The organism is Ruminococcus sp. FC2018 (assembly GCF_000621805.1).
Taxonomy (GTDB): Bacteria; Bacillota; Clostridia; order Oscillospirales; family Ruminococcaceae; genus Hominimerdicola.
In genome coordinates, this window is record NZ_JHXH01000017.1 from 1 (window position 1) to 48,926 (window position 48,926).

At 40.7% G+C, this 48,926-nt stretch carries 48 protein-coding genes; 21 read left to right on the forward strand and 27 right to left on the reverse strand.

What is annotated here, in order from left to right:
- On the forward strand, positions 1–198 hold a 198-nt coding region (locus T494_RS0110335), incomplete at its 5' end, for an IS3 family transposase (protein ID WP_028506231.1).
- Between the two features lie 102 nt (positions 199–300).
- On the opposite strand, the gene T494_RS0110340 is transcribed toward T494_RS0110335, so the two are convergent.
- Positions 301–1,569 (reverse strand): diaminopimelate decarboxylase, encoded by a 1,269-nt coding sequence (locus T494_RS0110340; protein ID WP_028506232.1) that lies wholly within the window; start codon positions 1,567–1,569, stop codon positions 301–303.
- Positions 1,570–1,857: 288 nt separating this feature from the next.
- On the opposite strand from T494_RS0110340, the gene T494_RS13525 reads away from it, so the two are divergent.
- The 10 genes from T494_RS13525 (at position 1,858) to sigE (ending at position 10,632) form a co-directional block, all read left to right on the forward strand.
- Entirely contained in the window at positions 1,858–3,342 is a 1,485-nt protein-coding gene (locus tag T494_RS13525; RefSeq protein WP_051540354.1) for an LCP family protein, read from the forward strand.
- Positions 3,343–3,454: 112 nt separating this feature from the next.
- Positions 3,455–3,643: a DUF951 domain-containing protein gene (locus T494_RS0110350; protein WP_028506233.1), complete on the forward strand. Its 189-nt coding sequence runs from the start codon at positions 3,455–3,457 to the stop codon at positions 3,641–3,643.
- A gap of 43 nt (positions 3,644–3,686) precedes the next feature.
- Complete coding sequence (prfA, locus tag T494_RS0110355) at positions 3,687–4,766, forward strand: peptide chain release factor 1 (protein ID WP_028506234.1); 1,080 nt, start codon at positions 3,687–3,689, stop codon at positions 4,764–4,766.
- Positions 4,767–4,780: 14 nt separating this feature from the next.
- A complete protein-coding gene (locus tag T494_RS0110360; protein WP_051540356.1) occupies positions 4,781–5,245 on the forward strand; it encodes a GNAT family N-acetyltransferase in 465 nt (154 codons plus the stop codon).
- A gap of 15 nt (positions 5,246–5,260) precedes the next feature.
- A complete protein-coding gene (locus T494_RS0110365; RefSeq protein WP_028506236.1) occupies positions 5,261–6,277 on the forward strand; it encodes an L-threonylcarbamoyladenylate synthase in 1,017 nt (338 codons plus the stop codon).
- Positions 6,277–6,894: a dephospho-CoA kinase gene (gene coaE / locus T494_RS13000; RefSeq protein WP_051540358.1), complete on the forward strand. Its 618-nt coding sequence runs from the start codon at positions 6,277–6,279 to the stop codon at positions 6,892–6,894. The genes T494_RS0110365 and coaE overlap by 1 nt, the downstream gene beginning before the upstream one ends.
- Positions 6,872–7,528, forward strand: coding sequence for a lytic transglycosylase domain-containing protein (locus T494_RS0110375; protein ID WP_028506237.1), 657 nt, complete (start codon positions 6,872–6,874; stop codon positions 7,526–7,528). Before coaE ends, T494_RS0110375 begins: the two co-directional genes overlap by 23 nt.
- Before the next feature lie 20 nt (positions 7,529–7,548).
- Entirely contained in the window at positions 7,549–8,955 is a 1,407-nt protein-coding gene (locus tag T494_RS0110380; protein WP_028506238.1) for an aminopeptidase, read from the forward strand.
- A 120-nt stretch (positions 8,956–9,075) separates the two neighbouring features.
- Positions 9,076–9,903: a sigma-E processing peptidase SpoIIGA gene (locus tag T494_RS0110385; RefSeq protein WP_028506239.1), complete on the forward strand. Its 828-nt coding sequence runs from the start codon at positions 9,076–9,078 to the stop codon at positions 9,901–9,903.
- A 12-nt stretch (positions 9,904–9,915) separates the two neighbouring features.
- Entirely contained in the window at positions 9,916–10,632 is a 717-nt protein-coding gene (gene sigE / locus T494_RS0110390; RefSeq protein ID WP_051540360.1) for an RNA polymerase sporulation sigma factor SigE, read from the forward strand.
- 34 nt (positions 10,633–10,666) lie between these two features.
- Here sigE and T494_RS0110395 read toward each other — a convergent pair whose 3' ends face one another.
- The 17 genes from T494_RS0110395 to glmS form a co-directional block, all read right to left on the reverse strand.
- Entirely contained in the window at positions 10,667–11,635 is a 969-nt protein-coding gene (locus tag T494_RS0110395) for an ATP-binding protein (protein ID WP_028506241.1), read from the reverse strand.
- Positions 11,632–12,663: a DnaD domain protein gene (locus T494_RS0110400; RefSeq protein ID WP_028506242.1), complete on the reverse strand. Its 1,032-nt coding sequence runs from the start codon at positions 12,661–12,663 to the stop codon at positions 11,632–11,634. Before T494_RS0110400 ends, T494_RS0110395 begins: the two co-directional genes overlap by 4 nt.
- Before the next feature lie 264 nt (positions 12,664–12,927).
- The gene (locus T494_RS0110410) at positions 12,928–13,551 is read right to left on the reverse strand and encodes a thiamine diphosphokinase (protein WP_028506243.1); all 624 of its coding nucleotides are present in this window, start codon (positions 13,549–13,551) and stop codon (positions 12,928–12,930) included.
- Entirely contained in the window at positions 13,544–14,428 is an 885-nt protein-coding gene (rsgA, locus tag T494_RS0110415) for a ribosome small subunit-dependent GTPase A (protein WP_028506244.1), read from the reverse strand. The genes T494_RS0110410 and rsgA overlap by 8 nt, the downstream gene beginning before the upstream one ends.
- A 9-nt stretch (positions 14,429–14,437) precedes the next feature.
- On the reverse strand, positions 14,438–16,570 hold the full coding sequence (gene pknB, locus T494_RS13005) for a Stk1 family PASTA domain-containing Ser/Thr kinase (RefSeq protein ID WP_051540362.1): 2,133 nt from the start codon (positions 16,568–16,570) through the stop codon (positions 14,438–14,440).
- A 40-nt stretch (positions 16,571–16,610) separates the two neighbouring features.
- Complete coding sequence (locus T494_RS0110425; protein WP_347490895.1) at positions 16,611–17,351, reverse strand: Stp1/IreP family PP2C-type Ser/Thr phosphatase; 741 nt, start codon at positions 17,349–17,351, stop codon at positions 16,611–16,613.
- Positions 17,352–17,385: 34 nt separating this feature from the next.
- The gene (gene rlmN, locus T494_RS0110430; RefSeq protein WP_028506246.1) at positions 17,386–18,432 is read right to left on the reverse strand and encodes a 23S rRNA (adenine(2503)-C(2))-methyltransferase RlmN; all 1,047 of its coding nucleotides are present in this window, start codon (positions 18,430–18,432) and stop codon (positions 17,386–17,388) included.
- Positions 18,433–18,436: 4 nt separating this feature from the next.
- On the reverse strand, positions 18,437–19,753 hold the full coding sequence (gene rsmB, locus T494_RS0110435; protein ID WP_028506247.1) for a 16S rRNA (cytosine(967)-C(5))-methyltransferase RsmB: 1,317 nt from the start codon (positions 19,751–19,753) through the stop codon (positions 18,437–18,439).
- Between the two features lie 6 nt (positions 19,754–19,759).
- The gene (fmt, locus tag T494_RS0110440; RefSeq protein ID WP_028506248.1) at positions 19,760–20,698 is read right to left on the reverse strand and encodes a methionyl-tRNA formyltransferase; all 939 of its coding nucleotides are present in this window, start codon (positions 20,696–20,698) and stop codon (positions 19,760–19,762) included.
- The gene (gene def, locus T494_RS0110445; RefSeq protein WP_028506249.1) at positions 20,695–21,165 is read right to left on the reverse strand and encodes a peptide deformylase; all 471 of its coding nucleotides are present in this window, start codon (positions 21,163–21,165) and stop codon (positions 20,695–20,697) included. Before def ends, fmt begins: the two co-directional genes overlap by 4 nt.
- An 18-nt stretch (positions 21,166–21,183) precedes the next feature.
- Positions 21,184–23,649 (reverse strand): primosomal protein N', encoded by a 2,466-nt coding sequence (priA, locus tag T494_RS0110450; protein ID WP_028506250.1) that lies wholly within the window; start codon positions 23,647–23,649, stop codon positions 21,184–21,186.
- Positions 23,650–23,665: 16 nt separating this feature from the next.
- On the reverse strand, positions 23,666–23,875 hold the full coding sequence (rpoZ, locus tag T494_RS0110455) for a DNA-directed RNA polymerase subunit omega (RefSeq protein WP_028506251.1): 210 nt from the start codon (positions 23,873–23,875) through the stop codon (positions 23,666–23,668).
- A complete protein-coding gene (gmk, locus tag T494_RS0110460) occupies positions 23,868–24,503 on the reverse strand; it encodes a guanylate kinase (RefSeq protein WP_037344666.1) in 636 nt (211 codons plus the stop codon). Before gmk ends, rpoZ begins: the two co-directional genes overlap by 8 nt.
- A complete protein-coding gene (locus T494_RS0110465) occupies positions 24,496–24,753 on the reverse strand; it encodes a DUF370 domain-containing protein (protein WP_028506253.1) in 258 nt (85 codons plus the stop codon). Before T494_RS0110465 ends, gmk begins: the two co-directional genes overlap by 8 nt.
- Positions 24,754–24,763: 10 nt before the next feature.
- Positions 24,764–25,642 (reverse strand): YicC/YloC family endoribonuclease, encoded by an 879-nt coding sequence (locus T494_RS0110470; RefSeq protein ID WP_028506254.1) that lies wholly within the window; start codon positions 25,640–25,642, stop codon positions 24,764–24,766.
- A gap of 112 nt (positions 25,643–25,754) precedes the next feature.
- Positions 25,755–26,402: an HAD family hydrolase gene (locus tag T494_RS0110475; protein ID WP_028506255.1), complete on the reverse strand. Its 648-nt coding sequence runs from the start codon at positions 26,400–26,402 to the stop codon at positions 25,755–25,757.
- 54 nt (positions 26,403–26,456) lie between these two features.
- Positions 26,457–28,295, reverse strand: a complete 1,839-nt coding sequence (gene glmS, locus T494_RS0110480) for a glutamine--fructose-6-phosphate transaminase (isomerizing) (protein ID WP_028506256.1) — start codon at positions 28,293–28,295, stop codon at positions 26,457–26,459.
- Positions 28,296–28,536: 241 nt separating this feature from the next.
- Between glmS and T494_RS0110485 the strand changes: the two genes are divergently transcribed.
- The 8 genes from T494_RS0110485 to T494_RS0110520 all read left to right on the forward strand — a co-directional run bounded on the left by T494_RS0110485 (position 28,537) and on the right by T494_RS0110520 (position 35,138).
- Positions 28,537–29,118, forward strand: a complete 582-nt coding sequence (locus T494_RS0110485) for an HD domain-containing protein (RefSeq protein WP_037344688.1) — start codon at positions 28,537–28,539, stop codon at positions 29,116–29,118.
- Between the two features lies 1 nt (position 29,119).
- Positions 29,120–29,554: a YaiI/YqxD family protein gene (locus T494_RS0110490; protein ID WP_028506258.1), complete on the forward strand. Its 435-nt coding sequence runs from the start codon at positions 29,120–29,122 to the stop codon at positions 29,552–29,554.
- A 3-nt stretch (positions 29,555–29,557) separates the two neighbouring features.
- Positions 29,558–31,828, forward strand: a complete 2,271-nt coding sequence (locus T494_RS0110495) for a glycoside hydrolase family 3 C-terminal domain-containing protein (RefSeq protein WP_028506259.1) — start codon at positions 29,558–29,560, stop codon at positions 31,826–31,828.
- A 22-nt stretch (positions 31,829–31,850) separates the two neighbouring features.
- Positions 31,851–32,678, forward strand: coding sequence for a helix-hairpin-helix domain-containing protein (locus tag T494_RS13530; RefSeq protein ID WP_028506260.1), 828 nt, complete (start codon positions 31,851–31,853; stop codon positions 32,676–32,678).
- 120 nt (positions 32,679–32,798) lie between these two features.
- Entirely contained in the window at positions 32,799–33,044 is a 246-nt protein-coding gene (locus T494_RS0110505; RefSeq protein WP_155984092.1) for a hypothetical protein, read from the forward strand.
- Entirely contained in the window at positions 33,037–33,390 is a 354-nt protein-coding gene (locus tag T494_RS0110510) for a hypothetical protein (protein WP_028506262.1), read from the forward strand. Before T494_RS0110505 ends, T494_RS0110510 begins: the two co-directional genes overlap by 8 nt.
- Entirely contained in the window at positions 33,391–33,993 is a 603-nt protein-coding gene (locus T494_RS0110515; RefSeq protein WP_037344672.1) for a flavin reductase family protein, read from the forward strand.
- A complete protein-coding gene (locus T494_RS0110520; protein ID WP_028506264.1) occupies positions 33,990–35,138 on the forward strand; it encodes a zinc dependent phospholipase C family protein in 1,149 nt (382 codons plus the stop codon). Before T494_RS0110515 ends, T494_RS0110520 begins: the two co-directional genes overlap by 4 nt.
- Before the next feature lie 50 nt (positions 35,139–35,188).
- Here the strand turns inward: T494_RS0110520 and T494_RS0110525 are convergent, their stop codons facing one another.
- From T494_RS0110525 to T494_RS0110565, 9 genes are all read right to left on the reverse strand, one after another.
- Positions 35,189–35,635 carry a GNAT family N-acetyltransferase gene (locus T494_RS0110525; RefSeq protein ID WP_155984093.1) on the reverse strand — a complete coding sequence of 149 codons (447 nt, stop codon included), beginning with the start codon at positions 35,633–35,635 and terminating at the stop codon, positions 35,189–35,191.
- 2 nt (positions 35,636–35,637) lie between these two features.
- Complete coding sequence (locus T494_RS0110530) at positions 35,638–35,898, reverse strand: stage V sporulation protein S (RefSeq protein ID WP_028506266.1); 261 nt, start codon at positions 35,896–35,898, stop codon at positions 35,638–35,640.
- A gap of 11 nt (positions 35,899–35,909) precedes the next feature.
- Positions 35,910–36,677, reverse strand: a complete 768-nt coding sequence (locus tag T494_RS0110535; RefSeq protein ID WP_028506267.1) for a TIGR00282 family metallophosphoesterase — start codon at positions 36,675–36,677, stop codon at positions 35,910–35,912.
- Positions 36,678–36,781: 104 nt separating this feature from the next.
- Positions 36,782–38,713: an ATP-dependent zinc metalloprotease FtsH gene (ftsH, locus tag T494_RS13015; protein ID WP_081777291.1), complete on the reverse strand. Its 1,932-nt coding sequence runs from the start codon at positions 38,711–38,713 to the stop codon at positions 36,782–36,784.
- Between the two features lie 78 nt (positions 38,714–38,791).
- Positions 38,792–40,087 (reverse strand): tRNA lysidine(34) synthetase TilS, encoded by a 1,296-nt coding sequence (tilS, locus tag T494_RS0110545; protein WP_197021152.1) that lies wholly within the window; start codon positions 40,085–40,087, stop codon positions 38,792–38,794.
- Between the two features lie 43 nt (positions 40,088–40,130).
- A complete protein-coding gene (gene dnaB / locus T494_RS0110550; protein ID WP_051540366.1) occupies positions 40,131–41,501 on the reverse strand; it encodes a replicative DNA helicase in 1,371 nt (456 codons plus the stop codon).
- A 3-nt stretch (positions 41,502–41,504) separates the two neighbouring features.
- Positions 41,505–41,951: a 50S ribosomal protein L9 gene (rplI, locus tag T494_RS0110555; protein ID WP_028506270.1), complete on the reverse strand. Its 447-nt coding sequence runs from the start codon at positions 41,949–41,951 to the stop codon at positions 41,505–41,507.
- 16 nt (positions 41,952–41,967) lie between these two features.
- Entirely contained in the window at positions 41,968–43,941 is a 1,974-nt protein-coding gene (locus T494_RS0110560; RefSeq protein ID WP_028506271.1) for a DHH family phosphoesterase, read from the reverse strand.
- A gap of 36 nt (positions 43,942–43,977) precedes the next feature.
- Entirely contained in the window at positions 43,978–45,816 is a 1,839-nt protein-coding gene (locus tag T494_RS0110565; protein WP_081777292.1) for a ribonuclease J, read from the reverse strand.
- A gap of 382 nt (positions 45,817–46,198) precedes the next feature.
- Between T494_RS0110565 and T494_RS0110570 the strand changes: the two genes are divergently transcribed.
- Both T494_RS0110570 and T494_RS13700 read left to right on the forward strand, forming a co-directional pair.
- Positions 46,199–48,571: a UvrD-helicase domain-containing protein gene (locus T494_RS0110570; RefSeq protein WP_037344675.1), complete on the forward strand. Its 2,373-nt coding sequence runs from the start codon at positions 46,199–46,201 to the stop codon at positions 48,569–48,571.
- Between the two features lie 185 nt (positions 48,572–48,756).
- Positions 48,757–48,926, forward strand: a 170-nt coding sequence (locus tag T494_RS13700; protein ID WP_197021153.1) for a transposase, incomplete at its 3' end; no start/stop codon positions are given.

Genomic DNA, 48,926 nt, shown 5'->3' on the forward strand with positions numbered 1-48,926 from the left:
GGCAACTGTCTTGATAATGCCTGTGCAGAAAACTTCTTCGGATTACTCAAGACAGAATTGCTGTATTTACAAGAATTCACATCAATAGAACACTTCATATCCGAGCTTCATGCTTACATAGAGTGGTACAATACAAAACGCATAAAGCTTAAACTTAACGGTATGTCACCTATTGAATACAAATTCGCTGCCGCATGACAAAAGCGACCAAGATCTCTCTTAGTCGCTTTGCATATTTTTTCTTTAAAAAGTTTGTCTAACTTTTTGGGGTCAGTTCACAACTGCGGTCCGGTACATATATCACTTATTCAGGTATTTATCCACTATATGGCTGAAATCAAATGTTGCAAAATAATCAGCAGGAGTTTCTGCACGCCTGATAAGCTGAGCAGTTCCGTCCTCCTTCAGAAGGATCTCTGCCGAACGAAGCTTTCCGTTATAATTGTAACCCATTGAGAAGCCATGAGCACCTGTGTCATGAATAACAAGGATATCTCCTATCTCGATCTTTGGAAGCATTCTGTCAATGGCAAACTTATCGTTATTTTCGCAAAGCCCCCCTGTAACATCATATTTATAGTCACAAGGCTCGTTTTCTTTTCCCAGTACCGTAATATGATGATAAGCGCCGTACATTGCAGGTCTCATAAGGTTGCAAGCACAAGCGTCAACGCCTACATATTCTTTATAGATATGCTTAAAATGCTTAACGGTGGTGATAAGATGCCCGTATGGAGCAAGCATATATCTGCCCAATTCGGTAAAAATAGCTACATCACCCATTCCTGCAGGAACAAGTATTTCATCAAACGCCTTGTGAACACCTTCACCGATAGCAAAAATATCATTTTCCGGTTTACCCGGCTCATATGTAATACCAACACCGCCGGAAAGATTTATAAACTTGAACTCTACACCGGACTTTTCTTTTATCTCAACAGCAAGTGTAAAAAGAATGCGTGCAAGTTCAGGGTAGTAGTCGTTTGAAACTGTGTTGGAAGCTAAAAAGGCATGGATACCGAAATATTTGGCTCCTTTTTGTTTAAGAAGTTTGAATCCTTCAATTATCTGATCGTGAGTAAATCCGTATTTAGCATCGCCCGGATTATCCATTATCTGATTTGCAATCTCAAATTTCCCGCCCGGATTATATCTGCAGCACACTGTTTCCGGAATGCCGCAAAGCTTATCAAGGTATTCTATGTGGGTAAAATCATCAAGATTTATATACGCTCCCAATTCTCTTGCTTTGAGATAATCCTCATCCGGTGTAACATTTGAAGAGAACATTATCTCACTGCCGCTGAAACCACAGCACTCACTCAGCATAAGCTCGGTCAGTGATGAACAGTCTACACCGCAGCCTTCCTCTTTAAGGATCTTCAGAATGTATGGATTCGGGGTTGCCTTGACAGCAAAGTATTCCTTAAAACCTTTATTCCAGCTAAAAGCCTTGTAGAGATTTCTTGCGTTTTCTCTTATTCCCTTTTCATCATAAATGTGAAATGGAGTCGGGAAATCCTTTGTTATTTCCACGATCTGTTCTTTTGTTACAAAAGGTTTTTTCATATAAATTCCTCGCAATCAATAACAATTTTTACATCCTGATAATACTTAAAATCCTTCAAAATACATTAGAATAATAACATTTTTTTAAATTTTAGTCAAGCAAGAGAAAAAATATTTCTGTTTTTCAATAATTTTGCGTTGATATTACCACAAGATATTGTGTAATCATACAATTATGGTAAGAAAAATGTATATTTCTCTATAAATTAGTTGATTTTTTCGTCTAAAATAGTTATAATATATCTGTGTGTAAAAATATTAAGACAAAAATGGAGGAGTGTAATCCACATGGACAGAGATGAAAACATTTTTGATAATACACCAAGCAATGATGGTATAATCCCCGATAACACTGCGAATAACGCATCGTCGAATTCAGGCGATACTGATATAGCTAACAGACCAAATCCAAATACAAATCGCAGACCTCGTCCTAATGGTGAAAGAAGACCTAATCCCAATGGACACAGACGTCCAAGACCCCAGCAGGGAGACAGACCGGTCAGACCTGAAGGCGAAAGAGTTCCACGTACTGATGGACAGCGCAGACCTCGCCCAAGCGGTGAAAACAGACCTGACGGAAACGGACAAAAACGCCAAAGACCTGTAAGACCGGATGGCGAAAGAGTTCCTCGTCCAAACGGTCAGCGCAGACCTCGTCCACAAGGAGCTGCCGCAAACAGGCCTCCGCAGAGAAATAATGTTGATGGTAAGTGGACAAAGAAGAAAAAGGCAATTATTATTTCAAGTATAATTATTGCCGCTTTACTGTTAGTTGCCGGAGTTATTATTTTTATTGTCTATAGATACATCAATATGATGAATATAGTTTCTGATGATGAAAGTGTAGAACTTCTTTCATCTATCCCTGTAGACTCAGAAGACTTAGCATCATCCAGAGCTGAATCCCCCGAGGAGGATAAAAAAGCACTTGAAGAGGCTGTAAGAAGAAATCTGGAAGCCGGTGCTAAGGAACTTACCAGCGACGATAATGTTCTTAACATACTCCTTATCGGCTGTGACGGTCGTTCAAATGAAGAACTCGGTCGATCAGACAGTATGATCCTTGTTTCGATCAACAAGAATACTAAGAAAATAATAATGACATCTTTCCTGCGTGATACTTGGGTTGAGATCCCCAATGTCGGACAAAACAGACTTAATGCAGCTTATGCATTCGGTGGTCCTAAACTGCTGATACAGACTCTTGAGGATAATTTCCATATTCGTATTGATAAATATGTAAGAGTTAATTTCTATTCGTTTATAGATGCAATCGATGCGTTGGGCGGAGTTGAAGTAAACGTTACTGAAGAAGAAGTATATCACGTTAATCTTAATTCAATTGAAGAATATAAACTTCTCGGTCAAACAGTTGACAGCAGCAAAGATATCAAGAAAGCTGGTTTACAAACCTTGGATGGCATTCATGCTCTTGCATATGCTAGAATAAGAGCAATTGGCACTGATTTCGCACGTACTGAGAGACAAAGAACTGTTATGGAGCAGTTGTTCAAAAAAGCTCAAAATATGAGCCTATCTGAGAAAAATGATTTTCTGGAGAGGGTACTACCCAACATTACCACAAATCTTGAAAAAGGTCAGATATTCTCATTGATACTTAATGCTTCTGATTATTTGACTTATGAACGTATACAGTTGTCGATTCCTAATCTTGACTCTGTAACAAACCTTGTTATTAATGGTATGTATGTTTTAGGTATAGACTTTGATAAGTATACTGCCGATTTGAAGAAAACTATATATGGATAATGAATAATTGTAGGGGCAGGACAACTGCCCCTGTTTTTTTAGTAAGATATGTTGCATTGAATACAAAAAAGTGGTATAATATCAATATAATTCTGAAAAGGAGCTGAGCAAAATGGATATCATAAAAGGAGATATTCTCGTTATGAAGAAAAACCACCCGTGTGGTAATAATCAGATGCTTGTGCTCAGATCCGGAATGGATTTTAAACTCAGATGTACAAAGTGCCAGCGTGAGTTTATGGTACCTCGCAGCAAGGCGGAGAAAAATGTCAAGAAAATTATAAGAGAGGCTGAATCATAGCTGATTTCAAGCATTTTAACTTTTTAATTACGGAGGAATAGCAATGTTTGAAAAATTAAAAGCTATTGAGGATAAATTCAACGAGATAAATGAAAAACTGATGCAGCCTGAGGTAGTAAATGATAATTCGCAGTACGCTGCACTGATGAAGGAATATAAACAGCTTGAACCTATTATCAATAAGCTGAACGAATACAAATCCGTCAAATCTTCATATGATGAAGCGTCAGATTTGCTGGATCAAGGCGGTTTGGACAAGGAATTCAAAGAACTGGTCCAGATGCAGTTTGATGAAGCAAAACAGCAGCTCCCCTCTCTTGAAGATGAGCTTAAATTGTTGCTTCTCCCCAAAGATCCAAACGACGAAAAGAATGTTATTATTGAGATTCGAGGCGGTGCAGGCGGTGAGGAAGCTGCTCTTTTTGCGGCAGCTCTGTATCGTATGTATTCCATGTATGCTACATCAAAAGGCTGGCAGACTGAGGTAATGAGTGAAAACGAAACAGAGCTTGGAGGTTTTAAGGAAATAACCTTTATGGTTTCCGGCGATGGTGCATATTCCCGTTTTAAATACGAAAGTGGTGTTCACCGAGTTCAGAGAGTTCCGGAAACTGAATCTCAGGGTCGTGTACACACTTCAACTGCCACAGTTGCAGTTTTGCCGGAAGCTGAAGATGTTGAGCTTGAGATCAATGAGGAGCGTGATATTAAAATGGAGGTTTTTCGCTCTTCAGGTGCAGGCGGACAACATATAAACAAAACTTCATCTGCGGTCAGACTTATACACATTCCTACAGGCACTGTTGTTGAATGTCAGAACGAGCGTTCCCAGTTTCAAAATCGTGAAAAAGCCCTTAAAATGCTTAAATCAAAACTGCTGGATGAAAAGGTAAGAGCCCAGGAAAACGAGATAGCATCAAACAGGCGTTCACAGGTCGGCACAGGTGACAGATCTGAAAGAATAAGAACTTACAACTACCCTGAAGGCAGAATTTCCGATCACCGTATCGGACTTACCATTTACAGACTTGAACAAGTCCTCAACGGAAACCTTGATGAAGTCATAGATGCTCTTGCAACCGCAGATCAGGCTGCAAAACTCGCAAGCCAGCAGAGCGAATAAAAAAGGAGATAACTATGATAACAGAAAAAGCCGATCTTGAGTATATAGATCAGCTGACAGATCTCAGAATAGCATATCTGACAGAGGATCACGGGAATCTTACCGAAGAAGAGAAAGAGCGTATCACCTCTTCCCTGCCCGATTATTATAAAAAACATCTCAATAACGACTTGTTCGTTTATATTTGCAGAACAGACAGTGAGATAGTCAGCTGCTGTTTCCTGCTTGTAACGGAAAAACCTGCAAATCCGGACTTTCTGAACGGAAAAACAGGAACGATCCTTAATGTATATACTAAGCCTGAACACAGGCACAAAGGGTATGCCAAAAAACTAATGGAAATGATGCTTGATGATGCAAGGATGATGGAGCTTGATTTTGTCGAACTGAAAGCGACAGAAGACGGGTATGGTCTGTATAAGAAAGTCGGCTTTAAGGATGCAGCATCTAAGTATCACAATATGAAATATGTGCTTTAACAAAGGAAGATAAGAATGTTTGAAACAAAGATCCTTTCTGCTGATGAAAGCTCGATAAATGAAGCGGTCAACTTGCTCAAAAGCGGCGAAGTAGTTGGTATGCCTACCGAAACGGTTTACGGACTTGGTGCTGATGCTATGAACGAGAATGCAGTGCGCAAGATATTTGCCGCTAAAGGCAGACCTGCGGATAATCCTCTTATTGTTCATATATCACGCTTTGATATGATAGAGCCGCTTGTTACAGAAATTCCTGAGCTTGCTTATAAATGTGCAGAAGAGTTCTGGCCGGGACCTCTTACTATGATAATGCCAAAAAGTGACGCTGTTCCGGAAATAACAAGCGGCGGACTTGATTCGGTTGGAATAAGAATGCCAAGCCATAAAGTTGCAAGAGCTATAATAAATAAGTGTGGCTTCCCTATTGCCGCACCATCAGCAAATCTCTCAGGCAGTCCTTCTCCAACGACGGCAGGTCACGTTTTTAATGATATGAACGGCAGGATACCTGCGATCGTTGACGGCGGTTTTTCGGCTGTAGGTGTTGAATCTACTGTTATTTCATTTGAAAAGGATGCAATAAGAATACTCAGACCGGGTTTTATTTCGGCTGAAGATCTAAAGGAGATCACTCCTGACGTAATAATTGATAAAGGTGTGCTGGGAAAGCTTGAAAATGGTGCTGTCGCTCGCTCCCCCGGCATGAAATACAAGCACTATGCGCCTAAGGCAGATATAACGATCATCGACAGCAGTCTTGGAGCTTACAGGACATACGTAAAAGAGCACGCTGATAAGGATACTGTTTGCATGGTTTTTAAGACGGATGACTGTGAGGATCTTGGTTTCAAAACGATATGCTATGGAAGCAGTGACAGCGAGCAGGCGCATCTTCTCTTTGATACACTAAGAGAACTTGACAATATAGGAGCAAAAAAAGTCTTTGCAAGGTGTCCGAATAAAGATGGCATTGGACTTGCGGTGTATAACAGACTATTAAGGGCAGCGGCATTTCAGGTGGTGAAATTATAATGAGCCATGTAATTGGTCTGACAGGTCAGAGCGGCGCAGGCAAAACAACCGTTTCTCGTATTTTTGAAGAAAATGGGTTTTCGGTTATCAACTGTGATGAGATCGCAAAGATATGTACACAGGACGGCAGCGAATGCAATAAAAAGCTTGCGCAGGTCTTTCCCGGATGCTTTGACGAAAAGCTGTCTTTGGACAGAAAGGCAATATCAAAGATTATTTTTTCCGATAAAAATATGCTGAAAAAGTTTGATGATATAGTATATCCTTTTATTACACAGCTTATAATGGACAAAATAGATGAACTATCCACAACATCAGAGTTTATTCTACTTGATGCACCTACGCTTTTTGAGTCCGGAACGGATAAGCTATGCTTTGTAAAGATAGCTGTGGTTGCAGATTTTGAGAAAATGCTGGACAGAATAACTTTAAGAGACAAAATAGACAAAGAGCTTGCAAAAAAAAGATTTGCAAGTCAGCTCAGCTGTGACTTTTTTAAGAAAAACTGTGACTATGTGATTTATAATAACGGTAAGCTCAGTGATACCGTCAGTGATGCACTTAAAGTAATCAGAATAATAAAGGAAGACATAAATGGCAAAGAAAAGAAGACGTAAAAAGAAGAGATCTTCGCATAAAGCAGTCTGGATAGCTATAATCGTATTTTTGCTTATTCTTGTAACAGCTGCGATAATTATAGCACTCAACTGGAAAAAGATCGTAAAAAAAGCTGAGGATCTGCTACCAAGCTCGTTTACATATCCTACCGATTACGAAGAGTTTGTTTTAAAATATTCTAAAGAATATAACGTGGATCCGGTCCTTATTTTTTCTATAATCAAAACCGAAAGCGGATTTGATCCCAAGGCAACTTCAGATGTAGGGGCACGAGGACTGATGCAGATCATGCCCGAAGCATTCAACTGGCTGAAATTCCATATGAATGACAATAGGGATATTACATTTGACTCAATGTATGATCCGCAGACAAATATCCAGTACGGAACATATTTCTTAAGTTTTCTGATGCAAAGATACGATAATTCTATTGAACTGACGGCAGCTGCTTACCACGGCGGTTTTGGCGCAGTGGATGGCTGGCTTGAAAAAGGAATTGTCAAAAAAGGCGCATTCAGGATAGAGGACATCCCGAAGGAAAACGATATGACCGCAGAATATGTAAGAAGGATCACAAAAGCATATTCACGTTACAAAGAAGTTCTTAAAGAAAAAAAGATAATTAAAAACTAATAGAAACAGGAGGGTAACTTATGCCAACAGAGAAAAAATCCAAAGGAGAGGCTTTGAGCAAAAAACTTCTTTCACAAAAAAAGAATGCAGTTTTAAGAATGACCGAAAAGGAGATCAAAGAGGCTGACACTTTTTGCGAAGGATACAAACAGTTTCTTGACGATGCCAAGATAGAGCGTGAGGCTGTTGCGGAATCGGTCAGACTTGCTAAAAAGGCGGGATTCAAGGAGTTTGTTCAGGGAAAGAAATATAAACCCGGTGAAAAATTTTACTATGTAAACAGGGGTAAAGCTATTATTCTGGGAGTAATGGGAAAAGAAAGCATTGACAAGGGTATCAGACTTGCTGCTGCTCACATAGACTCACCAAGACTTGATATGAAGCAGAATCCTCTGTATGAGGACAAGGAGCTTTGCCTGTTCAAGACTCACTATTACGGTGGAATTAAAAAATATCAGTGGACAACTGTTCCTCTTTCCCTTCACGGCGTTATTATAAAGGGTAACGGTGAATCTGTACCGGTCAACATCGGAGAAGACAAAAATGATCCTGTGTTCTGTATCACAGATATACTCCCCCACCTTGCTTCGGAACAGATGAAAAGGAATCTGGCTCAGGGCATTAAGGGCGAAGAGCTTAACATTCTCATAGGTTCAAGACCTTTTAAGGACGACAAGGTGTCTAACAAAGTGAAACTCAATATAATGTCCATTTTAAATGATAAGTATGGCATTGTGGAGGATGATTTCATTTCTGCGGAGCTGGAGGCGGTTCCTGCTTTCAAGGCAAGTGATGTAGGATTTGACAGAAGTCTGGTGGGCGCATACGGTCAGGATGACAGAGTTTGCGCATACACAGCTCTGAGAGCAATTCTTGATTGTAAAGATCCTGATAAGACTTGTCTGACCTGTCTGACTGATAAGGAAGAGACCGGTTCGGACGGAAATACAGGACTTAATTCATCATATCTTAAATACTTTATCTGCGATCTGGCACAAGCTTTCGGATTTGAAGGACGACACGTTATTTCAGCTTCCGAATGTTTGTCCGCTGATGTAAACGCTGCTTTTGACCCTACATTCCCGGAAGGATACGAATTCAGGAATGCCTGCCAGATCAATTATGGAGTTTGTGCTACAAAATTTACAGGCTCAAGGGGTAAGTCCGGAACTTCCGATGCGTCTGCTGAATTTGTGGGCAGAGTAAGAGCTCTGTTTGATAAGAACAAAGTTATCTGGCAAACCGGAGAACTTGGAAAGGTAGATGCAGGCGGCGGCGGAACAGTAGCTCAGTACATTGCTAACCTTGATATGGAAGTAATAGATGTTGGTGTTCCTGTTCTTTCAATGCACGCTCCTTTTGAGATCACTTCCAAAATAGACACATTTATGGCTTATAAAGCTTTTTCTGTTTTCTTTGCAGACTGATTATAAAAAATATATCCGATCACACTAACGTGGTCGGATATTTTTTTGTGCTTTTGTGACTTTTTTCTCTTTGGGCTTATTTTATAATTAAAATAAACAAAACGCAAAGGAAAAAATAACATGAAGATATATCTGGACGTTTTAATAATAACCAATACTGTCGTCACACTTATCTGTCTTGAAGCCACAGCAAGGATAGGTCATACACTTGTGGAAAACAGACGAGCTTTTCTTGCAAGCTCGGTGGGAGGACTGGTATCGCTTCTTATAATAGTGCCTGGAACGAACTATTTTTTAGCTCTGACGGTAACGATAACAAAGGCATTGAGCTTTCCTTTTATAACACTTATTGCATTCAGATTTAAAAACAAAAGGTTCTTTATCAGAAATACATTATTATTCTTTGTATCAAACCTTGTTTACATTGCTTTGGTACTTATTTTATGGGAGTTTTCCGATACAAAAATAATCTACATACGCAATTACACCATTTACTTTAACATTTCAATTTTAAAGATAACTATCTCGGTCATAATTATGTATATTATACTGACTGCAGCGGATCTTATAAAAAGACATATTGAGCATAACGATAAATATACTGCTGAATACAGATGCGGAGATTACAAGCTTTCCCTGCCTGCTGTGTGCGACACCGGCAACAGGCTTTATGACAGCTTCACAGGAGTAGCCGTTGTTATTATATATTGTGACGATCTATACGAGCACTACTCTCTTGACTCTGTTGAAACAATAAAAAGCGGCAAATTCAGAATGCTTCCCTTTGAAACTATAAACGGAAGCGGACTGATCGCCGTTACATACAGCGGTAATGTAAGTATTTCAGGCAGCGAAGATACTTACTATGATCTGAACTGCTGCGTAGGGATAACAAGATCAAACGGAAAAAGGTCACAAGCTATATTTAATCCGCAAATTTTGGAATAAGGGGATGGTATCATGAATTGTATAGGATGGTTTACAGGCAGGATAGAAAGGCTTATCAACTATATTCTTGGAACAGAAAACAGGGTTGACTACATAAACGGTGCAGACCAGCTGCCTCCGCCGTTATCAAAGGAAGAAGAACAAAAGACTTTTGAATTATTAAAGACCGATGAAAAGAAAGCACGAGAGCTCTTAATTATACATAATCTCAGGCTTGTTGTCTACATAGCAAAGAAGTTTGAATCGACAGGTGTTGGTATAGAAGACCTGGTATCAATTGGAACGATCGGGCTTATAAAAGCGGTAAAAACATTCTGCCCGGATAAAAACATAAAACTTGCAACATATGCCTCAAGGTGTATTGAAAATGAGATACTTATGTTTCTTAGAAAAGCATCGCAGCATAAAAACGATATATCCATTGATGAACCGCTGAATATAGACTGGGACGGTAACGAGCTATTGTTATCGGATATTCTCGGAACAGATGACGATGTAGTAAACAAAGGCATAGAAATGGAAACAGAAAAGCAGATCCTCAGACAAGAGATAAACAAACTGGACGAACGAGAACGTCAGATCATGGAGATGCGCTTCGGATTAGTCAACGGACATGAAATGACTCAAAAACAGGTTGCTGAAAAAGTAGGGATATCACAGTCCTATATATCCAGGCTTGAAAAAAGAATAATAAACGGGATTCGTGAAAAGCTGGAGAAAATCTGCTGACAGCAAAAAAGACAGGTGCAATAGACCTGTCTTTTTATTTTTTTTCAAAACGGATATCATTGCCTATAAACGGCAGAACCTTAAACTCGCCGAAAAGTCTTGAAAAGATCCGCTCATTATATCTGGAATTTATCTGCTGTGCTGACATGTTAGTAGTAATGATCATTGGTTTATGCAGGTTTATTCTGTCATTTAATATCTGGTACAGCATAGGATCTGACTGATCGCTGAATTCAGAGCCAAGATCATCAAGAATAAGCAGATCGGCATCTTTCAGATCTTCAAGGGTATTCCCTGTTCTTTTACCAAAGTGTTCAGCCAGAATATCCTCCATTACTTTCAGTATAGATCTGAATACAACGGTATATCCTTTCTGAAGCACCGATTTAGCTATACAAGAGCACATAAAAGTCTTGCCAAGTCCGGTATTGCCAATAAAAAGCAAAGAATTACTGCGACAGTCAAAATCGTTTACATAAGACAAACACTTCTGATAGATCTTGCTCATCTGGTCGTATGGATCACCCTCACTATTATGTTTCGGGTAAAAATCCATTTTGAACTCACTGAAATCATGAAGTTCAAATTCACAGTCTTTTGAACGTTCTTCAAAAGTAAACTCCTCCAGAAGCCTTGTAAAGCATTCACACCTGTGTCCGTCAACTTCGCCGGTATCCATACATTTTGAACACTGATATACAGGCTCAAGATAATCCGGAGGATACCCGATGCTTTTTAGTATATCTTCCTTCTTTTTGTGCGCTTGAAGGTTATTTTCCTTGATTTTCATAACGGCATCCTTTGCACTTACGCCTGCGGTCCTGTTGGAAATAGCCTTCAAAAGCTCAAAATTCAGACTTTTTATCTTTCTGTCAACTTCAATCAGCTCGTGAGAGATCTTACTTACCTCATCAAATCTTTTTTGTTGCTGCAATTCGGCGGTTTTACGTCTGTCAGAAAGTACAGCATCAGCTTTCAAAAATGCTTGTTCAGTGTATTTCATTTCTTATTGTCCCCTCCTTCGGAAGAGAAATTCTTGATCATATTCTCAACTTTATCCACACTGTATGAATTGTCCTTATCGCTGCCGACAAACTTTTTCTTACTGTTTCTGAATTTTTCATCAACAGTTTCAACATCTTTAGGCGTTTTTACACCGTTTTTATTCCACTCAATAATTATCTTATCTATATATCCGAAATTGAGTTTACCGGAGGTTCCGTCAAGACATTTTTCTTTGGCTATCTCAAGTAAAGGCTCTCCGATACCCATTGACTGCCATTTTTCGGCATATGCTTTTTGATTCTTAGTAAGCTTATACGACATTTCAAAGCATCTGCGAACCATATTCTCATAGTCATAAAACTCAGTAAGTCTGTTTATCTCCCGTTCAACATCGCTATACGAGGTTATCTCTCTTTCACTCCAATCTCTGAGAACGGAAGAAAGATAATTTACTGTACATTTACCTACAAGTCTGAGATATTCGGCAGTGATAAGTATTGTGGGAACGTCAAAATTGTAAAGCTCATAGACCTCCACAAGCCTTGCAAGCTCAGTGCCGTTAAGGGTCTTTTTAAGAAAGCTCTGGATCTCATCAAATAGTTTTTTAAGATCAGGATCAGTATTTGCTTTTTCAAGAAGCTCTTTCTGAGTATATTTTATAGTGATTATTTTATCAGTCTTATTTAAAACATCAGATTTTTTACCAGCTCCGTTGGATAAAACGTCATTGTGGGGGATATAATTTGTTGAATCCGGTGAAATCACTGAACCGGCACTGCTATTGATCCCTTCGGCTTTTATAACACCAAGGCTTGTCCAATGGATAACAGCATCCTCAACCACATTTATGTCAACTCCTGAGATCTGAGATATATATTCAGAAGAAACAGTCCTTACAGGAGCGGCAAGTATACATAACAAAACCTTGACATAATCACCGTCGCTGGTCTTCAGGTATTCAGTTACAACGCTGCATGGAACAGAGAACTGTCCGCCCCAGTAATCAATGTCAAATTTATAATCCATATCACTCACCGTAAAGCATTTAATAATTACTCATCAATTATAACATATCCCGACAAATTTTGCAATAGCAAAAATCCGCAGGAAAACCTGCGGATTCTGATTCATGTACTTTCTTCTTTCTTTATTTTAAAAATCAACCTTAGAATTCCAGAAACGATCTTAGGGCTTTTTACCACAACGACCTTCATAAGTAATGCCTCCGTTCTTAATATAATGAAAAGCATGCACGCTTAATACCATATTATTCACAATCACCATTATGGGTTACAAACGTGACATAACCACAAGAAGAAGCCCTTTTTCAAAGCTGATTTTGGCAGTTTCTCCTGTAATTTCATTGGATACACCTATTGGAAAAGAATTTGTGATACATCCGTTTTCAAGAGGATATTTTACTCCTGAAAGATTTATACCACAGACATTTTCCGAATAACTGAAAAGAGAAAGCGAAAAGCCTTGCTTATTGCTTATTTCATACTCACCGGGGGCATATATTGCTGCGATGTCGCTGTCACTGATAAGACTTGCAGATGCACAGTTTTCAACAGCATAAGCCAATGCCTGTATATTACCTATGGTATGATCGAGACGACCGCCAAGGGCACCATAGATCATAATTTGTTTTTTTCCACGCTTAATAGCTTCTTTTATCGCTATCATAAGGTCTGTATCGTCTTTTTCAGGTTTAAAACTTATGATCTCACATTCATTGTCAGGTTTATATCCCAACGAATCAAAATCGCCTACGATAAGGTCAGGCTCTATCCCAAGCTCATGAGCGTGCAAAACGCCTTTATCAGCGCATATTACAAACTTGTCATTCACAGATCCAACATCAAAATTACTGACATTCAATTCAGCGCCTGCAAAAATAATACAGTCACACATTCTTATGCGCCCACTCCTTTAAAAGCTTGGCATTATCATACATCTTTACGTAGCTATCATATCTCGACTGCTCGATCTGTCCGTTATCCACTGCTTCAATAACAGCGCATCCTTTTTCTTTGGTATGACTGCAATCGGGAAATCGGCATTTATCCTTAAACGGCTTGAATTCGCAGAAGCAATCGGCAAGTTTTTCTTTATAAATGATATCATACCTATTAGTATCAAAAGATGAAAAACCGGGGGTATCGGCAATATATCCCCCATTTTCAAGCTTATAGAGCTGCACATGGCGGGTAGTATGCTTTCCTCTGCCGAGCTTATCGCTTATCTCATTTGTAGCCAGTTTTAGATCGGGGAAAATACAATTCATAAGTGAAGACTTGCCAACACCCGTATTTCCTGTAAAAGCGGACAGCTTCCCTTCAAGATAAGATTTCAGTTCACCGCTTCCTTCAGAACTGATGTTGTTCACCTCAAATACATCTATACAAGCATTTCTGTAAATTGCTGAAAAAGCAGAGCTATCCTGTTTATCTATCTTGGTGAACACAACAACAGGAACAATTCCTTTATACTCGGCAACAGCAATAAACCGGTCCAGCAGAAAAAGATTTGGTTTTGGCTCACATACCGAGGAAACAAAAACAAGAACATCAAGGTTTGCCATAGGCGGTCTGATTATCTCGGATCTTCTGGGAAGTATCTCTTCTATAAGACCATAACCCATGTTTTCCACAGTAAACTCAACCTTATCGCCGCAGCAAGGGGAAATACCTTTTTTGCGGAATATCCCCCGTGCTTTACATTCATAAATGCCGTCGGAGGCTTCCACTGTGTAGAGGCCTCCGATTGCTTTGATTATCAATCCATTCATATACTGATATTATTCTCCGCCACCGTTTTCATCAGGCTTTTTTTCGGTGCTATCGGTATTTTTGGTGGTATCTTCCGTTTTCTTTGTCTCAGTGTTTTCGGTCTGTTTTGTAGTTTCCTTTGTGGTAGTCGGGGTTATCTCAAGGAACTTATCGGTAAACGGACCGGAAATTATATTGGCTGTCTTCTTGTCAAAGTCAACATTATAGACAATATAAGGAGATGCAGTTTTACCTGTCTGGCTGTTTCTTACATGAATTGTAAACGACTGAGTCTTCTTGCCCTTTACAGAAAGCTCGAAATACGATCCTGCAACTGTTTCAGCCTTATCCATTGTTGTTGTTCCTACGATTCTTGCATTGTTATAAACAATTACAGAATAAGAGCCCTCAGCACCGCTTGGTATAGGAAGTCTGAGCGTGAGAGTAGACTCATCTACTTCACCCTTGGATACGCTGATCACGATGTCAGAGCCTCTATTTACTCTTTCATCCGCATCTACGCTCTGAGCAATAACCATGCCCTTATCGCCTTCGTGTCCAACTTCCTTAACTACAGCATTAAGCTTATTCTCTTTAAGCAGGGCTTCTGCCTTTTCACGGGTAAGACCAACTACCTTTGGAACCTTTACCTGAGTATTGAACGGACCGTCACTTACAAATATCTTGATAGTTCCGCCAACATGGTATTCAGAACCACCCGCAGGCTCTGTCTTTGTTACATAGCCCTTAGGTACATCGTCATTATACTCACTTGTGAGGGATACAACAAATCCCGCTGCTTTGAGTTCACTTTCAGCGACCTCTTTAGTCTTGTTTTTCTCTTCCGGTACAGTTGTCATCTGTTTACCTTTACTTACTTTCAAAGTACAGGTGTATCCTTCTTTAACAGTCTTGCCCGGTGTATCTGACTGCCAGAAGATGATCCCGGCATCGTACTCGCTGTTGTTCTCATTTGTTATCTCAAACTGCAGTTTATCCTTCCACTGCTGTTCAACATCAACAATACTCATTCCAACAAAGTTTGGTATCTCAACGGAGCTTGTGTGCATTCCGTTAGAACCGCCAAATGATTTGAAAACGGTTATACATACGATAACTGAAGCCATTATTACTACAGCAACCGTTACAGCAAGAAGTATAGGAACTATATAAGAGCGTTTCTTCTGAGGAACATCATCCTCATCATCGTCCTCATCGTCGTCATAATACTCATCGTCATAATCATCGTAGTAATTATCGTCATAATAGTTGTCGTTTTTATACAGTTCGTTGCTGACTGGTGCTGCACCGTTCTTATAACCGAAGACAACAGACTGATTGAGCTTGAATGTATCAATATCTCTGATCATATCAGCGGCAGACTGATATCTGTTATTCGGTTCCTTTTCCATGGCATGAACAACTATTTCTTCCAGTGCTTCCGGAACAGAAGGCATTATATCTCTTGGAAGAACAAGATCGTCCTGCATATGCTTAAGGGCAATAGCTACAGGATTATCTCCGTCAAAAGGCTTATGTCCGGTAAGCATCTCGTAGAGCAAAGCACCTACCGAGTAGATATCTGATCTTTCATCGGTAAGATCACCTCTTGCCTGTTCCGGCGAAATATAGTGAACAGAACCTATAGTCTTATCCGAAAGAGTTTTGCCGTCTATACGAGAAAACCTTGCAATACCAAAATCCATGACCTTGATGGTACCATCGGTAAAGAGCATAATGTTCTGAGGCTTGATATCACGGTGAACAATACCCTTATCATGTGCATGCTGAAGTGCCCTGAGGATCTGAGTAACAAAATGAAGAGCATCCTTCCATTTCAACACACCCTGCTGTTCAATAAACTCCTTAAGGGTTATGCCGTCAATATACTCCATAACTATGTACTGTATCTCATCGGAAAAACCTACATCATAGATCTTAACGATGTTCGGATGAGAAAGGACAGCAATAGCCTTGCTTTCATTTCTGAATCTTCTGAGAAACTCCTCATTTTCCGCAAATTCAGGTTTAAGTATCTTGACAGCTACCTCACGGTCCTCCATGACGTCAACAGCTTTATATACATCAGCCATTCCGCCAACACCGATAAGCTCTGTTATCTCATATCTGCCGTCAAGCTTCTTACCGATATTAGAATCCATTTTTTCCACTCCTATTTTCTTGTTTATGTTCTAATTCTTACTAATTTGCAACAATAGCAACTGTTATATTATCCTTTCCTCCGCTGTCGTTTGAGTAACCTATCAGCTTTGCAGCTGCCTGATCCAGGTTCTTCTCAAAAACAGTATTGTAGATCAATTCACTGTCGCAATACTTTGACAAGCCGTCGGAACAGAGAAAAACTGTAAAGTTACCATATTCTTCAAGCTCAAAATAATCAACATCAACGTCTGCCTCTACACCGATAGCCCTTGTGATAACATTGCGAAGCTCATGGGTCTCTTTTTCCTCGGCAGTGATCTGACCGTTTCGATATAGCATTTCAACATAAGTGTGATCCGTAGTGATCTGCTTGATACCATCTTTATTCATAATATAAGCTCTGCTGTCGCCAACGCTGACGATATAGACTTTTTTATCAACAACAAGGGCGGAAACAATTGTCGTTCCCATTCCGTTTTTCTCAATATCAGCCTTACTGTTTTCATAAACCACCGTATTTGCAAAATGAACAGATGTAAGCATCATATTCCTTATGGAGTTTTCAGACATATCCTTTCTGAAATTTTCCTTGATACGGCTGATAAATGAATCAATGGCAAGCTGACTTGCCACACCTCCGGATGAGGCACCTCCCATACCGTCACATACAACCGAAATAGAAGCATTGTCATCAAGGAATTCAGCATATACACGGTCCTGATTTTCACTTCTCTTCATTCCGATATCGGTTTTATAAGATAAGAACAAGCAATTCACCACCTTTCACTAACGTTTTTTCATTTTATTATCTTAATCATATCTCATACTCTCTGCGAAGCTGTCCGCAGGCTGCATCTATATCAGCTCCAAGAGTACGTCTGACAGTTGCATTCATACCAAGCTCCTCAAGATACTTCTGAAATCTGTAAGCAGCCTTTCTGTCAGAATGATAGTCACGTTCCTTGATCTTGTTTACGGGAATTATATTGATATGACACACAAACCCTTTTAAGAGTTCATAAAGCTCAAGCGCATCTTTCCTGCTGTCGTTATGACCGTCTATAAGGGCATATTCAAAGGATATGCGCCTTCCCGTTGTTTTAAAATATTCTTTGCACGCCTTTATAAGCTCATTTATATCATACTTATCATTTATGGGCATTATTTCACTTCTTGACTTATTATTTGTCGAATGAAGTGATATAGAAAGAGTTATACCAAGTTTCAGCTTTGCAAGCTCATAGATCCTTGGAACAATACCGCAAGTCGATACAGACACATGGCGCAGCGACATATTCATTCCCTGACTGCATGATATTATGTTCAAGAAATTGACCACGTTGTCAAAATTATCCAGCGGTTCACCGATCCCCATAAGCACAGCGCCGTTGATCTTTCTTCCGCTAAGCTTCTGGGTCATGTAGATCTGTCTGAGAATTTCGGAGGAAGTAAGGTCTCTCTTGTACCCCGCTATGGTAGAAGCACAGAACCTGCATCCCATCTTACAACCCACCTGTGTAGATACACAAATAGTGTTTCCGTGTTCGTATTCCATGAGCACAGATTCAATGTGATTTCCGTCAGAAAGCTCATATAAATATTTTACAGTATTATCGGTACAAGATTCAAGCCTTTTTACCTCAAATAGTGATTTTATACAAAATGAATCCTCAAGCTTACTGCGTAATTGTGCAGATATATCAGTCATTTCGGAAAAGCTGTCCACATGTTTTACGTGCAGCCAACTAAATATCTGTCCGGCTCTGAATTTCTTTTCTCCAAGCAACAGAATCTGCTCTTCAAGTTCCCCCGGAAGCAGCGCAAGAATATCTATTTTTCCATTTTCATCAAAGATGACCAATTTATCACCTTATCCTTCTGAACTTAGCTACAAAAAATCCATCAGAATTATACTTGCCCGGTGTAAGAGTTATACGGGTTTTATTTTTATCGTCACCAAAAGCGTCCCCAAGCGGACTACTTTCAAAATCCGGGTTCTCACGCAGAAAACGATCAACTACTTTGTCATTTTCATCCCTTGACAAAGTGCAGGTCGAATACACAAGTATACCACCCATCTTAACATATCCGCAAGAAACTTTAAGTATATCATACTGTATCTGCGGAAGTCTTTGAAAGTCATTGGGATCCTTATATTTTATCTCAGGTTTACGGCGTATTACGCCAAGTCCCGAGCAAGGAACATCACACAAAACTCTGTCCGCCATCGGAAGACTGTCGGAAAAAACTTTTGCATCATTTTTTAATGCGCATATACAGGAAAGTCCCAATCTTTGAGCACCGGAGTTTATTAGCCTAACTCTATTATCGTGAAGATCACATGAATAAACTTTTCCGGTATTATTCATCTTTTCGGCGATAGTAAACGACTTGCCTCCGGGGGCGGCGCAAAGATCCAGGACCGTTTCTCCCTCCATAGGATCCACAGCAGCCACACAAAGCTGACTTGCAATATCCTGCACGTGTATCAGACCTTGCTTATATGCCTGCGTATATTCAACACTGCCCGAGTAACAAAGATCAACAGCTTCAGGTATATGCGGTGATCTTTCAAAGGAAATGCCCTCGTCGGAAAACGCCCTTAGAACGTCATCCACCGACCTGCCAACTGTATTGATCCTGACAGTATCCGGAGCTTTGCCTAAAGACGTTTCAAGCATTTGCAGGCACACAACCTCTCCATATTCACTCATCCATTTTCGGACAAGCCATTTAGGACATGAATACTCGATACAAAGACCGTCTATACGATCCCTACCCTTAGGCAGTTTCTTTCCTTTACGGAGAAACTCTCTGAGAATTGCATTGACAAAACCGCTTACAGCAGGATTTTTATTCTTTTTAGCAAGCTTAACGCTTTCATCCACAGCAGCGTTATCAGGAACAGAATCCATGTAAAGCAGCTGATAAAGACCACAGCGAATAGTATTTCTCAGATCAATGTTAAGCTTCTGAGAAGAATTCTTTGAAAGATCAGAAATAATCTCATCAAGTGTAAGCTTCCTTTCCAGCACACCATAGAACAATGCAGACGCAAATTTCTTATCCTGTGAAGAAAGATCATACTTTTTAAGTGCATCAGAAAGCAAAATATTAGAATAGGAGTTATCCTTTTCTGTTTTTGTGAGCATTTTTACTACTATCTCACGTGCATTACTCATAGGTTTTTACTCCATATCAAGCTTAGTGCCTTTAGCAATAGGGTTTCCACGGATATAGTCCTGCGTGTTCATTCTTTTTGACCCTTCTGCCTGTACAACGGTAAACCTCACAACTCCATCAGCACACTGTACACTGAAATCTCTTTCATTCACAACTGTGCCCACAGGTGAATCAGCCGCTGTTCCCCTGCTGACTATTTCCGAACCGTAGACCTTCAGCCTTTTACCGTTAAGGAATGTAACTGCACACGGCCAATCGGAAAGCCCGCATATCTTTTTGTGGACCTCAAAAACAGGCTTGTTAAAATCAAGCACGCACATATCCTTGCTGAGCATCTGAGCATAGGTCGCTTTGGAATCATCCTGTTTTACAGGCGTAATTTGTCCATTTTCAAGCTTTTCCAGAGTTTCTATAAGAAGATCTGCACCGATTTGTGCAAGTCTGTCAAAAAGCTGTGCGGCAGTTTCGTTTTCTCCTATTGGGGTGGATCTTTGCAGCAGGATATCACCTGTATCAAGACCTTCTCCCATGAGCATTGTGGTAATCCCGGACACTTCATCTCCGTTGAGAACAGACCATTGTATTGGTGCTGCACCTCTGTATTTTGGCAAAAGTGATCCATGAACATTGACACAATGAAGCTTTGGTATGTCCAGAACTTCCTTGGGAAGTATCTTTCCATAGGCAGCCACAACTATACAATCAGGTGCAAGCTTTTTAAGTTCTTCCCACATCTGCGGTTCTTTTTTCAGACTCTTTGGCTGATAAACAGGTGTACCGTGTTCAAGAGCGATCACCTTAACCGGAGGCGGCGTAAGCTTGTATCCCCTCCCCTTGGGTTTGTCGGTCTGTGTGAAAACAGCCACAACCTCATGTTTGCTCTCATAGAGTCTATTAAGTGTTGGAACGGCAAAATCCGGCGTTCCCATAAAAACTATTCTCATTTAATATCTTCAACCTCAACAAATTCTTCCACGATCTCTGTAAAGATATGTCCGTCAAGGTGGTCAAGTTCGTGACAGACAGCCTGAGCAAAAAGACCCTCAGCCTCTTTTTCATACCATTCACCGTTTCTGTCCTGGGCTTTGAATCTGACTTTCATGGGTCTTGTAACATATCCCCACTCATTCGGACAGGACAAGCAGCCCTCAACAACACGCTGCGTCTCATCAGATTTCCAGGTGATCGTAGGGTTGATAAGCTCGTATACAGGCTCATCACCTATTTTTATTATACAAAGTCTGCGCAGCTTAGCAACCTGAGGAGCTGCAAGCCCAACACCGTTTGCCTGCTCCAGAGTTTCTGCCATATCGTCCAGCAGTTCCCAAAGCTTCTCATCAAACTTTTCCACAGGTTTACAAACCTTATGCAGAACATCCTCACGTTTATTCAAAATTGTTCTGATCGCCATTAGACATTTCCTTTCATTTCAAAGACCTATATCACCATTTATATCCGCAAAAATACGGACATTGGAAAGATCTCTGTTTTTATAAAATTTATACAGCATATCCTTTATCATTTCTCTGAATTCTTTGCAGTTCCTTGTTTTAAGGATAAGTCTGTAACGATATCTGTTGTTTATCATTTCTATTGCACACGGTGCAGGACCGATAGCCCGAAGCGGAAAACTGACTTTATTGTTTTTAATGTACTCACTAAGGGTCTTTGTGACCCAGTCAGATGCTGCAATACAGCGGCTCTCCATCTGGGAGCTGAGACCGATAACGCACATATCACAAAACGGAGGGTACATGAGCGCCTGCCTCAGGGCGATCTCCTGTTCATAAAAGCCATCATAATCCTGTTTGGAAGCAAGCTCAAGCACATAATGGTCGGGAACAAAGGTCTGTATATATGCCTCACCCGGCTTGTCCCCACGTCCGCTTCTTCCAACGACCTGGGTAAGAAGCGAAAATGTACGTTCATAGCTTTTATAATCACCTGTAAAAAGCGACTTGTCAAGAGAGATAACGCCAACAAGTGTAACATTGGGAAAATCAAGTCCCTTTGCTATCATCTGAGTTCCAAGCATTATATCATATTCGCCTTTTTCAAAAGCAGAAAACTTCTCCTCGTAAGAATATCTCGACGACGTAGTATCGGCATCCATACGCAAAACTCCTGCATCCGGAAATAGCCTAACGACCTCATCCTCTACCCTCTGAGTTCCAACGCCGCTCATCTGGAGCTTATCGCCGTGACACACAGGACAATGTCCGTCGAACTTCATCGTATAGCCGCAATAGTGACACATCAGATGGTCATTCTTTTTATGATAAGTAAGCGGAATACTGCAATTCGGACAAGAAATGGCAGTTGAACAGGAAAGACAGCTGACTGTGGTCGTAAATCCACGTCTGTTCAGCAGCAAGATCGACTGTTCGCCTTTAGATAACCTGTCTTTGATAGCCTGAATAAGCTCAAAACTGAGCAAACCGTCATTTCCCGAAGCAGCCTGCTTTTGCATATCTACTATTTTGACATCAGGCAGCTTTGCATCACTATATCTTTTTTTCATCTCAAAAAGATGGAATCTGTTTGACTTTGCGTAATAAAAGCATTCGAGAGACGGAGTAGCAGAGGCAAGTAAAAGGATACAGTTATTATGACCACATCGCTGTATTGCCACATCACGGGTATGGTAACGAGGGGAAGAATCCGACTTATAGGTTTGCTCCCCTTCTTCGTCCATAATAATTACGCCAATGTTTCTCAAAGGGGCAAAAACAGCACTTCTTGTTCCTATAACTATCCTTGCCGATCCGTTAAGAATCCGTTTGAATTCATCAGTACGCTGTCCCAGAGACAAAGAGGAGTGTAAAACAGCGATCGTCATACCGAAGTAAGATTTGAACCTGCTTAAAAGCTGAGGCGTAAGTGATATCTCCGGTACAAGAAGTATAGCCGTTTTACCGCTTTTTAAAACTTTATCGATCAGCTTGATATAAACAAGCGTCTTACCGCTTCCAGTCACACCGTAAAGTAATGCACCGCAAGGGTTATTGCTATCAATAAGCTCCGATATCCCGTCGTAAACTGTCTGCTGCTCGTCGCTAAGCTCTATAAGCTCGGGCATATAGCTGTTTTCTGACTCACCGAGGGCATCACGGAAATGTTCGGTTTTAAAAGAATGCAGAACATTTTTATTTTCAAGCCTTTTTATTATATCCCCCGTGCAGTTGGTCATATACCTTACTTCTTTTTCACTTGCACAGCCAACTTCATCAAGAAGCTTGACTATAAGCGACTGTTTCGGAGTCAGAGTTGCAGTTATATTACCGTCAAGGTAATCGCGTGACAACTCTACCATCTTGATATTTTCATCTCCGACACGTCTTTTAAGGGTGTCGGACAATTCAATATATCCACGGTCGATAAGTCTATCGAGTGCCTTTTTACGCTTTTCATTACCTGTCAAGGATAAAAACTTGTCAACCTCACGCTGACTGGAAGAAGTGCGCATAAATGCGATCACTCCACGTTCCTCATCGGAAAGCTCAGATTCATCTATATAGGTATTAACCAGATTATAATGCAGATCTATCCTATAAGAAAACCCGGTGGGCACAACAGTTTTATAAGCATCAAAATAAGTGCAGAAGGTGTTTTCCTTTAGCCAGAAGATAATTTTCATCATTTCCGGCGTTACAAGGCTTCTTTCGTCAACAACACTTTCAACCGGTTTAAGAGCACCGTTATACTCAGCGGACTCATATGTTCTGATGACAAATCCTATTGTTTTTTTGTTACCCTTTCCAAACGGAACAACAACTCTTATACCATCACTGATATACGGCTTGAGATCCTGAGGGACGCTGTAGCTATACTCGCTGTCAAAACCATAATAAGCACAGCTAACTGCGATCTTAGCTACTGTAAAAACGCCTCGCATTTCAATGACCTCCGGATCAGTGATTTCTTATTTCGGGATCCTCAATAAAGCGGTATTCATTATTAGCAAATTCATCAACAGCAGTCTTTACCGGCTTTTCGTCCAGTATCACCTTATCCTCAAAGGCATCATCTGTTATTTCTCTTGCACGCTTTGCAACGGCAATAACGAGAGAATATGTGCTCTCATTGTTCTTTAAAATCTGACATACAGCTGGTCTAAGCATTTATAATCACCTTTTCAATCAATTTTATTGCATCATCACTTTCCAAACTGTGACGAAAAGCATCATTATTCTCAGCTCTTGCGGCATCCACGACGCACAGCAGATCTTCCACTGCCTGATCCAGATCGTCGTTAAGGATAACATAGTCATATTTATAAGCTTTTGTTATCTCTCTGCGTGCCATCAAAAGTCTTTTATCGATTTCTCCCTTACTCTCGGTCCCCCGCTTTTGAAGTCTTCTCATCAATTCTCCCACCGAAGGCGGAAGGACAAACACAAGCACAGCATCTCTGTAAGACTGTTTTACCTGGAAGGCTCCCACAGTATCGATCTCAAGGATAACATCTGTACCTCTTGCCAGATGTTCAAATACAGGGATCTTGGGGGTACCGTAGTAATTATCAACATATCTTGCGTATTCAAGGAAGTCTCTGTCGTCAATCATTTTTTCAAACTGTTTGCGATTGACGTAAAAATAGTTCACGCCTTCTTCTTCACCTTTACGTTTTTCTCGTGTGGTATAAGAAACAGAATAATAAACATCTCTGTTTTGAAACGCCTTTGCCAGAAGCGTTCCTTTTCCGCATCCGGACGGGGCAGAGATCACAAAAAGTCTTGCTCTATTCATTTTCCTTATCCCCCTCGTCAATCGTAAATCTGCTGCCCACCGTCTCGGGCGCAACAGCTGAAAGGACTATATGATCGCTATCCATTATTATCACTGCACGTGTACGCCGACCATAGGTCGCATCTATAAGCGTACCCTTATCCTTTGCCTCCTGTATCAGACGTTTTATCGGTGCAGATTCCGGAGAAACAATAGCTATCAGTCTGGATGAGGAAACCATATTTCCGAATCCTATGTTGATAAGCTGCATATTTATCACCTTATTCTATATTCTGAATTTGTTCCCTTATTTTTTCGATCTCACTTTTAAGCTCTACAACCATTTTGGTTATGGACAGATCCTGAGCTTTTGAGCCGATAGTATTGACCTCACGGTTCATTTCCTGAACAAGGAAATCAAGCTTTCTTCCCACCGGCTCATCGGAATCAATAAGGTTTCTGAACTGTGAGATATGGCTTCTGAGTCTGACTGTCTCCTCATCAATAGCAACTTTCTCCGAGAATATAGCAACTTCCGTCAGAACTCTTTGCTCATCTATATTTCTGTCAGCAAGGACCTCCTTGATCTTGGCATAAAGCCTATCACGGTAGCCTTCACTTACACCGGGGGCTTGCGCCTCGATCTGCCCCACAGTCTGTTCGATAATATCAAGATGACCGGTAATATCCTCGTACATCTTTTTGCCTTCAACAAACCTCATCTCAACAAATCTGTCAAGAGCGACCTGTGCAACTGCTTTAACGTCATTCCAGATCACTTCTTCGTCATCTGTTTTCTTAACAACAGTAAAAACATCAGGCAGTCTCATAATACTGCTCAAAGTAAGGTCATCCTCAAGTGAGAGATTCTCAGCCGATCCTCTTAAAGCATTCAGATAGCCCTGTGCAACAGATTCATTCAGTTCTATCTGAGCATCTGTTCCCTCTTGGTTGTAAATGGTCACAGAGACCTCGACTTTTCCACGGGAGATACCGCTTTTCATAAAAGCCTTGAGTTTTTCATCCAGGTATCCGTAAGATCTGGGAGTTCTGGCTGTAAACTCATAATATCTATGGTTTACCGATCTGATCTCAACGATCATTTCTCTGCCGTTTGCTAAAACATGCTCTCTTCCGAAGCCTGTCATACTTTTTATCATGACGATCTATCCTTTCGGGTATTATTCTGATATAGCCTGACACATATTATACCATTTCAGATTTCAGATGGCAAGCAAATTTAACATCAAGTTAATAATGTTCATCATAATTTCATATATGCTGAAAAACATCAGTCAGACTGTTTCCGATATAAATATGCGGATACTTTTCAAACTCCGTTTTATCTGTAGAACCTGTTGTCACTGCGGCAAAATCCACACCGGCGTTGACTGCGGTCTGTGCATCGATATAGCTGTCACCAATATACAGTACATCTCTCTTATCTGCATTGAATTTACTGATAATAAGATCAAGCCCCTGGGGATCAGGCTTTGGAATAGTTACATCTTCTCCCCCAACTATTATGTCCACAGGTAACGATGTTGTATGGTATCTGAATGTTTCTTCGATCCTGTATCTGAATTTAGTTGATACAATTCCCACCTTAACGCCTGCACATTGCAGTATCTGGAGAATAGCAAGGGTGTCTGCGTAAAACACTGTATCCTTTGCCATGACTTCATCGGCTTTTGACACATATTCAACTCTAAGCTGTTCACGCTGAGGGTTATCGGGTATGCCTGTAAGTATATCAAACGAATCCACCAACGTTTTTCCAATAGTGTTGAAAACAGTCCTGTCGTCGGGTATATCATAACCAAACTTGGACAGCGTATGCTTATAGCAGGTAAGAATAGCCTTTGAAGAATCGGCAAGTGTCAGATCAAAATCAAAAATACAGAATTTATATCTGCTCATCAGAATCCTCCTAAAAAATCAAAAGGCAATCAAACAGATCGCCTTTTGATGGTATTATTCTACTGTAACTGATTTTGCAAGATTTCTTGGCTTATCCACATCAAGTCCCTTTGCAACAGACACATAGTATCCCAGCAGCTGGAGAGGAATAACAGCCAGACTTGCAGAGAACAGCGGATCCGTCTTAGGGATATATGCTGTAAAATCTGCCGTGTCTTCAACGCTGTAATTTCCATAGGTGGTCAGACCCATAATATATGCACCACGGCTCTTGCACTCAACCATGTTGGAAACAGTCTTTTCAAAAAGATCCTGCTGCGTCAGAACACTGATAACAAGCGTTCCGTCCTCGATAAGGGAAATAGGACCATGTTTGAGCTCACCTGCAGCATATGCCTCGGAGTGAATATAGCTTATCTCTTTCATCTTCAGCGAGCCTTCAAGGCTTACAGCGTAATCCACGCCTCTGCCTATAAAGAATGCATCATGTATGTTGGCAAACTTTGCTGCAAACCACTGGATCCTCTCTTTATCCTCAAGGATCTTCTCAACCTTTTCAGGCAAAGTCTGTATCTCATCAAGAAGCTGTGTAAATCTCTCATCGCTTATCTCTCCACGGACTTTAGCGAACTGCATTGCAAGCAAATATCCGGCAATAAGCTGTGTGCTGTACGCCTTTGTTGTTGCCACAGAGATCTCAGGTCCGGCAAGGGTATAAAATACATTATCAGCGTCTCTTGCGATGTTTGAACCGATTACATTAACTATGCCGAGGGTTTTAACACCGCTTTCCTTTGCAAGTGTAAGTGCTGCACGGCTGTCAGCGGTCTCCCCGGACTGGCTGATTATAATAGCCAGACTGTTTTTGGCAAGAGGCATTTTTCTGTATCTGAACTCAGATGCAAGCTCAACACGGACAGGTATTGTGGTAAGAGCTTCAATAACATACTGTGCAGCAACACCTACATGATATGCAGAACCGCAGGCTACAATATATATCTGAGAAAGCTCCTTAACTTCATCATCGGTCAGACCAAATTCCGAAAGAACAATGTTTCCGTCCTTGACAACAGAGTTGATCGTATCCTTGATGACCTTTGGCTGTTCATGGATCTCTTTGAGCATAAAATGCTCGTATCCGCCTTTTTCAGCAGCTTCAGCATTCCATTTGATCTCGGTAAGCTCTTTTTCGATCTCATCACGATCAATATTATAGAATGTTGCCTTACCCTTTTCAAGCTTCGCAATTTCCATATTACCGATGTAATAAACGTTTCTTGTATATTTCAAAATTGCGGGAACGTCAGATGCCACATAAGTATCACCGTCAGAAACACCGATTATCATTGGGCTGTCCTTACGTGCAGCATATATCTCGCCGGGAAAATCCTTGAACATGATGCAAAGAGCATATGAACCGCGAATACGCATCATAGCTCTTGCGACAGAATCGACAGGACCCTCGTTATATTTTTTGTAATAGTAATCAACAAGCTTAACAGCTACCTCTGTATCTGTCTGGGTCTTAAAGGTATACCCACGCTTTGTAAGCTTTTCTTTCAGTTCCTGGTAGTTCTCTATGATACCGTTATGTACAGCAACAACATTTTCATCATCACTTGCGTGAGGATGAGCATTAAGCACAGAAGGCTCACCATGGGTAGCCCAGCGGGTATGTCCTATGCCGCAGTTTCCCACAACGGTTGAACCGTCATTGGTCATTTCCTGCAAAACTTTGAGCTTTCCTTTTGCCTTAACTATTTCAACTTCACTATCTGAATCACGAACAGCGATACCTGCCGAATCATAGCCTCTGTATTCCAACTTAGCAAGCCCGTCAAGAAGAACAGGTGCCGCCTGTTTATTACCGGTAAAACCTACTATACCGCACATTTATGCATGACCTCCTGATTTATTACAGTCATTTATATGACCATGTATTCACCATTTGACATAATAATTGTACCATACAAATCAAAAAAAATCAAGTTTTTTTGATTTTTTGTTAAAAACCACTTTTATTTATCGGCAAAGTATGGTATAATGTATGCAAATCATGCGGATTTATTGTCTATTATGGTTAAAATATTATTCTACAGTTAAAAAAAGGAGGTCACTTGATTTGGATCCTAATATGCTGAAAGATGCCTTTGTATCAATTTACAATGACAAAATACACAGACCCGGTGCTGAAAAGCTGCTGGAATATATGATGTCAAATAAGTGCGACTTTTTCACAGCTCCTGCTTCAACCAGATTCCACGGTTCATATGAGGGCGGACTTTGTGAACACAGTATGAACGTTTATCATTGCCTTTGCAGCTATCTTGAACGTGAAAGAGTCAAAAACGAGTACGGAATGGAATACTCGGACGAGACCATTGCAATAGTCGCCCTTTTACATGATCTGTGCAAGACTAACACATACAAAACAAGCAAGCGCAATAAAAAAGATGAAAACGGAAAATGGATAGAGGTCCCGTATTACGAATTCAACGACACTCTTCCATACGGACACGGCGAAAAATCCGTCTACATAATCAGCAGTTTTATGAGGCTTTCCCGTGATGAGGCAATGGCTATACGATGGCACATGGGCTTTTCAGGTGAAGAGAACACAAACACTATCGGCAAAGCTCTTGAAATGTATCCCCTCGCCCTTGCAACGCATATTGCTGACATGGAAGCAACATTTCTGATAGAGGGCAAACCTTGATATGGTTTACATTGATGCTGACGGATGTCCGGTCACAAAAATAGCTGTTGAAATATGCAGGAAGCTTTGCAAAGAGGTCACACTCGTATTTGACACTTCTCATGCGTTCAGCGATGAATATGCCAAAACCATTATGGTCGATAAGGGTTCGGACAGTGCAGATATGAAGATCGCTTCTGTGGTACAAAAGAATGATATAGTTATAACCCAGGATTACGGTTTGGCTGCCATGTGTCTTGCCAAAGGCTGTATCTGTCTCTCGCAGGATGGCATGATATATGATGAAAGCAATATGGATTCGCTACTTATGTCACGCTATATTGCCAAAAAAATAAGAAACAGCGGCGGAAGACTTAAAGGACCGCACAAAAGAAGCAATGAACAGGATAAGCATTTTCGGGATGCTTTTATAAACATACTTAATGAAAAGAGGTAAAACATGAATATTGATGCAATTATAAAAGAGCTTACACTTGAAGAAAAGGCGTCTTTGTGTTCCGGATTCGGTTATTGGCACACCGAACCAATAGAGCGTCTTGATATACCCTCAATAATGGTTGCTGACGGTCCTCACGGATTAAGAAAGAACGATGAAAATGCCGACGGTCCAAATGAATCAAAAACTGCTGTTTGTTTCCCCAGCGGATGCGCCACCGCCTGCTCATTCGACAAAGAGCTTTTAACAACAATGGGTAAAGCACTTGGTCATACCTGCAAGGCTGAAAAAATATCTGTGCTCCTGGGACCGGGATGCAATATCAAACGTTCGCCTCTTTGCGGAAGGAACTTTGAATACTTTTCCGAGGACCCTTATCTTGCTTCGCAGATAGCTGCTGCTCACATAAAAGGTGTCCAGAGCGCTGGTGTTGGAACATCTCTGAAACACTTTTGCTGCAACAACCAGGAAACCAGAAGAATGTCCTGCTCAGCAGATATGGATGAGAGAACTTTTTTTGAAATATATGCAGCTGCATTTGAAACTGCCGTTAAAGAAGCAAAGCCATACACAATTATGTGCTCATACAACAGGCTAAACGGTGTTTTCTGTTCAGAAAACGAGTTTACCCTTGATCAGGTTCTCAGGAAAAAATGGGGATACAAGGGTCTTGTAATGAGTGACTGGGGCGCAGTCAATGACAGACCAAAGGGGATAAAAGCAGGTCTTGACCTTGAAATGCCAACAAGTTTTGGTACAAACGACGCATTGATAGTAAAAAGTGTTAAAGACGGAACTCTTGACGAAAAAAATCTTGATATATGCGTCAGAAGAATACTTGAACTTGTAGATAAAACAGACATGAGCTCACAGAATGAAAGTGAATGGGACATGGATGCGCAGCATGAGCTGTCCCGAAAGATAGCATCGGAATGTGCAGTTCTTCTGAAGAATGAAAACAGCATCCTTCCTCTGGACACTTCCAAAAAGATAGCCTTTATCGGAGATTTTGCAGAAAATCCTCGTTATCAGGGCGGCGGAAGTTCACACATCAAGTCACACAAGATCACAAGTGCACTTGAGGCTGTAAAGCAGTATTGCGATGTGGAATATGCAAAGGGATATGTTTCAGATTCTGATGATATTGATGATTCTCTTATTGCACAGGCTGTAGAGTGCGCTAAGAAAAACGATATAGTCGTTATTTTTGCCGGTCTTACCGATCTGTACGAATCCGAAGGCTTTGACAGAAAGCACATGAGAATGCCTGACAACCAGCTCAGACTGATAGACAGCGTTTGCGATGTAAACAGCAATGTCGTTGTTGTTCTTCACAACGGATCACCTATTGAACTTCCTTTTACTGACAAAGTAAGTGCTATGCTGGAAATGTATCTTGGCGGTCAGGCTGTTGGCGGAGCGACCTGTGACATTCTCTTTGGTAAAGTCAACCCCAGCGGAAAGCTTGCTGAAACGTTCCCCATGAAGCTTTCAGACAATCCTTCTTATCTTAACTTCCCGGGTTACAGAGATAATGTTGCGTACAATGAAGGTATTTTTGTAGGATACAGATACTATGACTTCAAAGATATGGACGTGAGATTCCCATTTGGTCACGGTCTGTCGTATACAACATTTGAGTATTCGGATATTATGCTTTCATCAGGCTCTATAAGATCCGATGAAGAGCTTACCGTTACCGCAACGATTAAAAACACAGGAAACTGTGAAGGAAAAGAGGCAGTTCAGCTTTATGTGAGTGATGCGCAAAGCAGTATTGTCAGACCCGTAAGGGAGCTTAAAGGTTTTGAAAAAGTGTTCCTAAAACCGGGTGAAAGCAAAAAAGTAATGTTTAAGCTTGACAAACGTTCATTTGCTTTTTATAGCGAAGCTGCTCACGATTGGACTGTTGAGGAAGGCGATTTTATTATCTCGCTCGGTTCTTCATCACGAGATATTCGACTGCAGGCAACCGTATTTGTTTCTTCTGACGAAGTTATACCATATCAGTTAACTCTCAACAGTACATTCGGCGATCTTGTATCCCTTCCTGAAGGCAAAAAAGTATTCGAACCTTACTTTGCTAAGATCAGTGAATATATGAGCGGAGATCAGGAAGGAGAAACAATGGGCTCAAGCACCAAGCAGATGGTTGAATCTATGCTTTGGGATATGCCGCTCAGAGGAGTTCTGACCTTTACCGATAAACCACTTATGACTCACGAAGAACTTGACAATATGATCGCCGATGTCAACAGCTCTTTACAGAAATAAATAAACGGAGGAAGTGTTAATAATGGATGGGAAGAAATCATCTTTTGCCAAGTATATTATAGCTTCTATAGCGGCGCTTATGGTTATAGGCGTTACAATAACAACCGTTATCATCAAATCCAATAAAAAAGATCAGCCAGTTGTACAGCCGTCCAATGACGGTTCAGATGTGTCGTCAGATGTAGATAAAGACAAAAGCAGTGTAGATTTTTCCTCTGATAAAGATACGTCATCGCACAATGTAAGCTCAAAGCAAGGAAAAAAGGATACCTCCGATAAAGAAACTGAAAAGCAAACGACCACAAAAGCAGCTGTGAGCTTCCCTATCGACGTAAACACTGCTGATAAAGAAGCTTTTTGCGCTATTGACGGTGTCGGCGAGTATCTTGCCGGTCAGATCATAAGCTATCGCAGCGAAGTGAAAGTAATTCATTCTGTGGATCAGCTTATAGAAGTAGACGGAATTGGAAAGAAAACGCTTGAACATATCCGCAGTTATCTTTATGTCAGTGATGATGTCAAACAGGTTTATACCACAACAAGAAAAACAACATCATCTAAAAAGAAAACTGTTTCTGCTAAACCTGCCGCTACAAAACAAACTACTGTAAAGACCTCGTCGACAAAACAGACAATAACCGAAGAGATGAAGGTTCTTAAATCGGTCAACATAAATACAGCTTCTGCTCAGGAAATCGCTGACAGCCTTCTTATAACAACTGAGAATGCCCAGAAAATTGTGGATATGCGTGAAAAGATACACAAGTATTCCACAAAAGAAGAGATACTTCTTACCGATGCGGTTACACAGGATTATTTCAATCAAATAAAGGATTATATCCTTGTATAATACTTAGGGCAATGTAAGCTATATTATTGTTCAAACGAAAAGAGGATTCATATGAAAAAAGTCTCAGTTAAAGTTAATACAAAAGCAGAAAAAGCTATTATTGTCACGACTTTATCCGCTATGCTTGCGATCATTTTCGATCAGAAAAAGAAAAAGCCGGAAAAGCGCAAGAATTTTTTTCAGCGCACTAAAAAGCACTATAAAAGAATAGATAAGATCATTAGCAAGACCATAGCAAAAGACGTGGCTAAATACGAGGCTTTGGCAGCAGAAAACAAGGGCATTAAGTCTCCAAAGCTGAGAAAGCTGACAATAGAACCCTCGATACCTTTTGATCTGAAACTTGAGGATAAGGAAAATGACTAAATATCTGACACAGTATAAGGAGTTTATCATCAGGTGTTTAAGCGATGAAAATTACGATTTCAGGCAGCTGCTTGACTATCACCGTGATAAGATCTCGTTTTTTTCCCATGAAAGACTTATCCACCTGATGGTGATGATACTATTTGCTATATGTACAGTTATAACAATACTTGCGATCGTTATCTGGCAGACTCTTTCTTTGATCCCTCTTGCCGTTTTGCTGCTGGTTCTGCTTGTTCCTTATATAAAACACTACTATTTTTTGGAGAACTCTGTTCAGCAGCTCTACAAATACTATGACGTTATCTATAAAAAAGTTTATGGGATAAATCAAGAGGATGAATAAATGTCTTACAAAAAGTATACAAAGCAAACCTGGAAAGGAAGCGTGCTCACCTCCCCTGTTCCGCCTACTCTGGTCACAAGCAGTTACAACGGTATAATCAATGTATTTACTGTTGCATGGACAGGTATTATGTGTACAAAGCCGCCTGTGACATACATATCGGTAAGACCTGAAAGATATTCTTATGAATTGATCGACAAAAGCGGAGAGTTCGTTATTAACCTTGCGTCAAAGGAACTTGTTAAGGCAGTGGATATATGCGGAGTCAAGAGTGGAAAAAACACAAATAAATTTGAGCTTACAGGGTTGACAACTTCCTCTGGCTCAAAGGTCAAAGCTCCTGTCATTGAACAATCTCCGCTCAGTCTGGAGTGCAAAGTCAGAGATAAGATCGAGCTTGGTACCCATATGGTATTTGTTGCTGATATTGTTGCTGTCGACGTGGCACAGGAGCTGATTGACAAAGACGGCAGACTGGAGCTTGAAAAAGCTGATCTGATCGCATATTCTCACGGAGAATACTTTGAGCTTGGCAAGAGACTGGGTTCGTTCGGATATTCTGTACGAAAGAAAAAATCAAATAAAAGAGGTAGTAAAAAATGAAAAAACTAATAACTGCGGCAGGTGCTGCGGCTGTTTGTTACAAATTAAGCAACATCAAGGCTCACGCTTGGGTGGGTGTTACCCACAGAGATATAATGAGCAAAGCTCTTGATCTGCTAAAAAAAGAAAACAAGATAAAGATCTATTCGTTTTTCAACGAATTTGCCCAGGAGCTGGAGGACGGATGCACTGCACCGGACAGAGGAAAGGACATCGATCACGGTGCCGGAATGCACTACTATTCATGTTCCAAGCCAAGAGGAAAAGAGCTTCCCGAAACAAACGGATATTATAAAAGCAGGCTGGGTAAATTCCTTCCAAATGCAAGGACTTTGATGGAGCAAAACTATGTCTCTGCTGTTTCTCTTTACCGCAGCGGTAAAAAAAGCGAAGCAATGACCTGCTTTGCAAGGGCTGCACATTTTGTATCTGATATGGGTTGTACGGTACACGTTTCAAACATCAGATGCTTTGACAGACGTGGAAATATACATAATGCATTTGAAGCCCACGCAAAGACAAACTGTAAAGCTTATACAGCAGAAAATTTAGATAAGAGGCTGACCAAACATTATGAAAAAGACACATTTCAGGATGCAATGAACAAGCTTATCAAGTTTTCAGCTCAATTTGTAAAACAGGTCAGAACACTTGATCCTCTCAGATTCAACGATATTGAACAGCAAACTTTGGTGGCTACACAGCAGAATGTGGCTGCTCTTATGATACGGTTTTACAATGACTGTACAAAAGACAGTGGGTACTGTCTTCTTGAAAACAGGAACTATTCAATAAATAATCTTTTCAGTGGACTTAATTTCACTGTTACAAATAAGGGCATTATACTCGCTGAAAATGATCCTGATCTGGATCAAAGACTGAGGTTTGAATGGAATGAAAAAGGATACTTTAAGCTGGTGTCAACAGATAAAAAGTATATTTCCAGAAATTTCAGAAAACTTCTTGATAACGGTGACGACGAAAGAGTTGCACATTTCAGAGCAATGCAGGTGGGAAAGGATCAATTTGTTATTACCGTTGGTTCAAAAGAATTTAAAAGAGTGCTTTGCTGCTCAGGTTATGGAAATCTGAAAATAACAAAGTTTGACCCACGTAAGCCGTCTCAGATCTGGAAAATAAAATAATAATACAGCCCGAATCAAGCATTTAAAGCTTAGTTCGGGCTTTTATCATCTTATAGATTCTGTTCCATAGGTGTAAATCTCAGACCGTTTACAACTTGCTCTGTGTCTGTTTCTTTAAAACCAAGTCTGCGGTATATTTTAATTGCATAAGGTGACGAATTTACAGTCATTTTATTGCAATTACAATTTGCACGGAGATATTCAAAAAGACTCTTTCCAATACCTTGCCTGTGATATTTTCCATCTACAAAGAACAGTGCAATATGTGATCCCTCGTTCCGGGCGGCTATAACGCCGATCATACAGGAAATATGGAATGCACCGTAAAAATCAAGTTTTGAAACAAAGCTTTCATCATGGATACTTTTATAGAATTCATCCACACCTTCCCTTGTATAATCGGGAGCTTCATATTCTACAAAAACTCTCCATGTCAGATCGAGCGCATTTTCTATTTCATTTGCATTGAGCTTTCTGATACAGATATTTTCTTTCATACCTATCTCTTTTCACATATAAAGATCATAGCAGTTCGTTCTTCATCATTGAGAATTACCTGTCCAAAGGAAGGAAAACATATAAGATCAATGTCCTCAGGTTCAAGGAAACCTCTTGCAACGGCAATAGCTTTAACAGCTTGGTTAATTGCACCGGCGCCTATTGCCTGTATCTCAACGCTGCTGTCTTTCCTTATAACACCGCAAATTGCTCCCGCAACCGAATTAGGTACAGAGCGTGATGAAACCTTCAATACTTCCATATATATCCTCCTTATCTTACAACCAGTCTTTTAATATCATTGGCTTTGCCTGTTTTCTCGTTAAAATCCACAACAACAGCATTGATAAAGCATTTTTCCGTGCTTTCAATAAATCTGACCGGCATTTTGTTCTTAAACTTATTGATAATAATATCCTTATCTATACCTAAAACAGAGTTCTCCGGTCCTGCCATGCCAACATCGGTTATATAAGCCGTATGTCCTCCAAGTATGCACTCGTCTGAGGTCTGGACGTGAGTATGTGTTCCAAGTACAGCTGTTACCTTGTTTTGAAGGTAAAAACCCATTGCCTTTTTCTCACTTGTGGCTTCAGCATGGAAATCAACAATAATGTTAGGTGTATCGATTCCTTTAAGAATATCGTCGATCACATTGAAAGGGTTATCAAAAGAATCAAGGTACATGGTTCCTATAAGATTTATAACTGCAATCTTATACGGCACTTTGTCTATGACTGTAATCCCCTTCCCCGGTGCACCCGCAGGAAAATTTGCCGGTCGGATCACACTTTCGTTGTGCTCATATATATCCATGGATTCTTTGCGCTTAAAGCAGTGGTTCCCTGTTGTTATCACATCAACACCCATTGAAAACAGAGAATCCATAGATCTGGGCGTAATACCGTTACCCTGAGCGGAGTTTTCACCGTTAACAACGGTAATATCGATGCTGTTTTCCTTTTTTATCTTATAGATATTCTTATACAGGAAATCACAGCCTGATTCGCCAACCACATCTCCAACAAATAGCAATCTCATTTGTGTCCTCACATTCTATTTCATAAAAGCAAGTAATTTATCACAATATATAGGTCATTGGGATTTTACAAAAAAGAGGAGTTATACAAACTCCTCTTTAAATTTTAATCTTCGCTTTCTTCCGAGGACTTTATCTCTGGTTCTGTTTCCTCAACAGGTTCCTCAACGCTATCAACGATCAAACTGCCTTCCATAAGCTTTTTGAAGGTCTCGCCGTCGATCTTTTCATGCTCCATAAGGTATCCTGCAAGCTCGTGAAGTTTATCAATGTGCTCTTTAAGGATAGCTTCGCACTTTTCAAAAGCATCCTCAACAACTGTACGGATCTCATGGTCGATCTCAGCAGCAACAGCATCCGAATAATCAGGGGTTGCACTGTAATCTCTTCCAAGGAACACCTCATGGTCTCCCCTGCCGTAAACGATAGGTCCGAGGTTATCGCTGAAACCGTACCTTGTAACCATAGCCCTGGCAGTAGATGTTGCTCTTTCCAGGTCATTTGAAGCACCCGTTGAAATATCGTCAAGTATAAGCTTTTCAGCCACACGTCCGCCCAGAAGAACAATAATGCTCTCAGCCATCTGATTTTTGCTCACATAGCTGTCGTCCTTTTCAGGTCTGGACATTGTAAAACCGCCTGCCTGACCACGAGGGATAATTGTTACATAGTGGACATCGTCCTGAGTCTTGCAATAATAATGACAAAGTGCGTGACCGCTTTCGTGATAAGCAGTGAGTTTCTTTTCCTTTTCTGTAACGATCCTGGACTTCTTTTCAGGACCCATTACTACCTTAAGGGAAGCTTCTTCTATATCTGCCTCGGTGATAGCCTTTCTGTTGTTCCTTGCAGCCAGAAGCGAAGCTTCATTTACAAGGTTTTCAAGGTCAGCACCTGTAAATCCTACTGTGGTTTTAGCAATAACTTTAAGGTCTACGTCCGGTCCCAGAGGTTTCTTCCTTGTGTGGACCTTGAGTATCTCTTCTCTGCCCTTAACGTCAGGTCTGCCCACGACGATATGTCGGTCAAATCTGCCGGGTCTGAGCAATGCCGGATCAAGAATATCTCTTCGGTTTGTAGCTGCCATTACGATAACAGATGTGTTATCCTCAAAACCGTCCATTTCAACAAGGAGCTGGTTAAGAGTCTGCTCACGCTCGTCATGTCCGCCTCCAAGACCGGCACCACGCTGACGTCCGACAGCGTCTATCTCATCAATAAAAACGATCGAAGGTGAATTCTTCTTAGCCTGTTCAAAGAGATCTCTTACTCTCGAAGCACCGACACCAACGAACATTTCAACAAAATCAGAACCGGAAATAGAGAAGAACGGTACTTTTGCTTCTCCGGCTACTGCCCTTGCAAGAAGGGTCTTACCGGTTCCCGGAGGACCCTCAAGAAGAACACCCTTTGGTATCCTTGCACCGATCTCCACGTATTTCTTGTTGTCACGCAGAAAATCAACGATCTCCTGTAATTCTTCCTTTTCCTCATCAGCACCCGCAACATCTGCAAATGTAGCTTTTTTGGAATTAGGAGAAACTCTTGCATTGGATTTACCAAACGATGACATCTTGCCGCCGTTTGCGCTTTTCATCATAAACACAAAGAAGAAGATCATTACACCCAGCATAAGTAAGGTAGGGATAAGATTAAGAATGAAGCTGTTATCTGAAATTGGCATCAGATCATACTTCAAAGGATCATCCTTATTTTCTGCATCATATCTCTTTCTGTAATTATTTTCGTTTTCTTCTCCCAGGATCTCGCTGGCAAAAAGTGAAACATTAGGGACCCTGTAAGTATGCATATTGCTGTTCTTGTCCTCGGTTTTGAGTCTGTATTTAAGCTCACCGCTGCCAAGATCAAGTGTAAACTCGGAAACGTTAAGCTTGTCAAACTGTCCCATAACCTCGGAATACTTTGTATCATCAGATTTCTTGCTCATGCTTGTAAGCATGAAAACAATTCCTCCCACAACACAAAGGGAAACCAGAAAATAGATCAGGAGTGTCTTTCCACCGCTGCTTTTCAATATATCACAACCTTCTATTTATTTGTATTATTAAGCATATCAGATCTCAACAAAAAGTATTATAAAACACCTATGTGATAGTTATATGATATCTTTAATGCTAAAAACAACCACTTTTTTTGTATTATCCGTGATCTTTACACGATCTGCTGCACCGCTTTTTTCAACAAACACTGCACCCTCATCATCATACATAACCACTGCACTGCTTCTCGTTGAAATATCAAATGATGAATTAAGAAGCTTACGCACAGATGAGGTGAAATCCCTGTTTACCAACTTTATACTGTCGCCGGGCTGCCTTGTACGGATAACAAGGCCGCCTTTAATTTTATCATAATCCATACAACAATTTGTGAATTTTTTATGAAAATTTGCGATATCAACATCAACATTGCTTATATCTAATAGTTCAAAATGTATTGTTCTGTTAAAATAACTATATTCTCCCATAGAGGTGATCTCCACGGTCAAATCATTTTCAGGCAAGCTTTTGCCCATTTGATCCAGCATCATCCAGCCTTTGCTGCATAATACGTAGTAGTCTCCGGAAATATTGAATTTTCCATTGTTCTGTGCTGTACGGACAATAAAGGATATGTTATCTCTTGATATTTTAAACCCATTATCCTCCAGCCAACGGACAGCGACTCTGTCCCTTACAGGCGGGGCAAGCTTTAAAAAACCATCTATTTTTATCCTGTTGTTTATACACATTATAGAATAAGCATTTTCAGCGGTTTGGGAAAGATAATCCTCATCTGCCCTTAAAAATCCGATGGTATTCTCATAGCTTTTAAAAAGCGACGGGTTTATACTTTCCAGAACCGGGATAACATTGTGTCTTATCTTATTTCTTGTATACTCGTCTGAAAGATTGGTTGAGTCAACAACAAACTCTTGTCCTTTTGAGGACAAATACTCTGTGATCTCCTCCCGTGAGCAGTTGATAAGCGGTCTTACAATATTATCTCTTACAGGCGGGATAGAGCACAGTCCTTTCAATCCCGTTCCTCTTGCAAGATTGAATATAGTAGTTTCAAGACAGTCAGACAATGTATGCGCTGTACATATCTTATCGGCTTTTACAGACCTGAAAACTTCGTATCTAAGCTTTCTTGCACCTTCCTCTATGGATAGAGAGTGCTGTTTACAAAAGCTCTTTACATCAATGCGCTGTGTAAACAGTTCAATGCTATACTCAGCACAAAGATCTTCACAGAAACGTTGGTCACGTTCGCTTTCGTCTCCCCGAAGCTGATGATTGACATGACAAGCGCACACGCAATATCCAAGATCTTTCAAGCAGAAAAGGAGTGAAACGCTGTCTGCACCGCCCGAAAGGCAAACCAGCAAGCGTTCACTCTTTTCAAACATTCTGTATTCACTTATAGTGTTTTTTACTTTTTGCAGAAAACTATCATTCATCTTTAACAAACCTGTTTATAGAAGTGAAAAGGGTATATTCTCCCCTCCAGCCAAGCTCTACTGTTTTCAATTCACCGTGACGGTTCTTGGCAACTATGCACTCTGCTGTTGTCTGGTCATCGCTGTTAGTATCATAATAAGCATTACGATACAAAAACAGAACAATATCCGCATCCTGCTCAATAGAACCTGACTCTCTCAGATCCGAGAGCATAGGACGCTTGTCCTCTTTTCTCTTTTCAGAATCTCTTGAAAGCTGTGAAAGAGCAATAACAGGCACGTTAAGCTCCTTAGCCATAAGCTTAAGCTGACGAGTTATCTCGGAAACTTCGGTAACACGGCTGTTATGTTTATTAGGAGAGGACATGAGCTGAATATAGTCGATAACAACCAGACCAAGGTTATGCCGCCTTCTCAGCTTTGCCTTCATCTGCGGTACAGTCACGCCTGCACCGTCGTCGATATATATAGGAAGCCTGGAAATAACATCTGCCGCAACGGCAAGACGATCCCAGTCATCACGTCCGATGTTTCCGTTTCTTAAACTTGTATTATTAACAAGAGCTTCAGAAGCAAGTATTCTGGAGGCAAGCTGCTCCTTTCCCATTTCAAGTGAGAAAATTACAACATCTCGATTTGTCTTCTTACAACAGTTAACTGCCATATTCAGAGCAAATGCAGATTTACCCATACCCGGTCTTGCAGCAAGGACTATAAGGTCCGTCTTGTTAAGACCTGTAGTAACGGCATCAAGATCAGCAAAGCCTGAGCTTGCACCGAGTTTCTCCGAGGCATCATTGCCTGTTATATCCTGCAAATGACCGATAGCACCTACAACTACTTCACTTATGTGCGACAATCCCTCAAAATTCTTGCCCTGACGAATGTTATAAATCTTCTGTTCCACATCATCAAGGAGGTTATCAGCAGATACTGAATTTTCGCTTGCTGTTTTGATCGCATATTCCGACACATCCACAAGCCTGCGGACAAGTGCCTTTTCATTTATGATTTCACAATGTCTGTCAATATTAGCAATACTTGAAACATTCTGAACAAGACCCATAAGATAGGTCCTTGCCATTTGTGAATCGTTAAAAACTCCGGCTTTTACAGACTCATCTATAATAGTTACAATATCATCAGCCTTGCCAACGGAATACAGCCTCATTATTATTGAAAAAAGAGCCTGATGCTGCGGTCTGTAAAAACAATCCGGGCTTTTGATAAGCTCAGCAACCGTATCTATACACTTAGGGTCATAAAGCATTCCGCCCAGAACAGCACCTTCGGCTTCCTGGGAAAACTGCGCTCCCGCCCCAATGATATCAGATGTCTGATAATCCTTTAATTCTGTTGCCATTTCTTATTCCTCAACAACTTTTATCTTGATATTACATGAAACACTATGTGAAAGCTTTATTGCAGCGGAAAAATCGCCATATGACTTGATATCTGAAGAAAGAGCTATCTTTTTCTTTTCCACATCAACGCCATACTGCTTTTTGATCTCATCGCTGACAGTTGAAGCGGTAACGGCTCCGAAAAGCTTTCCGCCCTGTCCTGCTTTAGCTTTGATAACAACATCTTTATCCTTGATCTTTTCAACAAGTGCCTTATTATCGGCGATCTCAACATCTATTTTATGCTGCTCGGAAGATTTTTTTCCCTGCAGATCGTTAAGATTCTTCTGCGTTGCTTCAAGAGCAAATCCCTTACCTATCAGATAATTTCTTGCATATCCGTCAGCAACATTAAGAACATCGCCTTTTTTTCCCGAACCCTTAACATCTTTTATAAGAATTACTTTCATACAGTATTCACCTTTCTTATCCGTTATTTTTAATATATTCGTCTATTGCCTTCTTCAGATTGACCATGGCGGTCTGAAGGTCGGTTTTAAGCTGGCAGGCAGCCATAGTGTGATGTCCGCCGCCGCCAAGAGATTCCATTATGACCTGAACGTTGATAGCACCCATGCTTCTTGCAGAAATATTAACAACAGAATTTGACTCGTAAACCACAAACGATGCGAGAACATCAGTTATACCAAGCATATCGTCTGCTGCCTGAGAAGCAGCAATACGGATATTTGCAAAATTTTCTTTTGTATAGGCTATGGCGCAGTTACGGTAAACCTCAGCGGAATTTATAAGCATAGACTTTTGCTGGTATGTTTCCATAGAGTTTGCAAATAGCTTTTTGACCGTTACAGTATCAGCACCCAGACGCTTCAGATAAGCAGCTGCCTCAAAAGTACCCGAGCCGGTCCTCATAACAAAGTTCTTGGTGTCAAGCATAATACCTGAGAGCAGTGCTTCGGCAGCAGGAACAGAGATCTTGCTTTTATCTCCAAAGTACTCAATAAGATCTGTAACAAGCTCACAAGCTGATGATGCACCCGGCTCAAGATAAGTCATCAATGTCGGTTCAATACCGTTGACCATTCTTCTGTGGTGGTCAATAACGATTATCTCCTTAGCCCTCTGAAGGATATCCGCAGACTCCACAAGATTAGGATTATGTGTATCCACAACTATAAGCAGGGTGTTGAAGTCAAGCATTTCCAGACCCTGCTGAGGAGTTATGTAATAATTGGTCATATTGTTGTCCGTAATATGCTCAATAAGCGGTTTTGAAAGGTTATTTACCGGGTCAACGACAACATACGCTTCCTTGACGAGAGGCTTGATCGCACAGCAAAGTCCTGTTGCAGCACCTACCGCATCAAGATCAGCAAAACGATGTCCCATGATAAGGACCTTTTCAAACGAAGTGATCCTTTCATACATGGCTTTTGCTACCATTCTGACCTTTACTTTATTGTTTTTATCGCTTGAATTTGAAACACCGCCGAAGAACTTGAACTCCCCGTCTTCATGCACAGCAGCCTGGTCACCGCCTCGACCCTGACACAGCTCCAGCGCCTGCTTAGCCTGTCTCTCGCTTACAGCAAGGTTTTCTCCGGTTCTTCCCACACCTATGGAAAGTGTAACATTGTTTCTGCCGTCTACAGTTATTTTCCTTGCCTGCTCGAGGATCTTAAATCTTGCCTCGATTATAGGCGCAAGGTGACGCTCCTCCATGTAGATGTAAAATCTGTCAGAGGCGGTCTTTTTAGTAACTGCAGTTGTATTTTCAACAAAGTTTTCAATTAACTTCTCTATCTCAACAACGATATGTGCCTTTTCGCTTTCTCTGATATTAGCCATAACGTCGTCAAGATTATCAATGCTAACGATTATAACAGCCTTATGTGACTGCCTTGTTTCATATTTAAGCTCGATATAGTCGGATATATCGTTAAAGAAGATGAGCGACAGTGAGCCTTTTGCCTGTTCATTATGAACCGCTTTTGCCTCGTAAAACCTCTTTGAAAGACAAACCAGATCTCCGTTGGGAGTAAATACCTTTTGCATATCGATATTACCGATATCAGTCATCTTCCAGCCATAGGCTTCTTCAGTTGCAAGGATATCCATGGCAAAGCGTCTGTTATACCACAAAATCGTCGCCTTTGAATCAATAATAACAGCCGGAGCCGGAAAGTTCATAAGAGAATTCTTTTCGGTTTTTGATATTGCCGTGGCAAGCTTAGCGATGCTCTTTCTTGTATGATTCTGAAAAACGATACCTTCAAAAATCAGCAGAAGAACAGATATAACGCATAGCGTCAGCAATACCTTTCCGCTTGTAGCATAGTCAGGCGATCTGTTCAGCAAATATGCGGAAATAAGTCCCGAAAGCGCAACAACAGCTATTGTAAGTCTTATCAACGCATTCAGTCCGTTTGACCTTTTCACTTCTCAACATCTCCTTGCTATTGTCCTGTCAGAATTTCACAGTTCCATAATTATAGGCAGGATCATAGGTGTCCTCTTTGTTTTTTCAAATATATAATTGGAAAGATTATCCTTCATCTTTGTTTTTATAGAGTTCCAATCTTTCAGATTTCTGTCAAGGCAGTCCTGCAAAGTCTCGGAAAGGAGTTTTTTTGCCTCTCCCAGCAATTCTTCGCTTTCTCTTACATAGACAAAACCTCTTGAAACAACATCAGGACCTGAAAGGATCATTCCGGTATCTCTGTCGATAGTTGCAACTGCAACGATCAAGCCATCCTCGGCAAGGTGCTTTCTGTCACGAAGGACAACAGAGCCTACGTCACCGACTCCCAATCCGTCAACAAAAACTCTGCCTGCGGGAACTGTACCGGTGACTTTAATATCAACATTATCGGTCTCAATAACAAATCCGTTGTCACCAAGAATAATATTGCTTTCCGGTATTCCAACAGCCATAGCTGTTGCCTTATGCTGGTAAAGGTGCTTATACTCTCCATGCACAGGAATAAAGAATTTCGGCTTTGTTATAGATAGGATAAGCTTTTGTTCCTCCTGGCAAGCGTGTCCGGAAACGTGTACCTCATAAATGTTCTCGTAAACAACATGAGCACCAAGTTTCATAAGCTCATTTATTACCCTTGTTACCAGCTTTTCATTGCCCGGGATCGGATTTGCAGAAATGATAATGAAGTCATTTGGTGTAATAGACACCTGTCTATGCTCGTTATTAGCCATTCTGGTAAGAGCAGACATAGGTTCGCCCTGGCTTCCTGTGGTTACAATTACCATTTTGTCGGCAGGATATCTGGAAACCATCTCAATGTCAACCAGCACTCCGTCAGGAACTTTCAGATAACCAAGTTCAATACCTACACTTATTACTTTGACCATGCTTCTGCCCGAAACTGCTACTTTTCTGCCTGTGGATACTGCATTGTTGATTATTTGCTGTATCCTATGGATATTCGAAGCAAATGTAGCGATTATAAGGCGTTTCCCTTCTGCCTGAACAAAGAGTTTTTCAAAGCTCTCGCCCACTTTTCTCTCACTCATTGTGAAACCGGGTCTGTCGGCATTGGTCGAATCGGACATAAGCGCAAGAACGCCCTTGCTTCCAAGCTCGGCAAACCGCTGAAGATCTATTATTCCTCCCTCAATAGGGGTGTAATCTACCTTAAAATCTCCCGTGTGTATAAGTATGCCGGCAGGTGTATGGATAGCCATACCAACTGCATCAGGAATAGAGTGGTTGACTCTTATAAATTCAACAGCCATACAACCAAGCTTGACGGTCTGTCCCGGGGTAACAACATTCAGCTTTGAGCCGGCAAGAATACCATGTTCCTCAAGCTTACCCTCTACAAGCCCCAGCGTCAGTCTTGTACCATATACAGGAACATTAAATTTTCTGAGAAAATATGGAAGTCCTCCGATATGATCCTCGTGACCGTGAGTGAGGACAACACCTCTGAGCTTATCAATATTCTTCTCTACATACGAATAATCCGGAAGAACAATATCAACGCCAAGAAGCTCGCTGTCTGGGAATGCCATTCCGCAGTCGATAATGAACATATCATTTGAGCACTCAATGACTGTGCAGTTCTTTCCTATCTCGTTAAGTCCACCAAGAGGAATGATCTTTACCGGTGTTTTGCGTGAAGGCTCCTTGGGCTTTCTGAGAACTGTTCGTTTCGAGGAAGAACGGGTCGTTTTTGATGCGGAACTTTTCGTATTCTGTCTTCTTTTAGGCTCTGCTTTAGATTCGCCAGCCGGTCTGTTGTTTTTATTATTGCGTTTTAAAACGGGCTTTTTTACTTTATCTGTTTTATTCATGTAATACGTTTAGCTTATTAAAGCGTATATTAACTCCTTTCAATGATTATTTATAATACAGCAGCAAAAACAATTTCTCTGCGCAAAAGCGCATTATCATAAACGTTATGTAGAACAAGAAAATGTTATGTCAGCCTTAATGTGCGCACAAATATCTAAATTTCATTATACCTCAATACAATTATAATGTCAAGCAAATACAGCATACGTAGAAAGAAAATGTAAAAACAAATGACAAATGCGGATCGGCTGTATACAATAAATGATTGACTATCAAAGATTTTTTAAACATATAGGGATTTTTATTGCGTTACCCCCTTTTCAAATCTGCATTTATATGTTATAATTAAGTGATACACATTGTGAAAGGAGTTGAAGCTATATGCCAAAAGACTTTGTTCAGTTGAAAATAAAAGCTCTTGAAAAATTCTTTTCAAATATCAATCCACAGCAGAAGAAAGCTGTATTTAAAATAAAAGGACCTCTGCTTATTCTTGCAGGTGCAGGAAGCGGTAAAACTACTGTTCTTATTAACAGGATAGCTAACATGATCTATTTTGGAGAAGCTTATACCTGTGCGGAGGGATACGCAAACGCCACAGATGAAGAGTGCAGATTCCTTGAGGATTATATCAGCGGCAAAACCGAAGATACAGCCAGGCTTTCTGAGATAATTGGATACAACAACATAAATCCGTGGAATATTCTTGCTATCACTTTTACAAACAAAGCTGCCAACGAGCTTAAAGACAGGATCTCTTCTATGCTGGGCAAAGCCGGTGAAGGCGTAGCTGCTGCAACTTTTCACTCTGCCTGCGTAAGGATCCTAAGACGTGAATGTGAAGCACTTGGATATACAAGCAATTTTACAATATATGATACCGACGACTCCCAGAGGACAATTAAAACCATTTTGAAGGATCTGGATATATCTGATAAGATGTTCCCTCCCAAGGTCATTTTTTCGGAAATATCAAGACAAAAGGATTCGATGGTCGATTGCGAGCAGTATGAGCAGATGTCAAGCACGGATTACAGGCTTTTAACTGTCTCAAAGGTCTATACCGAATATCAGAGAAGGCTTAAGCTTGCAAATGCCATGGACTTTGACGATATAATTTTTAACACAGTCAGATTGTTTAAAGAGTTTCCCGATGTACTTGATCATTATCAGAACCTGTATAAGTACATTATGGTGGATGAGTATCAGGACACCAACACCGCACAGTTCTTGCTTATCAAACTTCTTGCTGCAAAATTCAACAATATTTGTGTTGTTGGCGACGACGACCAGAGCATATACAAATTCAGAGGGGCTACTATCGAAAATATACTCGGATTTGAAGAACAGTTTAACTGCGACCCGGAAAAAGACGTTATAAGGCTTGAACAGAACTACAGATCCACCCAGAATATCCTTACGTGTGCAAACACCCTGATCCAGAATAACAGCTCACGTAAAGGAAAACAGCTTTGGACAGATGCCGGTGACGGCGAAAAAGTTATAGTTTATAAAGCAGCAGACGAAAAGGGAGAGGCTAAGTATATCGCCGAGAAAATACTTGAATGTATTGAAAAAGGCGGCAAATACAATGACAACGCTGTTCTCTACAGAATGAACTCCCAGTCAAACAGCATTGAACGTGCGCTTGTACAAAGCGGTATCCCTTACAAAATATTCGGCGGTCTTAAATTCTATGACAGAAAAGAAATAAAAGATGTTCTGGCATATTTGCAGGTCATAAACAACCCACATGATATGCTCAGACTGAAAAGGATCATAAATGAACCTAAGCGTGGGATCGGCGATGCTACAGTTGCTCTTTTGGAACAGATCTCATCTGATTTGGGAGAAAGCCCCATCGCCGTTATGAAAAACGCTGAGGAGCTTGCACCTATTGCAAAAAGGGCGAAACAGCTTACAAGTCTTTCGGATATGTTTACTCAGCTGACCGAATTTTCCCAGGAAAATACACTCGAAGACCTCCTTGATGAGCTTCTTGATGTAAGCGGATACAGCGATTACCTGCAAATGCAGGGTGATGAAGGCATTGGCAGACTTGAAAATATTGCCGAACTCAAATCCACAATGATACAATACGAAGAGGAAGAGGAAGAACCTTCCCTGTCGGGATTCCTGGAGCAGATCTCGTTGTTCACGGACATTGATAACCTGGATCAGGATCAGGATTATGTTGCTCTTATGACTATGCACGCAGCAAAGGGTCTGGAGTTTAACAACGTATTTGTAACAGGAATGGAGGAAAACATATTCCCATCTTCAAGAAGCATGGACAGCGAAGCGGATATCGAAGAGGAACGGCGTCTTGCTTATGTTGCAATTACCAGGGCAAGGAAACAGCTTATACTCACACGTGCGTGTGAAAGAATGCTGTACGGTCATACTGACAGAAACAGAAAATCCCGCTTTATAAAAGAACTTCCGCCTGATTATATTGAAAAACAGGAACAGGAAGGCATTTCAGTGATTTCTTCGTCATCTGCGGGAGAAATGAATGCTGTTCGCAGCATGAGCCTTAAACAGCAGCTCAATCTTAAACGATCCGAGCGAAACTCCCAAAGCGTTACAGAACAAACCTTCAGTGTAGGCGACAGAATAAAGCATAAGATATTTGGCGAAGGAACTGTTCTAAGCGCAACTCCCATGGGCAATGACACACTTCTTGAAATTGCATTTGACTCAAAAGGTACAAAGAAAATAATGGCAAATTACGCAAAAGTAATAAAGCTGTAAAAATGAAGAGCACCCGTAAGGGTGCTTTTTATTATCCTGATAAAAAAACCACCTGCTATGCAGGTGGAATGTATAAACTTTAGTAAGAGCATAATCTGTCCCGCACAATAGACAAAAACGCCTCCTTGATATACAATGTAATAGGCTACCAACCGTATTACAAAAAACCAAGGAGGGATCACCAGATGGATAATAAATCTAATGATACGTATAGTTTAGCACATACGAGCTGGAAATGTCAATATCACATAGTATTTGCGCCAAAGTACAGACGAAAAGCTATCTACGGAAAGCTAAAACGAGATATTGGAGCAATACTGAGAGAGTTGTGCGAAAGAAAGCATGTGAGTATAAT

Bases quoted from the DNA above. Each gene is read 5' to 3' on its own strand.
- pknB (WP_051540362.1), bottom strand. From the start codon at position 16,570: ATGGATTCTAATATCGGTAAGAAGCTTGACGGCAGATATGAGATAACA.
- sigE (WP_051540360.1), top strand. From the start codon at position 9,916: ATGAATTGTATAGGATGGTTTACAGGCAGGATAGAAAGGCTTATCAAC.
- T494_RS0110365 (WP_028506236.1), top strand. From the start codon at position 5,261: ATGTTTGAAACAAAGATCCTTTCTGCTGATGAAAGCTCGATAAATGAA.
- T494_RS0110535 (WP_028506267.1), bottom strand. From the start codon at position 36,677: ATGAGATTGCTATTTGTTGGAGATGTGGTTGGCGAATCAGGCTGTGAT.
- T494_RS0110340 (WP_028506232.1), bottom strand. From the start codon at position 1,569: ATGAAAAAACCTTTTGTAACAAAAGAACAGATCGTGGAAATAACAAAG.
- T494_RS0110495 (WP_028506259.1), top strand. From the start codon at position 29,558: ATGAATATTGATGCAATTATAAAAGAGCTTACACTTGAAGAAAAGGCG.
- rsmB (WP_028506247.1), bottom strand. From the start codon at position 19,753: ATGAGTAATGCACGTGAGATAGTAGTAAAAATGCTCACAAAAACAGAA.
- T494_RS0110515 (WP_037344672.1), top strand. From the start codon at position 33,391: ATGTCTTACAAAAAGTATACAAAGCAAACCTGGAAAGGAAGCGTGCTC.
- T494_RS0110485 (WP_037344688.1), top strand. From the start codon at position 28,537: ATGCTGAAAGATGCCTTTGTATCAATTTACAATGACAAAATACACAGA.
- T494_RS0110505 (WP_155984092.1), top strand. From the start codon at position 32,799: ATGCTTGCGATCATTTTCGATCAGAAAAAGAAAAAGCCGGAAAAGCGC.
- T494_RS0110360 (WP_051540356.1), top strand. From the start codon at position 4,781: ATGATAACAGAAAAAGCCGATCTTGAGTATATAGATCAGCTGACAGAT.
- T494_RS0110395 (WP_028506241.1), bottom strand. From the start codon at position 11,635: ATGAAATACACTGAACAAGCATTTTTGAAAGCTGATGCTGTACTTTCT.
- T494_RS0110475 (WP_028506255.1), bottom strand. From the start codon at position 26,402: ATGAGCAGATATAAATTCTGTATTTTTGATTTTGATCTGACACTTGCC.
- glmS (WP_028506256.1), bottom strand. From the start codon at position 28,295: ATGTGCGGTATAGTAGGTTTTACCGGTAATAAACAGGCGGCACCTGTT.
- dnaB (WP_051540366.1), bottom strand. From the start codon at position 41,501: ATGGCAACAGAATTAAAGGATTATCAGACATCTGATATCATTGGGGCG.
- T494_RS0110565 (WP_081777292.1), bottom strand. From the start codon at position 45,816: ATGAATAAAACAGATAAAGTAAAAAAGCCCGTTTTAAAACGCAATAAT.
- T494_RS0110530 (WP_028506266.1), bottom strand. From the start codon at position 35,898: ATGGAAGTATTGAAGGTTTCATCACGCTCTGTACCTAATTCGGTTGCG.
- T494_RS0110520 (WP_028506264.1), top strand. From the start codon at position 33,990: ATGAAAAAACTAATAACTGCGGCAGGTGCTGCGGCTGTTTGTTACAAA.
- T494_RS0110350 (WP_028506233.1), top strand. From the start codon at position 3,455: ATGGATATCATAAAAGGAGATATTCTCGTTATGAAGAAAAACCACCCG.
- T494_RS0110525 (WP_155984093.1), bottom strand. From the start codon at position 35,635: ATGAAAGAAAATATCTGTATCAGAAAGCTCAATGCAAATGAAATAGAA.
- coaE (WP_051540358.1), top strand. From the start codon at position 6,277: ATGAGCCATGTAATTGGTCTGACAGGTCAGAGCGGCGCAGGCAAAACA.
- T494_RS0110380 (WP_028506238.1), top strand. From the start codon at position 7,549: ATGCCAACAGAGAAAAAATCCAAAGGAGAGGCTTTGAGCAAAAAACTT.
- T494_RS0110470 (WP_028506254.1), bottom strand. From the start codon at position 25,642: ATGATAAAAAGTATGACAGGCTTCGGAAGAGAGCATGTTTTAGCAAAC.
- rplI (WP_028506270.1), bottom strand. From the start codon at position 41,951: ATGAAAGTAATTCTTATAAAAGATGTTAAGGGTTCGGGAAAAAAAGGC.
- T494_RS0110400 (WP_028506242.1), bottom strand. From the start codon at position 12,663: ATGGATTATAAATTTGACATTGATTACTGGGGCGGACAGTTCTCTGTT.
- T494_RS0110385 (WP_028506239.1), top strand. From the start codon at position 9,076: ATGAAGATATATCTGGACGTTTTAATAATAACCAATACTGTCGTCACA.
- prfA (WP_028506234.1), top strand. From the start codon at position 3,687: ATGTTTGAAAAATTAAAAGCTATTGAGGATAAATTCAACGAGATAAAT.
- def (WP_028506249.1), bottom strand. From the start codon at position 21,165: ATGGCGATCAGAACAATTTTGAATAAACGTGAGGATGTTCTGCATAAG.
- T494_RS0110375 (WP_028506237.1), top strand. From the start codon at position 6,872: ATGGCAAAGAAAAGAAGACGTAAAAAGAAGAGATCTTCGCATAAAGCA.
- fmt (WP_028506248.1), bottom strand. From the start codon at position 20,698: ATGAGAATAGTTTTTATGGGAACGCCGGATTTTGCCGTTCCAACACTT.
- rsgA (WP_028506244.1), bottom strand. From the start codon at position 14,428: ATGAATGGATTGATAATCAAAGCAATCGGAGGCCTCTACACAGTGGAA.
- T494_RS0110410 (WP_028506243.1), bottom strand. From the start codon at position 13,551: ATGTGTGACTGTATTATTTTTGCAGGCGCTGAATTGAATGTCAGTAAT.
- tilS (WP_197021152.1), bottom strand. From the start codon at position 40,087: ATGTTTGAAAAGAGTGAACGCTTGCTGGTTTGCCTTTCGGGCGGTGCA.
- priA (WP_028506250.1), bottom strand. From the start codon at position 23,649: ATGCGAGGCGTTTTTACAGTAGCTAAGATCGCAGTTAGCTGTGCTTAT.
- T494_RS0110465 (WP_028506253.1), bottom strand. From the start codon at position 24,753: ATGCAGCTTATCAACATAGGATTCGGAAATATGGTTTCCTCATCCAGA.
- T494_RS0110510 (WP_028506262.1), top strand. From the start codon at position 33,037: ATGACTAAATATCTGACACAGTATAAGGAGTTTATCATCAGGTGTTTA.
- T494_RS0110490 (WP_028506258.1), top strand. From the start codon at position 29,120: ATGGTTTACATTGATGCTGACGGATGTCCGGTCACAAAAATAGCTGTT.
- rpoZ (WP_028506251.1), bottom strand. From the start codon at position 23,875: ATGCTTAGACCAGCTGTATGTCAGATTTTAAAGAACAATGAGAGCACA.
- T494_RS0110570 (WP_037344675.1), top strand. From the start codon at position 46,199: ATGCCAAAAGACTTTGTTCAGTTGAAAATAAAAGCTCTTGAAAAATTC.
- T494_RS13530 (WP_028506260.1), top strand. From the start codon at position 31,851: ATGGATGGGAAGAAATCATCTTTTGCCAAGTATATTATAGCTTCTATA.
- T494_RS13525 (WP_051540354.1), top strand. From the start codon at position 1,858: ATGGACAGAGATGAAAACATTTTTGATAATACACCAAGCAATGATGGT.
- gmk (WP_037344666.1), bottom strand. From the start codon at position 24,503: ATGAATAGAGCAAGACTTTTTGTGATCTCTGCCCCGTCCGGATGCGGA.